This is a genomic window from Bordetella sp. 2513F2 (assembly GCF_054642735.1).
Map to the genome: position 1 here is coordinate 2,114,767 of NZ_CM137755.1, position 55,813 is coordinate 2,170,579.

Sequence of the window (55,813 nt, forward strand, 5' to 3'; positions counted from 1 at the left end):
ATGCTGGGGGAGCTGGACGTGGCCGAGGTGGGGCATGCCATGCTGCGCAGCGTGGCGGGCTACCTGGATGCGCAGGTGGGCGTGCTGTACCTGCTCGAGCGCGGCAAGCTGGCCTACGCGGCCGGCTACGCCTACGAGCCGCCCGCGGCCGACACGGGCCTGGGCCTGGCGCGCGAAGTGGCGCGCGACGGCGTGCCCGTGCTGGTGCGGGACGTTCCTCCCGACCACGTGCGCATCACGACGGGCACCGGCAGCGCGGCGCCGCGCCGGCTGCTGCTCGCGCCCGTGTCCGCCGAAGGACGCACGCTCGGCGTGGTGGAACTGGGGTTCGCCAGCCTGCAGGCCGACCTGGAGCGCGCGGCCGAGCTGATGGCGGCCCTGTCCGAGACGCTGGGCCTGTCGTTGCGCGGCGCGCTGTACCGCCAGCATCTCAAGGAGGCCCTGGAGGAAACGCAGCGCCAGGGCGAGGAGCTGCAGGCGCAGCAGGAAGAACTGAGAGTCTCCAACGAGGAACTGGAAGAGCAGGGCAGGGTGCTGCGCGAATCGCAGGCGCGGCTGGAGCTGCAGCAGGCCGAGCTCGAGCAGAGCAACGTGCGCCTCGAGGAGCAGACGCAGCGGCTCGAACGGCAGAAGCAGGCGCTGCTGCGGGCGCAGCGCACGCTGGAGGCCAATGCTGCCGAACTCGAGCGCGCCAACCGCCACAAGTCGGAGTTCCTGGCGAACATGTCGCACGAACTGCGCACGCCGTTGAACAGCTCGCTGATCCTGGCGCAGATCCTGTCGGACGCCGAACCCGGCAAGCTCGGCCCCGACGAGGTGCGCCGCTATGCCCGCACCATCCACGCATCGAACAGCGACCTGCTGGCGCTGATCAATGACATCCTCGATCTCTCCAAGATCGAGGCGGGGCGGATCGACGTGAGCCCGGAGCTGGTGTCGGTGGCCAGCGTGCTGCGTCCGCTGCGCGCCATGTTCGAGCCGGTGGCAGCCGAACGCGGCCTGGCGCTGGCCTTCGAGGTCGACGAAGAGGCCCCGGCGGCCTTCGTGACCGACGCCAACCGCCTGCAGCAGGTGCTGAAGAACCTCCTGTCCAATGCACTGAAGTTCACCGAGCAGGGCAGCGTCACGCTGGCCGTGCGCGGCGCGGCCGGCGATCGCATCGCCTTCGACGTCCGCGATACCGGCGTGGGCATCCCGCCCGAGCAGCATGAAACGGTGTTCGAGGCCTTCAGGCAGGGCGACGGCTCGACCAGCCGCAAGTACGGCGGCACCGGCCTGGGCCTGTCGATCTCGCGCGAACTGGCGCGCATCCTGGACGGCGAGATCCGCCTGCAGAGCCGGCCCGGCGCGGGCAGCACGTTCACGCTCGAGGTCAGCACCAACCTGCAGGCCGGCACGTACGAGCGCGAGGAAAGCCCGCCGCGGGACGCCGGCGGCGAACCGCCGGCGGTGGCGCCCGTGCCGCAGCCCGCCTTCGCAGCCAGGTCCGGCGGCGCAGCGGAAACGGCCCCGGCCCCGCGCCCGGCGCAGCCGCATATCGACGACGACCGCGACCGTCGTTCGCGTCCGCGCCTGGTCCTCATCGTGGAAGACGATGCGCGCTTCGCGGCGGTGCTCTACGACGTGGCGCACGAGCAGGGCTTCGACTGCCTGCATGCCGCCACCGCCCTGGAGGGGCTGGAACTGGCGCGCGCGCACCGGCCCGACGGCATCCTGCTCGATGTCAGCCTGCCCGACCAGTCGGGCCTGAGCGTGCTGGAGCGCATCAAGCGCGATCCCGCGATCCGCCACATTCCCGTGCACGTGGTGTCGGCCCACGAGCATGTACAGACCGCGCTCGAGCTCGGCGCGGTGGGCTATGCGCTCAAGCCGGTGCGCCGCGACGAACTGGTGCAGGCTTTCCATCGCGTCCAGGAGACGCTGCAGGAGCGGGTGCGCCGCGTCCTGGTGGTGGAAGACGACGCGGCGCTGCGCGAGAACATCGGCCTGCTGCTGAAGGGCGATGACGTGGAGATCGTCGAGGTCGGCACCGTGGCCGAGGCGCTGGAGCACCTGTCCCGGGGCACGTTCGACTGCATGGTCATGGACGTGAGCCTGCCCGACGCCTCCGGCTACGACCTGCTCGAGCAGATGGCGCAGGGCGGCAAGTATGCCTTCCCGCCCGTCATCGTCTACACGGGGCGTGCCCTCACGCGCGACGAGGAACAGCGCCTGCGCCGCTATTCGCACTCCATCATCATCAAGGGCGCGCGGTCTCCGGAACGGCTGCTCGACGAGGTGTCGCTGTTCCTGCACCGCATCGAGGCCCGCCTGCCGGCCGATCAGCAGCTGCTGCTGCGCCAGGCCCGCGCGCGGGACGCCGTGTTCGAGGGCAGGCGCATCCTCCTGGCCGAGGACGACGTGCGCAACGTGTTTGCGCTGTCCAGCGTCTTCGAGCCGCTGGGCGCACGGCTGATCGTCACGCGCAACGGCCGCGAGGCGCTGGACCGGCTGGCCGCCGACCCGGACGTGGACCTGGTGCTGATGGATCTCATGATGCCCGAGATGGACGGCCTGGCTGCCATGCGGGAGATCCGCCGGCAGCCCGGCATGGCGGACCTGCCCATCATCGCCCTGACCGCCAAGGCCATGGCCGACGACCGGCGCAGCTGCCTGGAGGCGGGCGCCAACGACTACATCGCCAAACCCATCGACGTGGACAAGCTGGTGTCGCTGTGCCGCGTCTGGCTGCCCAAGTAAGCCGCCATGGCCCATCCGCCCCTGATCGACATCGAGATCCGGCTGCTGCTGGAAGCGGTGTACCAGCGCTACCAGCACGACTTCCGCGACTATGCGGTGGCGTCGATGCGGCGCCGGGTGCACAGCGCCATGGAGCATTTCGGCTGCAGCACCGTGTCGCAGCTGCAGGAACGCGTGCTGCACCAGCCCGAGACCTTCGCCGGCATGCTGCAGTTCTTCACCGTCCAGGTGAGCGACATGTTCCGCGACCCGGCCTATTTCCTGGCCCTGCGCCGGCACGTCGTGCCGGTGCTGCGCACCTATCCGTCGATCAAGGTGTGGGTGGCCGGCTGCAGCAGCGGCGAGGAAGCGTGGTCGCTGGCCATCCTGCTGCACGAGGAAGGACTGCTCGAGCGCAGCCTGATCTACGCCACCGACATCAACGCGGAGGCCCTCAGGACCGCGCAGGCGGGCATCTATGCCGTGGGCCGGCTGCGCACCTTCCGGCGCAACTACACCCTGGCCGGCGGGGCGGGCGACCTGTCGGACTATTACACGCAGGACGCGGAATACCTGCGGCTGGATCCGGCGCTGGGGCGCCACATGGTGTGCGCCGACCACAGCCTTGCCACCGACAGCGTATTCTCGGAGGTGCACCTGGTGTCGTGCCGCAATGTGCTGATCTACTTCAACCGCGCCCTGCAGGACCGCGCCACCGGCCTGTTCGTCGAGGCGCTGGTGCACCGCGGCTTCCTCGGGCTGGGCAGCCGGGAAAGCCTGCGCTTCACCACGCATGCGGATCGTTTCGAGGAATTCGTGGCCACGGAGAACATCTACCAGCGTGTCTGACTCCCTATCCCTGCTTTCCGACCCGGGCGCGCCGCGGCGCGTGGAACTGGTCGCCATCGGCGCCTCGGCGGGCGGCATCGAGGCGCTGGGCGCGCTGCTGGCCGGCCTGCCGGCCGGGTTCCCGGCAGCCGTCGCCGTGGTGCTGCACCTGCCGCCGGGCCGGCCCAGCCTGCTGGCGAGCCTCTATCAGGAACGCTGCGCCCTGGCCGTGAAGGAGGCCGAGGACAAGGAGCCCATCGCTGCCGGCTGCGTGTATTTCGCGCCGCCCGACTATCACTTGCAGGTGGAGCCCGATCGCACGTTTTCGCTCTCCGCGCAGCCGCCGGTGCATTTCTCGCGTCCCGCCGTCGATCCGCTGTTCGAGTCGGCCGCCTACGCCTACGCCGGGCGCCTGCTGGGGGTGGTGCTCACCGGCAGCAGCGCCGATGGCGCCGAGGGGCTGCTGGCGGTGCGCGGCCAGGGCGGCCTGGCCTGGGTGCAGGACCCCGACGAGGCCAGGGCGCCGTTCATGCCCAGGGAAGCGCTAGCCCGAGCCGGCGCCGACCGCATCTACAGCCTGCGCGACATGGCGCTCGCGCTGGCCAGGCTCGCAACCCCGGGAATGGAGCCCTGACCGTGCCTACCGACATCAACGTACTCGTGGTCGACGACGTGGAACAGAACCTGGTTGCCGTGGAGGCCGTGCTGGCCCGGCCCGGGCTGCGGGTGCTCAAGGCGGCTTCGGGCACGCAGGCGCTGGAGGTGCTGCTGGCCGAGCCCGTGGCGCTGGCGCTGGTCGACGTGCAGATGCCGAACATGGACGGATTCGAACTGGCCGAACTGATCCGCGGCAGCGAGCGTACGCGCGACATCCCCCTGATCTTCCTGACTGCCCATCCGCGCGACCACGACCATGATTTCCGCGGCTACGACGCAGGCGCCGTGGATTTCCTGCACAAGCCCATCGACCCGCGGGTGCTGTGCAGCAAGGTCAACGTCTTCGTGGAGCTCTACACCCAGCGCGCGCGGTTGGCCAGCCAGCTCGACGAATTGCGGCAGGCCCTGTATCTGAACGAGCTGTTCACCGCGGTGCTGGGCCACGACCTGCGCAATCCGCTGTCGGCCGTGGTCACGGGCTCCAAGCTGCTGCAGCGCACTTCCGACGATCCACGGGTGGCCACCACCGCCCAGCGCATCGAGCAGAGCGCGCTGCGCATGAGCAAGATGGTGGAGCAGCTGCTGGACGTGGCGCGCATCCGTTCCAACGGGCTGGCGCTGCGGCTGCAGCCCACGCACTATGCCGACGTCTGCCGCAGCGTTGCGGACGAGCTCGCGGTGAACCGTCCCGGCTGCGTGCAGCTGGAGGTGCAGGGCGATGCGCAGGGCCAGGCCGATCCCGACCGCCTGGCGCAGGTGGTGTCCAACCTGCTGGGCAATGCGCTGCAGCACGGCGACGCCGCGTCGCCGGTGCGCCTGTTGGTCGACGGCAAGCAGGCCGATGCCATCAGCGTCAGCGTGTCCAACCGCGGCACCATTGCGCCGGGCCTGCTGGACAGGCTGTTCGAGCCCTTCAGCTGCGGTCCGCACGAGCGGCCGGGCGGGCAGGGCCAGGGGTTGGGGCTGGGGCTCTACATCGTGAAGAGCTTCGTCGAGGCGCATGGGGGCCGGGTCTGCGCCCGCTCGGATCCCGAACAGGGCACCAAATTCCGCTTCACGATCCCGCGCAGCGGCGTGCCCGCCGCGTAGCCGCCGGCCGGCTCAGGCGTCCGCGGGCGCCACCGGCGCGAGCGGCAGGCCCAGCAGCCGCGCCAGCGTGCGCGCGTCCTCGGGCGCACGCACCTTCACGTCGTTGTCGAAATAGCAATAGATGTCGCGCGGTCCGCGGCGCGGTGCGGCCGGCGCTGCCCGGCGCGCGCCGCGCGGTTCGGCGCCCCGCGCCCAGGCGCGGATGCGGCGGGCCCAGTCGCGCAGCGCCGCCTCCCCGTAGCCGCTGGCATAGAGCTCCTTGTCGCCGTGCAGGCGCAGATAGGCGAAGTCCGCCGTGGCGTCTTCCAGCAGCGGCCATTTCCCGGCCGTATCGGCCGTCACCAGCGCCACCCCATGATGCCGCAGCAGCGCAACGAATCCGGGTGTCGCGAAACTCGGGTGGCGGATCTCCACCGCGTGGCGCAGCCTGGCGGGCGCCGCGGCCTTCACGGCCGCGTCGCCCACGCGCTCGTCATGGCGGCGCGCCAGCCTGCTGGCTGCGTCGGTATCGCGGGGCAGCAGTTCCAGGAAGCGCTCGAAGCGTTCAGGGTCGTAGGCCATGGACGGCGGGAACTGCCACAGGAACGGCCCCAGCTTGTCGCCCAGCTCCAGCACCCCGGAGGCAAGGAAGTTGGCCAGCGGCTGCTCGATGTCGCGCAGCCTGCGCACGTGAGTGATGTAGCGGCTGCCCTTGACGCTGAACACGAAGTTGCGGGGGGTGCTGTCGCGCCATCGCGCAAAGCGTTCGGGCCGCTGCAGGGAATAGAAGGTGCCGTTGATCTCGATGGTGGGCACCTGGTGCGAGGCGTAGGCGAGCTCCTGCGCCTGGGGCAGGTCTTCCGGATAGAACACGCCGCGCCAGGGCGCATAGCGCCAGCCCGAGATGCCGATGCGTATCAGCCCGCCTGCCGTCTTGCCCATGGGGAGGGGCTCCTGGAGTTGCGTCGCCGGCAGTGCAGCAAGCAGCGCGCCCGCGTTGACAGGCCCTAGCCGCGCGCCGCGGCCGGCGCCGTAAAACTGGCGCCGCGCCGCGGCAGGCGCAGCGAAATCGCGGCCGCCGCCAGCAGCAGGGCGCCGCAGGAGCCGAAGGCCACCCAGTGGGTGCCGAAGCGCTCGTAGGCCCAGCCGCCCAGCCACGAACTGAGCATGCCGCCCACCTGGTGCCCCACGTAGGCCAGGCCGTAGAGGATGCCCACCAGCCGCACGCCGTATACGTCGGCGAGGATGGCCGAAGACAATGCGATGCTGCCGGCCCAGGCGATGCCGCCGATGGTGGCCGCCGCATACAGCTCCCAGTGGGCGCCCACCACCACCAGCGCGAAGAAGCCCAGGCCCCGCACCAGATAGATGAGCGCCAGCATGTTGCGGCGCTGCACCGTGTCGGACAGGCGGCCCAGCACCAGGGTGCTGAAGATGGCCACCAGGCCGATGAGACCGATGCCCAGCGAACTGGTCATGGGGTCGAAACCGTGGTCCATGAGCATGGGCACGCCATGGGTGCCCAGCAGGTTCATGCTGTAGCCGCAGGCGAACAGGCCCAGCACGATCTGCCAGAACGGCCGGGAATGCAGGGCGTCGGATACGGTGGGCGGGCGGCGCTCGGGTGCGGGCGCCGCCGCGGCCGCCGGGGCTGCAGGGGAGGACGGCCGGGCGGGTTCGTCCGCCCCGGGCGGCGCCTGTTCGCGGATCACAAGCAAGGCGACCGGCACGGTCAGCAGCACGAAGAGGCCGGCAAAGAGCAGCAGGGTGGCGCGCCAGCCCAGCGATTCGATCGCCAGCGTGGCGGCCGGCGTCATCAGGGCGATGCCGGCCATCGAGCCCGTGGACAGGAAGAACAGCGCCATGCCGCGGCGGCGCACGAACCAGCGGCTGAGGAGCGGCGTGAGCGCCACCGGGCTGGTGAAGCCCAGCCCCACCGAGAACGCCACGCCGAAGGCCAGCAGGAAAGCCACGGGGCCCTGGGCCAGCACCGTCCAGACGGCGGAGCCGGCCACGATGGCCGTGCCCAGCAGCAGCACGAAACGCGTGCCGTGGGTGTTCACCAGGTGCCCGGCCAGCGGCATCGCCAGGCCGTAGCACAGCATGCCGACCGCGATGATGGCCGACAGCGTGCTGCGGCTCAGGCCGGTGTCCTGGGACATGGGCAGGAAGAAAGGCCCGATGCCCAGCCGCATGCCGACCGTCAGCATGGTGAGCAGCGTGGCCGCCGCAACGATGTTCCAGCCGAAGTACCACGACCCCATACGACGTTCAGTCACCACGCCCCTCGCTTTGTTCTTGATTGGCAGATGGCGAATGATGATACGCCTTTGCCCGCCGCGCCGCAGCGCGGTCCGTCGGCGCGGGCCGTGCTCAGCGCTGCTTCAGCACCTCATCGAACGCGGCCCGCACCATGGACTCCACCACCGGAATCACGCCGGCGGCCGTCGCGGGGCGGTACTCGTAGGGGTAGTCCTCGTTCATGTAGGTCGACTGGCACATTTCGAGCTGGATGGCGTGGATGCCCTGCGCGGGCGCGCCGTACTGGCGGGTGATGTAGCCGCCCTTGAAGCGGCCGTTCACCGCCCAGGTGTAGCCGGACTGCGCCTGCAGGCTGGCCTGCACCGCGGCCTGCGCCTCGGCCGCGCAGCTGCTGCCGGCCGAGGTGCCCACGTTCAGGTCGGGCAGCTTGCCGTCGAACAGCCGGGGCAGCACGCTGGCAATGGAATGGGCTTCCCATAGCAGCACGACGCCATGCTCGGCCTTGAGGCGGGCGAGTTCTGCCGCCAGCTGGTCGTGGTAGGGCTGCCAGTAGGTCTGCAGCCGGCGTGCGCGCTCGGCGTCGGTCAGCACCGATTCGTCGTGGTACAGCGGCTCGCCGCGGAAGCTGTGGGTGGGGCACAGCCCGGTCTTGGTCTGGCCGGGATACAGATGCTCGTCGTTGGGCGGACGGTTCAGGTCGACCACGTAGCGCGAATAGCGCGCCTTCAGCACCGATGCGCCCAGCGCGTCGGCAAAGGCATACAGCCTGTCCAGGTGCCAGTCGGCGTCGCCGGAGCGCAGGCCTGTCTGCGTCATCTGGTCGCGCTGTTCGGGCGGGATCTCGGTGCCCAGGTGGGGAATGGAAATGAGCAGCGGCGCCGTGCCGCGGCGGAAATGGAAGATGTCGCTCAAGGGAGTGCTCCGCGTATGGCCGCAATGCGCACCGTGCGCCCGGCGCATCGCCGCCTGGGGACGCTGCCGCGCGGACCGATGCCGGCATCCACGGCCGCCATGAAGGCCGGTCATGAAGGCCGTCATGATAGCTGATGCCGGCCCGTGGTCCGGCGGGATGCCGCGCGGCGGGCCCGATCCCCTGTGATAAGGTTGTGGGCGACTTCTGGAGCCTGCATGGAACTGTCCGTGATCTTCGATGTCGCCGCGCGCCATCCCTGGCTGGGCATGGCCGCGGCCGTGCTGTTTGCGGTGGTGGTGGCGCTGGCCGTGCACCGGGTCGGCGCGATCGTGCTGGGCCGGCTCACGCGGCGCAGCGTGCTGATCGGCACCGTGCTGCGCTACGCCTATGTGCCCAGCCGCTGGGTGCTGCTGGCCATCGGCCTGCACGTCGCCTGGGCCGCGGCCCCGGTGGCGCTGCCCGGTTTTTCCACCATCCAGGCCCTCACGCGCCTGGTGCTGATCGGCGTGGCCACCTGGCTGGTGGCCCGCTGCTGCACGGGGGCGGGCGAGGGCATACTGGCGCTGCATCCGGCCGACCTGGCCGACAACCTCAGCGCGCGGCGGGTGCACACCCAGACGCGCGTGCTGGTGCGGTGCGTGAACCTCATCGTGGTGCTGGTGGGCCTCTCGGCCATGCTCATGACCTTCCCGGCGGTGCGGCAGATCGGCGCGAGCCTCATGGCCTCGGCCGGGCTCATGGGCCTGGTGGCCGGTTTTGCGGCGCGGCCGGTGCTGGGCAATCTCATCGCCGGGCTGCAGATCGCCCTGACCCAGCCCATCCGGCTCGACGACGTGCTCATCGTCCAGGGCGAATGGGGCAGGGTGGAGGAGATCACCGGCTCCTACGTGGTGGTGCGCATCTGGGACGAACGCCGCCTGGTGGTGCCGCTGCAGTGGTTCATCGAGAACCCGTTCCAGAACTGGACCCGGCGTTCCGCGCAGCTGATCGGCTCGGTGTTCCTGTGGGTGGACTACCGCCTGCCGATGGCGCCGCTGCGCGCGGAGCTGGAGCGCCTGTGCCGCGAGGCACCGGAATGGGACGGCCGCGTGTGCGTGCTGCAGGTCACCGATACCAGCGAGCGGGCGATGCAGCTGCGCGCCCTGGTCAGCGCGCGCGATTCCGGCCAGGCCTGGGACCTGCGCTGCAAGGTGCGCGAAGGGCTGGTGGCCTTCGTGCAGCATCATTATCCCGACTGCCTGCCGCGCGTGCGCACCGAGTGGCAGAGCGCGGAGAGCGCGCAGGCGGGCCCGGTGGACGACGCCACCCGGGCGGTGCAAAGCCCGGCGCCGTAGCGCCAGCCCGGGCTCAGCGCCCCTGCGCCCTGAGCCGGGCGTCCAGCCGCGGGTACACGCGCCGGGCATTGCCTTCGAAGATCTTGCGTCGATCCTCTTCCGACAGCGACGCGGCTTCGATGTAGCGCCGCGTGTCGTCGAAGTGGCGGCCCGTTTCGGGGTCGATTCCGCGCACCGCGCCTATCATCTCGCTGGCGAACAGGATGTTGTCCACGGGAATCACCTTGGCCAGCAGGTCGATGCCGGGCTGGTGATACACGCAGGTATCGAAGTAGATGTTGCCCAGCAGGTGCTCCTGCAGCAGCGGCTTCTGCAGGGCCTGCGCCAGTCCGCGGAACCGTCCCCAGTGGTACGGCACGGCGCCGCCGCCATGCGGAATGACGAAGCGCAGGCCCGGGAAGTCGTGGAACAGGTCGGACTCCAGGCACTGCATGAACGCCGTGGTGTCGCCGTTCAGGTAGTGCGCGCCCGTGGTGTGGAAGCAGGCGTTGCAGCTCTGGCTGACGTGGATCATCGCGGGCACGTCGTATTCCACCAGCTTCTCGTACAGCGGATACCAGTAGCGGTCGCTCAGCGGCGGGCTGGTCCAGTGGCCGCCCGACGGATCGGGATTGAGGTTCACGGCCACGCAGCCGTACTCCACCACGCAGCGCTCCAGCTCCGGGATGCAGGTGGCCGTGTCCACGCCCGGGCTCTGCGGCAGCATGGCCACCGGCACGAAATGCTCGGGAAAGAGCAGCGAGACGCGATGGCACATCTCGTTGCAGATGGCGGCCCAGGTCGAGGACACCTGGAAATCGCCGATGTGGTGCGCCATGAAGATCGCGCGCGGGCTGAAGAGCGTGACGTCGTGGCCGCGTTCGCGCATCTGCCGCAGCTGGTTGCCCTCGATGGCCGCGCGCAGCGCGTCGTCGGCGATGCGCAGCTCGGCGGCGCGCGGCAGCGGCGTGCCGTCGGCCACGGCGGCGATCTGGCGCTGCCGCCATTGTTCCAGCGCCGGTGGCGCCGTGGTGAAGTGACCGTGACAATCGATAATCATGCCTTGCGTCCTCGCTATTCGCCCTTGATGCCGGCGCGCTGGATCACGTCTCCCCAGCGCCGGGTCTCGTCTTTCAGGAATGCGCCGAAGGCCGCGGCGGGCTGCGGGTCCACGATGGCGCCCACCTGGGCCAGCCGCTTCTGCACCGCCGGATCGCCCAGCACGGCGATGATGTCGCGCTCCAGCCTCGCCACCACGGGCGCCGGCGTGCGCGCGGGCACCAGGAATCCCCACCATACCGTGGCCTCGAAGTCCGGCAGGCCTGCCTCGGCGAACGTGGGCACCTCGGGCAGGGTATCGATGCGCCGGCCCGTGGCCACCGCCAGGGCGCGCAGGTTGCCGGCCGCCACATGCGGCGCCGCCTCCAGCGGATTGATCATCATGAAATCCAGGCGTCCGCCTATCAGGTCGGTGAGTGCGGGGGCGCCGCCCTTGTAGCCGATGTGCATGGCCTCGATGCCCGCGGCGCGCTTGAACATCTCGGCGGCCAGGTGGCCCGATCCGCCCACGCCCGACGATCCGTAGTTCATCTTGCCGCCCTTGTCGCGGGCGGCCTGCACCAGGTCGGCCAGCGTGCGGTAGGGCGACTGCGCCGCCACCACCAGCACCAGCGGCGCATAGCCCACGCGCGCCACCGGGGCCAGGTCTTCGAGCGGCTTGAACGGGAGGTGCGGATCCAACCAAGGATTGGTGGCCAGGCCGTTGGCGCCCAGCAGCATGGTGTAGCCGTCGGCGGGGGCGCGCACCACGTCGTGCGCGCCGATGTTGGCATGATTGCCGGGCTTGTTCTCCACGATGACGGTCTGGCCCAGCCGCGCCGCCAGCGGATCGCCGACGATGCGCGCCACGCTGTCGACGGCTCCGCCGGCGGCGAACGGCACCACGATGCGGACCGGCTTGGCGGGGAAGGGCTGCGCATGCGCCGCCGAAGCGGCGAACGCCAGGCCGCACAGCAGGATGGCGCCTGCGTGCAGGAAGCGCCTTGCCGGCAGGATAGGGGGGATGCCCATGGTGTCGTCTCCTCATGTCGTTATTTATGGTCTTGCGCGCCCGGCGTGCCGCGCTGGACGCGGGCCGGGACGCGCATCTATGGTGCTAGACTGGGACGACACCGGTCAAATATATATTTCCAGCGGTATTCCATATCGGAAACGAATACATGGACCTGCGCCAACTGCGTTACTTCGTCGCCGTGGCCGAAGCCGGCAGCTTCACCGAGGCCGCGCGCCGGCTCAACATCAGCCAGCCGCCCCTGAGCATGCAGATCCGCGCGCTCGAGGACGCGCTGGGCACGCTGCTGTTCGACCGCAGCCGCCGCAGCATCGTCCTCACCGAGGCCGGTGCGGTATTGCTCGAGCAGGCCCGGCTCACCCTGGCGCAGCTGGCCAGCGCCGTGGCGCTCACCCAGCTTGCGGGCCAGGGCGAGGCAGGCGTGCTGCGCGTGGCCTTCACCGGCTCCGTGCCGCTGGTGCCCGGCTTCGCCCGCCTCATCAAGACCTTCCGGCAGCGCCAGCCCCTGGCCCGCCTGGAGATCGCCCACCTGTCCACCGGGCAACAACTGCAGGCCCTGGACGAGCGCCGCATCGACGTGGGCATGCTGCGCCCGGCGCCGCAATTCCAGCCGCCGGCGCATCTGGGATTCACGCCCTTCTGGAAGGACGTGCTGCGCGTGGTGGTGCCTGCCGACCACCCGCTGGCGCGGCACGGCGGGCCGGTGCCCCTGCGCGCGCTGGCCGGGGAGCGGCTGATACTCTTCCCGCGCGACATCAGCTGCGGGCTGCACGACCAGATCATCCAGCTCTACAACGCCGCGGGCATGGTGCCCCACGTGGCGCAGGAAGCCCGCGAAGGCAGCACCATCGTGGGCTTCGTCGCCGCCGGCGCGGGCATCACCTTGCTGCCTGCCGCCTATGCCAGGCTGCAGACCGACGGCGTGCGCTACCTGCCGCTCGAACCGGGCTGCGCCGACACGCGGTTGTTCCTGGTGCACCGGAACGATCCGGCGTCGGAGCTGGCCCGGCGCTTCGTGGCGCTGGCGCAGTCGGTGGTGGCATGATGGCCGGACGGCAGCTCAGTCGGCCTTCAGGCCCGCCGCGCGGATCAGCGGCCCCCACTTGCTGCGCTCGCTGCGGGCGAATTCGTCCAGCTCCCCGGGAGTGCCGCCGGCCGGTTCGTGGCCCAGCTCCAGCAGGCGGCGGCGCACTTCCGGCTGGCGCAGCACGCCGGCCAGCGCCGCGTTCAGCTTCTGCACGATTTCCGGTGGCGTGCCTCGCGGCACGTACATGCCGTTCCAGGCAATGACCTGGAACTGCGCCAAGCCCTGGCTGGCCACCGTCGGTACGCCAGGCAGCAGCGCCGACGGCTTGATCGACGTGACGCCCAGGGCCTTCAGCTTGCCGCTGTCGATGAAGGCGCGCGATGCGCTGACCGTGTCGATCGCAAGCGCGACCCGCCCGCCGATCAGGTCGGTCATCGACGTGCTGGAGCCTTTGTAGGGGATCCCGGCAATGCGCGTGCCGGTCTGCTGCTGCAAGAGCTCCAGCACCAGCCGGGCCGTGGTGCTGGGCAGCCCGACGTTCACGCTGTCGGGGCGCGCGCGCGACGCTTCCAGCAGGTCCTGGAGGCTCTCGTAGGGCGAGGCGGGCGGAACCAGCAGCACCATGGGGAATGCGCTGACCAGCATTACGGCCTCGAAATCGCGATCGGCATCGAAGGGCAGCGTGCTGTAGAGAAACGGATTCAATACATGCGTGCCGTTGGTGCCCATGAGCAGGGTATAGCCGTCGGGCGCCGCGCGGGCGGCCTCGGAGGCGCCGATGTTCCCGCCGGCCCCTGGCCGGTTCTCCACGATGATGCTCTGGTGCAGTTCCCTGGCCAGGTATTCCGACAGGAACCGGGTGGCCACGTCAGTGCCCTGGCCGGGCTGGTAGGGCACGATGATCCGCAGCGGCCGGGAGGGATAGGCGTCGGCAGCGGTGGCGACGGCATGGCCCAGGCACAGCGTCAGCAGCAGGGCGCAAAGCAGGCGGGCTCGTTTCATGGAAGTCTCCTTTGGTGGTGGCTGTTGTTGTGTCGTTGTCTGATGCCTCGTGGGACGCGATGGCGTGTCACGGGCCTGATTTCTTCGGCAGCACCCCGCGTGCGGCCAGTGCGGCGATCCGTCCGGCATCCAGCCCCGACTCGCCCAGTACCTGCCCGGTATGCTGGGCATAGCGCGGCGGGTTGCCTGCGGGCCCGCCCGGTGTGCGTGACAGCTTCGTGGGCATGCCTATGCCGCGATAGCCCGGGCGCTCGATCTGCATGCCGCGGTGGGCGGCGTGCGGCTGGGCAAAGGCCTCGGGCACGGTATGCACCGGCCCGGCGGGCACGCCGAGCTGCATCAATTCCTGGCACAGTTGCGCACGCGGCCGCAGCGCCAGCGCGCTCTCGATCTCCGTCCGCAGGCTGGCGCGATGCCGCAGGCGCATCGCATTGGTGGCGTAGCGCTCGTCGTCCGGCAGCGTGGCCAGCCCCACGTGCAGGCAGAACTTGCGGAACTGACGGTCGTTGAGGATGCCGAGGAAGATCTGTCCGTCCCGGCAGGCGAACTTGTCGTACGGCGCGATGTTGGGATGGGCGCTGCCCAGCAGCTGCGGAACCTGCCCGGAATGCATCCAGTTGGCCGCGTGGGGCACCAGCAGGCTGAGCGCGGTGTCGAAGAGCGTGGCGTCCACGCGCTGGCCCAGGCCGGTGCGGGCCCGCTCCACGAGGGCCAGCAGGATCCCGGTGAGCGCGGTATAGCCGGTCAGGTGGTCGACGATGGGAATGCCGATGCGCGTCGGTCCGGATCCGGGTTCGCCATTCACGCTCATGAGGCCGCACATCGCCTGCAGGACGGCATCGTAGCCGGGCAGCCCGCCCAGCGGGCCGTCGTCGCCGAAACCGGAAATGGCGCAATACACCAGCCCGGGCAGGCGCGGGCGCAGCACGGACTCGTAATCCAGGCCCCAGCGCGCCATCGTGCCCGGCAGGAAATTCTCCACCAGCACGTCGGCCCCGGACAGCAGCTGCATCAGCGTCTCCTGCCCTTCAGGGCAGGAGAGGTCGAGCGCGATGGCACGCTTGCCCCGGTTGAGGGCAGTGAAGTAGGCCGCGTCGCCCTCATCGGTGAAGGGCGGACCCAGCGAACGGGTCTCGTCGCCGCCCGGCGGTTCCACCTTGATCACGTCGGCGCCGTGATCGGCCAGCATCTGCGTGCACAGCGGCCCGGCCAGCACCCGGGAGAGATCTATCACCCGCACGCCGGCCAGCGCACCTGCGCCCGCCGCGGGCGCGGCGGCGGGAAATGAGGGCTCTCGTGAGTCGGACATCGTGGACCTCGTTGCGGGCCGCTGCGGCTGCCGTCGTGGCTGTCCGGATGCATGGCCCTGGCGCATCCGGTTCCGCGATCGGGGTTCAGCCGCGGCTGGGCAGCTCGACGACGCCCGTGCCCAGCACCGACAGCTCGTCGTCCTGGTTGCGTGCTTCCTGTTCGATCTCGACCAGGTGCCGGCCGTCTTCCACATACTTGCGCCTGACGCGGCCCTTGATGAAGAGCATGTCGCCCTCCGGATTGTGGCGCCGGATCTTGCAGTGGGACTTGCGCAGGAAACCGTCGTCCCCCATCCAGTTGGTGAGATGATGCGTCAGCCAGGAGTTGCGTTCCGGGCCGTAGTCGTAGGCGCCCGGCGCGCCGACTTCCAGTGCGAACTCCTCCTCCCAGTGCACGCGCTCCGGCACGTCCGGGATGCCGAAGCGGTTGGTGATGCCCACGCCGGGGTGGGCGTCGATCAGCTGCCAGGCAAGCTTGTTGGCGCGGATATAGAGGCCGCCCCAGCCCTGCGCGTACGCGATGAAGCCGGTGACCGTCATCGGGCCCTTGAACAGGACGGGCAACGGTTCGCCCTCGGCCACGTCTTCCCAGTAGCGCGGCGTGGCGCCGCGCACTTCCTCCATGGCGTAGAGCTTGTAGGCCTCGCGGAGTTCCTCGGGCGTATAGCGGCGCGGTTCGCGGGCGCGTACCTCCCTGTATTTGCTGCCGTGCTCGCGCGCGTGGTCGCGTTCGGTGCGGAAGCACCAGCTGTCGGCCTCGGCGACCTTGTCTCCCTCCTGGTTGTAGAAGTCGACGTGGTAGATCTGCTGCACGGCGCGGCCGGCGAAGCGGGTCTCGTGCTCCACCAGGTCCTTCAGATAGGCTTCCGTGGAAATGGTGTCGTTGCGGCGGACGGGAAGATGCCAGCTCCAGTCGGCGCCCGACCACATGGCGTGCACGCCCGGCAGGCCGCCCACGTAGCCCGACACGATCCGGCTGGTGGCGAACAGGAAGCTGGGCAGCGCGAGGATGCCGCCATGGCGCGTGCGGGCCGCATATTCGGGATCGCACCACAGCGGATTGTCGTCGCCGATGCCATGGGCATAGTGGCGGATGTTGTCGCGCGTGGCTTCGTAGCACCAGGGTTCGGCGGTGGCGCCGATCTTCACGCCGATGCGTGCGCGCAGCTCGTCCAGCCCCTGCTCGGTGATCTTGGGAAAGCTGCGTTCGGATTTGGCCTGGGTCAGCATGATGTCTCCTGCTCCGGTTGTCAGTAGGCGGCAGGCGCCGCGGCATGGTTGGCAAGCTCCTGCTCGCGCAGTTTCTTGCGGTGGATCTTCCCTGCGGGGGTCTTGGGCAGCTCGGCCACGAAGGCCACCTGCCTGGGGTATTCGTGCTGGCTGAGGCGTGTGCGCACGGCCTCCTGGATTTCGCGCGCGAAGGCCTCGTCGCCCGCGCGGCGCGCCACCACGAAGGCCTTCACGACCTGGCCGCGCAGCGCGTCCGGCACGCCGATGGCGGCCGCCTCGGCCACGTCGGGATGCTTGAGGATGGCGTCTTCGATTTCGACGGCGCTCATGGTCCAGCCCGCAGAGATGATCACGTCGTCGGCGCGGCCGGCATGCCAGAAGTAGCCGTCCTCGTCGACGCGCCCGAGATCCTTGGTGGAGATCCAGGCGCCGCGCCGCCACAGCTTCAGCTCGCCGGTGACGCCGGGCGGGCAGGGCGCGCCCGCGGCATCCTGGACCTCCACGCGCAGGCCGGGCACGGGCTTGCCCAGCGAGCCGCGCTTGACGACGAAGTCCGGCGCGCCCGGATAGTTCACCAGGCACACGCCCACCTCGGTGGTGCCGTACATGCTGCATGCGGGGTGCCCGAAGGTGGACTCCACGAAGGCGGCGGTTTCGCTGTCGATCGGTTCGCCGGTGAAGCTGAGCTTCTCGAGGAAATAGCGGTAGCGCCCCGCCGCGCCCGAATTGCGCATCATCCGGTAGTGCGTGGCGGCAGCGGAAAGATTGGTGAAACGGTGTTCCTGCAGGGCGCGCAACAGGCGCTCGGCATCGAACCTGCCGGCGTAGGCGCCTATGGTCACGCCCAGGGCCAGCGGGGCCAGCGTGCCGTGCCACAGCCCGTGTCCCCAGGCCGGCGAGGAAGGGCACATGAAGCGGTCGGCGGGGCGTATGCCGGTGCCGTACAGGGCGGCCAGCATCAGCGTGACCAGGGCACGGTGCGTGTGCTTCACCGCATCGGGAAGCTCGCGCGTGGTGCCCGAGGTGTACTGGTATATGGCCAGGTCGTCGGCGCGGGTCTGCGGCGCGAACGTGCCGGGGAATGTTTCCAGGCTTTCCAGGAATGCGTCGTCGGCCACCACCGCTTCCAGCCATTCCATGCCGGCTGCCAGCGCGGCCTTTTCGGCCGTGGTGACCAGCATGCGGGGCTTGCAGTCCTGGACCCGCAGGCGCACGCCGTCGGGCCCGAACAGGGTGAAGAGCGGCACGGCGATCGCGCCCAGCTTCATGATGCCGAACATGGCCACGTAGAAAGCGCGCGAAGGCTCGAGCATGATCGCCACGCGGTCGCCGGGCTGGATTCCGCGCGAGGCCAGATAGTGCGCGAACCGGGAGGAGGCCTGCGCGATGTCGCGAAATCCCAGTTCGAGGTCGCTGCCGTCGGCGCGGACCAGGATGACGGCGCTGCGCCCGCCTGCGGCATGACGGTCCATGCATTCATGGGCGATGTTCATGTGCTGCGCATTTCCGTCGAACAGTTCCCAGAGCTTTTCGGGTGCGCAGTGCGCCTGGGCGTCGGCGTAGGAAAGGTATTCGGTCAGCTTCGTCATGGCCCGCCTTTGTCGTCTTGTCCGGTTGCGGTCACTTTGCGCGCGTCGTCGAAAATTGTCAATATGCTCTATTAATTGTATATATACAACTATCTAAAGAGAGCTACGCAGCCGACGCCGTCGAGCGGTCCATCGTCGTATGCTTGCCGCTGCACCGAAGGAGAATCGCCATGTCAGTACCGGATCCCCGCGAACCCGCCGCAGCAGGCCCCCGGCTGCGGGCGGTGCCCGCCGTAACGCGGGCCATCGCCATCCTGCGCCTGCTGGGCCGCAGCACCACGCCCTTGACCCTCAAGGCGGTGGCCGACGAACTGGGCCTGGTCACCAGCACCTGCCTGCACATCCTGCGGGTACTGGCAGACGAGGGGCTGGTGCGCGTGGATCCGGTCAACAAGCGCTACAGCCTGGGCGTGGGCATGCTGGCGCTGGCCCGCAGCGTCATCGAGAGCAGCCCGTTTCCCACCCTGGTCCAGCCCGTGCTGGATCGCCTGTCGGGCAGCTGGAACGTGACCGCAATCGGCGTCGAGGTCACCGGCATGGACCACATGGTGGTGCTGGCGCTGTCGCGCTCCAGCGCGCCGTTTCGCCTGCATGTCGACGTGGGCAGCCGCTTCCCGGCCCTGATCAGCGCCACCGGCCGGCTGGTGGCGGCTTTCGGCGTGCTGCCCGACAGCGAGATAGAGCGCCGTTTCAAGGCCCTGCGCTGGGACCAGCCGCCGGACCTGGATGCGTGGCGCAAGGAGGTCGAGAACGTGCGCCGCAAGGGCTACAGCATCGACCGCGGCAACTACATCGACGGCGTGGCGCTCATCGCCGTGCCCGTGTTCGACCGGCATGGCAGGCTCACGCATTCGCTCGTGGCCGCAGCGCTGTCGAACCAGTTGAACGGGGCGCGCGGGCAGGCGCTGGCGAAGGAGATGCAGGCCGAGGCGGGCGAGCTTTCGCAATTGCTGGCGGCAAGGAGCTGAGCGCCATGGACGCACGACCCACGATGGAAACGCTGCAGGCCGCCGGCTGGCGCGCCCGCACGCTACCGGGGTTCGCCGGCCTGGTCGGCCCTCTCTGGACGCGCAAGGAGGCGGATGCATGGGCCTATGGCCTGCTGGCGACGCCGGCCCATGCCAATCCGGCCGGCATGGTGCACGGCGGCCTGCTCGCCACCCTGATCGACCACGCCCTGAGCGCCATCGCATGGGAAGCGCAGGGCCGCCTGCCGTGCGTCACGGTGCAGCTGGATACGCATTTCCTGGCCGGGGCGCAGGTCGGCCAGTTCCTCGAGGCCCGCGGCACGATACTGCGCGCGACGTCCGGCCTGGTGTTCATGCGCGGCGAGATCCGCGCCGGCGACACCGACATCCTGAGCGCGGCGGCGGTGCTGAAGATCCTGCGCCGCGAGCCTGCCGCCGGCCTGCAGCCCTAGCCTTGCCCGCGCCGGTGCTGCAGCAGGCCTTCCAGGAAATCGCCCAGGGCATCCGCTGGGTCGTCGCGCTCCAGCGTGATCATGCGGATTCCCCATTGATCGAGGATGGCCTCCTGCACCGGATTGCGCCATGGGGAGAAGATGTACGACTGCGGCCTGCGCGCCTCGTGGCCGCTGTGGCGCCAGATGCGGGCCAGCTTGTGGAAGAGGAACCGCAGGTTGACGTCGGACAGGGCATAGCCGATGAACAGCACGCCGCGGCCCAGCACGTCGGCGCGGAACTTGATGTCCAGCGGCGTCTCGAATTCGAGGCGTTCGAAGTAGGTGCTTTCGTCCAGGATGATGGAGCCCGCATCGGCGAGATCGCCGTGGAACTTCACGATCTGGCACAGGCCGGCGTCGACGCCGGGCAGGTCGGACACGGAGCCTATCCGCACATAGGGCCGGCCATGGTGCTCGTAGGCGCGCTCGATCCAGCGATCGTAGTTGGTGGTGTAGACCAGCGGGAAATCCAGCTCGCAGATCAGCCTGTGTACGCGCGAGCGGCCGATGTCCACGTCGCCGGGATGCCAGTGGGTCTCCATCCAGTCGCGCAGGCCGTCCAGGCCTCCTTTCCGGATGCGGTAGTACTCCGCCAGCGCATGGAAGTCGCCCAGCTGCCGGAGGTCGTCCGGCTCGTACCCCAGGTCGGCGGCGAATTTCTCGACCAGCGCGTCGCGGGAAGACGGCAGGCCCAGTTGCATCGAGGCGCCGGCGCCCACGAACAGCATGACCTGGCCGCGCGCCACCTGATCCGCCAGTTCGGCCAGCACGGGGGATAGGCCATTATCGGGTGCCTGCTTCATCGGGCTTGCCTCCTTTTCCTGCCGGCACGGCGCCGCAAACGGCATGCCCGGCAGGAAAGAGACGCCGTGACCGCCCCGGCGCTACTGCACCTGGATGCCGGCCGCCTGGATCAGCTTGCGCCACTTCTCCACTTCGGCCTTCTGGAAGGCGGCCAGCTGCTGCGCGTCCATGCCACTGGAGTCGATGGCCATCTCGTCGAATTTCTTCTTCACGTCAGGCTCCTTCAGGATCTTGAGGATCTCGGCGCTCAGGCGGTCCACGATGGGCTGCGGCGTGCCGGCCGGCGCGAACACCGCCTGCCACGAGACGACCTCGTAGTCCTTGAGGCCGAGCTCCTGCAGGGTGGGCACGTCCGGCAGGTTCGGGTCGCGCCTGGCCGAGGTGACGGCCAGCGCGCGCAGCTTGCCGGACTGGATCAGCGGCAGGGCGGGGGGGATGTTGTCGAAGGCCATGGACAGCTGGTTGCCGAGCAGGGCCTGCAGCACGGGCGCGCTGCCCTTGAAGGGCACGTGCATGATGTCCACGCCTGCCGTCACCTTGAACAGCTCGCCCGACAGGTTCTGGGAAGTGCCGTTGCCCGAGGAGCCGTAGCTGAGCTCGCCCGGCTTGGCCTTGGCCGCGGCCAGCACGTCCTCGACGCTGCGCAGCGGACTGCTCTCGTTCACCAGCAGCACGTTGCCCAGCTTGCCGGTGAGCGCGACCGGCTTGAAGTCCTTGACCATGTCGTACGGCATGTCCTTGTAGAGGCTGCCGTTGATGGAATGCGAACTGATGGTCCCGCCCACCAGGGTGTAGCCGTCGGGCCTGGCCTTGGCCACGTAGTCCGAGCCGATGTTGCCGCCGGCGCCCGGCCGGTTCTCCACCACCACCGTGGTGCCCAGCGCAGGCCCCAGCTTGCTGGCGACCAGCCGGCCGATGATGTCGGTGGCGCCGCCGGGGGCAAACGGTACGACGTAGGTGATGGGCTTGCCCGCGGGCCAGGCCTCGGCGGCATGGGCCCCGGCGACGGCGCCCAGGGCGCAGGCGGCGGAAAGGACGAAACGGGTTACGGCGTGCATGGAGTCTCCTTGGTCGTTATGTCGTGGACGGCGCGTCCGTCGGGCGGCCGCCGCCTTCAGCCCGCCTTGGGAAGAGGCTGCGGCCGGTCCTAGCATAAACATAAACGACATGGAGGCGCCGGCAAACAGCGGATTGTCGGGCGCGGGAAGGAGATCTGCCCGGCGAGCCTACCGCGGCGCGGAATCCGCTACGCAGCCTGGCGCAGCAGGGTGAGCACGAGTTCGGGGGTGGTGTTGGCCTGGGCCAGCAGGGCCTGGCCGGCCTGCTGCAGGATCCGTGCGCGGCTCAGGCTGGAGATTTCCACCGCATAGTCGGCATCGCGGATGCGCGAGCGCGCGGCCTCCAGGTCCACCCGGTTGTCGGCGAGCCCGTTCACCACGGACTCGAACCGGTTCATCATCGCGCCCACGTAGGCCCGGTAGCTGTCCAGGTCTATCATGGCCCCGTCGGAGGCCTCGAGATAGTTGGGCTCCATGAGCTCGATGTTGTTCGCACCCGGGCCGTTCACGACCAGCGGCCTGCCCTGGCTCACCAGCGAGCGCGGGAAGTAATAGCCGTTCCATTCCACGTAGGGCGTGTACACCCCTTCCTTGGTCCAGCCCACCTTGGGCTGGTTGAGGGTCACGGCGGTGCTGGTGCCCGTGGCCTGGTCGACGACGGTGGCGCTGAAGCTGCCGCTCAGGCTGATCTGGTAATCGGCGGTGCCGTCGGCGCGGGGCTGGAAGGCATTGGCGGACTTGTGATACCAGTCGTCGCCGATACGGATGGCGATGCTGTCGCCCAGCGGCTGGCCCTGGGCGGTGTAGACCTGGCGGACCTCGATCTCGCTGGTCGAGATGCCGAAGTACGCCGCCACTTCCTCCTTGCCGTACAGCCGCCCGCCGTCCGGAAGGGTGACGATGGGGTTGCCGATGTCGTAGGTGCCCGGGGGAAAGCCGCCCACCGACGTATTGACCCTGATCTCTTGCAGCGCCGGCCCCAGCGGCGGCGGCGTCTCGCGCAAGCCCAGCGACTTGGAATCCAGCTCGCGCAGCATGATCGCCACCGTATCGCCGTCGGACTCTCCCGTCTGGATGGACAGCGTGGAGGACGTGCTCATCAGCGGAACGCCGTTGAAGCTCAGGCTGGCCGCCAGCCGGTCGATCTCGTCCAGGCGCTGGGCGATCTCCGTGTCGATGGCTTCCAGGTCGGTCTGGGAATACGTGCCGTTGCCGCGCTGCACGGCCAGTTCCCGCACCCGCTGCACGTGCTCGTTGACGGCTTCCAGGCCGGTGTCCAGCGTCTCGAGCAGGCTGAGCGCGTCCTGCGCGTTGCGCTCGGCCACGCTCTTGCCCCGGATCTGCGACTCCATGCGGTTGGCAACGGCCGACCCCGCCGCATCATCGGCGGCATGGTTGATACGCAGGCCCGAGCCCAGCCGCTCGATGGCGGCCGTGAGCCGCCCCTGGCTTGCGGCCAGGTGGCGCTGCGTGGTCAGTGCCGAGACGTTGGTGTGGATCTGCATGTGCCGAAACAGGATTCGAGCCGATAGGTCGCGCTTCTAGGACTGGTCTTATGAGATTGGTCTGAGATTCAGGGATTTAACCGTTTTCCGGCGGCGTCCATTTGCCCGAGTAAGCCCCGATTGCCCCGCTTTTGCGCGAGTTTGGACGGCACGGGCACACCGTGCGGCAAATGCTGGACTTCCACCCGGAGAAAATTCTGATCTAGCGCAGGCGAGACGGCATAGGCGGGATATCATATTATGATACATTCAGAAAAATAATGTGGTATTCGTCATGTCCTGCAATCCCCTGGCCCAGCCCAGCGCCCGCGAGCGCTTCGTCTTCATGGAGGGGCTGCGCGGGCTTGCTGCCGTGCAGGTCGTCCTGCTGCATTATTTCGCCTTCTTCTTCCCGGCTTTTGCGCGCGTGGCGGGCCATGGCGGGCAGCCATGGGAAGCCGCGCTGGCCCATACGCCGCTGTTCTTCCTGATCGACGGCTACACCGCGGTGTACCTGTTCTTCCTCATGAGCGGCTTCGTGCTGGCCTCCGGCTTCCTGCACGCTGCGCCGGCATACGGCAGGCAGGCGCTCAAGCGCTTCGTCCGGCTGTATCTGCCGGTTGCCGCCGCCGTGCTGCTGGCGCTGGCGTGGCTGGGCCTGCTGCCCGAAGCCAGGACGGCCGCGGCGGCGCTGGCGGGGTCGGGATGGGCTGCGGGCCTCTACCAGAATCCCCTGGCTGCCGCCGACATCGCCCGCGAGCTGCTCCTGAGCTCCATGCTGCTGGGATACCAGGGCACGTCGCTCTTCGGCAGTCTGCCGTTCGTCTCGTCGAAGCTGGCCCCGGTGCCGCACTCGACCATACCGGCGCTGTGGACGCTGCACATCGAATTCTGGGGATCCCTGCTTACCCTCATGCTGGTGGCGGGCTACCGCGTCATGCCCCGGGCGGCCTTCTGGTCCGCCTACGCGTGCCTGCTGGTCATCACGGGCACCAGCGCCTATACGCTGTTCTGCCTGGGGTTCGCACTCTACCTGCACCGGCGGCGCTTGCTGGAGAGCAAGGGATGGTTGCCGGCGGGCATCGGATATGCGTGCCTGGCTGGCGCGGTCGCCGTATCGGCGGGCGGCGAGACGGGCCCGGTCCGCCACCTCGTGGCGGCCGTGGGCTGGGCCCTGCCGGGACACGTCCCCTCGGGCGCCGTGCTCGGCGCACAAGTCGCCGCCATCCTTGTTTTCTTGGGGGTATTGCTGGTGCCCGCGGTCCGGCGCATGCTGGCGCAGCCCGTGCCGGCATGGCTGGGCGGCATTTCGTTCAGCCTGTACCTGGTCCACTTTCCCATTCTTTTCACCCTGGGCGCAGCGACGTTCGTCATGCTGCAGCCCCAGGCGGGGTACCTGCCCGCCGCCGCGCTGACCGCGCTGGTCTATGGTTTTGCAACCACCGTGGTGGCCATCGTTTTTGCGCGGACCGTGGACCGGCCGGCGATCCTGCTGGCGCGCCGGTGGGTCGCGCGGCGCCGCACCGCAAATGCGCCGGCCATGGAAGCCGGAGAGGCGCCGTCCACGCCTTGACGATCCCGGCGGCCCGTGCAGGCACAGGCCGCCGGTCGGAGGCGGAGCGGGGCTGGCCGCGCCGGCCGCCCCGCCGCGGCATCACGCCGCTTCGTCGAGCCGTACCTGCACGGTATCCGCGCCATACAGCACGGTGGCCTTGAAGCCCGCGACGGTCACGCCGTCGAACCGGCCGTGCACGGCGCTGGCGTTCAGCACCGTCAGGGTCTCGCCTGCACGGGGCGCGTAGCCTTCCTGGAACGCCACCACCAGCTGGCCGGCCAGCGCGGCGGGGCCGTCGACGGCGACCCGGCCCGCCGAGCCCGTGCCCAGGCGTGCCTGCAGCGTGCCGGAGGCGGTCTGCGTATAGGTGGAATGCACCTGCACAGCCTCGGCTGCCTGCACGGACAGCGTGCCGCCGCCCACGTAGACCGCCCCGGCGCCCAGCGCCGACGCCGCGTCGGCGCGCAGCGTGCCGGCCACGATCTCGGTGCCGCCGCTGTACTGGTTGGCCCCGGCCAAGGCCAGCGTGCCCGTGCCATCCTTGGTCAGCTTGCCGGCGCCGGTGATGTCGTTGCGCCACACGTCCAGGGCGTTGAAGCCGCCCTTGCTGGCATCCATGCTGACCACCACGTCGCCGTCGAAGGCGCCGTAGCCGTCGGCCGCGGCGAAGAGGTTCAGGCGGCCGTAGCCTTCCGCGTCATCCAGCGCCGGATAGCCCGAAGGCAGGGCCGTGGTCTTGAGCACCACGCGGCGCTGCTCCGCGGTGAGGTAGGGCAGCCGGGTCTCCAGCACCACTTCGGCGCCCTTGGGCACCACGGCGGGCCGGCCCGTGTCGCCAATCGGCGTGAAGTCGAAGGTCAGCCGGCGGCGATATTCGGACTTGTTGGTGTCGTGATCGGCCAGGCGGTCCTGCGAGACATCCTGCGAATGCGCATAGGCGTAGAACGCTTCGGGCGTGCTGGTGCCGACGGCGGCCATCAGCGTCTGGTGCGCCTGGGCGTAGGCGGTGGCGCGTTCGCCTTCAGATGCCGCATAGATGTTGCCCACGGCCGAAGCCTGCCCGAGGATGCGGCCGCCGATCACGTCCAGCGGCGAATGCATGCCGGCGAGGATGCGGTTCTCGCCGAGCTCCAGGCCGCGCGCCAGCATCTCCTGGTAGCGCTCGGGCACCAGGTAGGCCATGGCGATGGCGTTGCGCACCGCCTCGGCGGTGTGGCCGCTGGGGTAGCCGCCATCGGTTGCGGGCGTGGTGCTCTTGGCCGGCTCCAGCGCCGGAACCACGATCACGCTGCTGCTCCAGCGCCACGGGCGCGCGTATTTGTAGAAGCGTTTGCCCGGCTCGGTGGAGGCATTCTCGCCCATGCGCTGCACGAACGCGATCACGTCGCCGAACTCGGGATTGGCCGACCCGGCCACGCCGGTATTGTTGCCGGCGTCGTCATACTTGACGGTCGTGGCGTCGGGCGCGATGTCGGTGATGGTGGTGAACTGCTGCGCGGCGGCACGCCAGGCCTCGGTGAGCGGGCCCATGCCGTCGGTCACGCTGTAGTTCTTGCCGCGGCGGTCGTCCAGGTAGGCAGCCAGCTCCTGCTCGGGCGTGCGGGCCGTCGTCACGCGCACGGCGTAGTCGATGTTCTCCTGGTGCACGGCCAGGTTCTTCACGGTGCCGTCGGTGGCATCGCCCGGGATGCCGGTCCAGTCGGAGGCTTCGACGGCAGGGTAGCCGTCCACGGCGTCTGCAGTGACGCCGGCATCGACCAGCAGGGTGCTGGGTTCCCAGACGTCGAGAAAGCCCGACAACACGCGCACGCCTGCATTGGTGTCTACCGTCGCGTAGCGGGCGTCGCCGCGCTGGTTGGTGTAGGCGAAGTCGACGAAGGCGGGCGCGTCCGGAACCGGTGCGCTGTCGGCGTAGCCCAGTCCGGCCGGCGCAGCCGGGACGACGTAGGCGGCGTCGTCGGCGGGCGGCTGCTGTGCGTCGTCGTCACCGTCGTCGCCGCCGCAGGCGCTCAGGGCCAGCAGGACGGCAAGCGTGGTGGCGCGCAGGGCGTGCGCGGGGATGGCCTTGTGGAAGGCGCGAGCGTAGTGCATCGTGGGGAGTCCGTGGTGGAGGAGCGCGCATGGTAGATACAAATTATTTATGCGGCATGACACGGAGGCGCCCCGGCATGCCGCAACGAGGTGGCGGCCGGCGGAACACAGTAATGGCAGTAATGGAGGCTACGTATTTCTTTTTATCGGAAATATCGTCAATATTTTCATCCTATAGAAAAATTTGTATAGTCCCCCAACCCCACTTCCGTAGCGATACCCGATGGCACACGATCCCGGCATACAGGCTTACGTAGAACACGCGCGGCGCAGCATGGGAGACGCCGCCGGGCTGAAGGCGCTGACGGTGGGGCAGCGGCGCCTGCGCGCCGACCGGTATGCAGCCCTGGTGCGGGAAGCCTATCCCCCGACGCTGTCGGCAAGCGACACCTACATCGTGCTGCCGGGCCGGGAAATTCCCGTGCGGGTCTACCGGCCCGCGGCCGACGGGCCGCTCCCCACCATCGTGTACCTGCACGGCGGCAGCTTCGTCGCGGGCAGTCCGCAAGGGCATGACTTCATCACGGCAAGCCTGGCCTGCAACACGGGTGCGCAGGTGTTCAGCGTGCACTACCGGCGCGCGCCGGAAAATCCCTATCCCGCCGCCACCGATGATGCCTACGAGGCACTGTGCTGGGCCGTGCGCGAGGCGGAGGTGCTCGAGGTGGATCCCGCCCGCATCGCCGTCGCGGGCGACAGCGCGGGCGGCAACTTGGCCGCGGCCTGCGCGCTCCTGGCGCGAGATAGGGGCGGGCCGCGGCTTCGCATGCAGGCGCTCATCTATCCCACCCTGGACGCAGACCTCGACACGCCCAGCTATCTGCACAACACCGAAGACGCCTTCCTCACGCGGGACGCCATGGCCTTCGCCCTGGATGCTTTCCTTTCGGGGCAGCTGGACACGCAGGACGGCTATGCGTTGCCCATGCGCGCCGCCAGCCACCGGGGCCTGCCGCCCGCCTACCTGCTGCTGGCCGATCATGATCCGCTATTGGACGACGGCACGCGCTATGCCGAGAAACTGCGGCAGGCAGGCGGCGAAGCCCAGGTGCGCATCGGCAAGGGCATGATCCACGGCTTCCTGCGGGCGCGGCGCTACAGCGCCGTGGCCGAACAGGAGTTCCAGATGATGTGCGCGGCGCTGCGGCATGCGCTCGACCTGCCGGCGCCGGCCTCGCACTGGTAGCGCGAGCGGCGCGGTTGCGCGGCCAGAACTCCCTAGAAGTGCAGATGTGCCGAGGGCTCGTGGGCGATGATCCACAGCACGCTGACCGGCTCGTCGAACGGGTTGCGGAATATGTGGGGGGTGGCGCCATTGAACTGGAAGCTGTCGCCCTGGCGCAGCACCAGGGTGCGGCCGTCCAGCTCGAGCTCGAAGGCGCCCCGCAGCACCGTCCCGCCCTTTTCGGCCGGGTAGCTCAGCGCCGGTTCGCCGGACGTGCCGCCCGGCTGGATGTCCAGCACCATGAACTGCAGCCGCTGCCCGGCGGCAGGCGAGAGCATTTCCTTGGTCATGAGCGGCGTGCCGAACGGCATGGCCTTGCGCTGGCCTGCACGCCGCACATGGATGGCGAGCGGGTCGTCAGCCGTGCCGGAGGCCCGGACCTCATCCACGGATTCGAACAGGGCGCTGAGCGGAACGTCCAGCGCCTGGCGTATCCGCGCCAGCGTGCGCAGCGACGGATTGCCCAGGTCGCGCTCGATCTGGCTGAGCATGCCCGTGGCCACGCCGGACTGCGCCGCCAGCGTCTGCAGCGATATCTTCTTCTGCTTTCGTATGCGCCGGATGGCCCGGCCCACGAATCGGGTGTCGTCTGGTTCCACTTGGGCTAAAGCACCGGGGCCATGGAGCCGGCGTGGCAATGGGAGGCCCGGGCCGTCATTGCGCCGTCTTGAGACCCATGTCGTTCAGGATGGGCATCCACTGTGCGTAGTCTACCTTGAACAATTGCTTGGCATCGGCCAGCGAGCCCGGCATGGGGATCAGGCCGAGCTGTGCCAGGCGCTCCTGCAGCGCCGGCTTGGCCAGCGCCTGGCCGATCGCGGCATGGATGGCGGCTTCGACGTCGGGCGGCGTGCCCGCGGGCGCGAAGATGGCCTGCCACGGCTGCATGCGTTGCTGCACCACATCGCCCAGCCCGGCCTCGGCGATCGTGGGCACATCGGGCAGTTCCGCGAGGCGCGTTTCCGTGAAAGAGGCCAGCGCGCGGATCTTGCCGCTCTTGATGAGTTCCTTCACCACGGGCGGCGTGTCGACCAGGTAGGCATTGCGGCCTTCCACCAGGTCCACCAGGGCCGGAGCACTGCCCCGGTAGGGCACGTGCACGACCTTCGCGCCCACCGCGTCGGCGAAGTACTGCGCCGTGACGTGCCCCGAGGTGCCGGCGCCGGCCGAACTGAAGTTGTAGGCGCCGGGACTGGCCTTGAGCTGGGCGACGAAGGATTTCAGGTCCTGGGCCGGGGAGCTGGCAGGCACCACCAGCACCAGCGGAACCTTGGAGATCAGCGCCACGGCGGAGAACGCCCCGACCGGGTCGTATGGCAGCTGCGGCGCGGTGCCGGCCAGCAGGATCTGCGTGGACATGCCGCCGAGCAGCAACGTGTGGCCGTCGGGGCGGGCGCGCGCCACGGCCTGGTTGCCGATCAGGCCGCCGGCTCCCGGCCGGTTTTCCACGATCACGGACTGGCCCAGCGCCTGGCCCATGTGTTCGGCGATGAGCCGCGCCACGATATCGGAGTTGCCGCCTGCGGGGAAGGGCACGACCAGCGTTACGGGGCGTTCGGGATAGGCGGCGTGGGCTGCAGCGCCCAGGCTCAGCATGGCGCTGGCAGCCACGGCAGCCGCACGGCGCGCCATGTGGGCAAGGAATCGGGAGGGCGAGAAGGGCATGCGTATCTCCGGGCGGCATGAATGAGCGTGTTCGGGCTTGATGATATTTTTTCTATATATAGAAAAAAATAAGAGAAATCCCTCGGGCCACACACCAGAGTGTTGGGGGTGCCAAGCCAGCTAGGGGTAAGCCCATATTGGTATTTCGCTGATAAAACGCTAGCGTTTTATCTTTGTCCGGGGGCGCCGTATGCCGTGGCTGCACCCCTACCGCTGGAGCATCATGGACGAGCTTGATATCGATACCGACGTGCTGGTCGTGGGAGCCGGCGCGGCCGGCATGAGCGCGGCCGTTGCCGCGGCCCAGGCGGGGCGGCGGGTGCTGCTGGCCGACCGCAGCCTGATCAGCCGCGGCGGAGCCACCGTCATGGCGCAGATGACGGTGGCGGCGGCCCTGGGCGAACAGACCGACGACCACTGGCGCCACCACTACGAAGACACGCTGCGCGCCGGCCGGGGGCTGTGCAGCGAACCGCTGGCCCGGCTGCTGTGCGAGGAGGGCGTGGACGCGATCCGCCTGCTGCAGCGCTGGAAGGTCGGCTGGGCGGCCGATGCCGGCCGGCTGCGCCAGGTGCATGCGCCCGGGCACGACCGCCCGCGCTGCGTGTACGTGGATTACCTGAACACGGGCCCGGCGGTGGCCAAGACGCTGCGCACGCAAGTGGCGCGGCACGACGCGATCCGGCGCGCCGGCGATCTCTATGTGGTCGACATCCTGCTGCACGAGGGCCGGGCCGCGGGCGCGCTGGCCTTGCACCTGGACACCGGCAGGCCCGTGGTGATACGCGCCGGCGCGGTGATCATCGCCACCGGCGGCCTCACGCGGCTGTATCGGCGCAGCAGCGCCTCGCTGAACATGGGAGGCGACGGCTACGCGCTGGCCGCGCGGGCGGGCGCGCGCCTGGTCGACATGGAATTCGTGCAGTTCTTTCCCATCGGCCACCTGGCCCCGCGCCTGGTCGGGCTGGATCCCATCATGTGGGATCCCTTCCGCTACAAGCTGGGCGGAGAACTGCTCAACGGCCTGGGCGAGCCGTTCATGGGCAACTACGACCACGCCTCGCAGGACACCGGCCGCTACGTGGTCACGCGCGACGCCGCCACGTACGCGATCACCAAGGAGGTGGCGGCGGGCAGGGGCAGCCCGGCAGGCGGCGCCTACCTGAGCTTCCGCCACGTTCCCGCCGCCACGCTGCGCGAGGCGTTCGGCCCCATCATCGACACGCTGGCCGCCAACGGCATCGATCTCGCGCGCGACATGGTGGAGGTGGCGCCGATCGCGCATTACCACATGGGAGGCGTGCGCGTGGGCACGGACATGCAGTCCGATGTGCCGCGGCTCTATGCCGCCGGCGAAGCGGTGGGCGGCGCCAACGGCGCCAACCGCCTGTCGGGCAACGCCATCACCGAGGCCGTGGCCTTCGGCCTGCGCGCCGGCCGGGAGGCGGCGCGGGCCCTGGCGTCGGACGGCGACGCGGGCCGGCCCGGCAGCGCGGCGCTGCGGCAATCGGCCGGCTCGCGCATCGCCGAACTGCAGGCAGACGACACGCGGGCCTCCCCGCCGAATACCGCGTCCCTGCTGCGCCGGCTGCAGGAAACCATGCAGGCCGATGCGGGGCCGTTCCGCACCCGCGCGGGCCTGCTGCATGCGCGCGCCGAGCTCGCCTGCCTGCAGCAGGAGCTGGGCACGGTGCTGCCCGGCACGGCAGCCGCGCACGACACCCGGCGCATCGACGGACTGGACCTGCGCAACATGCTGCTGGTGGCGCAGGCCGTGGTGGCCTGCGCGCTGGCGCGCGAAGAGAGTCGGGGAGCGCACCAGCGCGAGGACTTCCCCGGCATGGATCCGGCATGGCGCCTGAACCAGACGGCCCGATGGACCGCGGGCGGCTGGCAGCTGGAGCAACAGGCGGTCCAGACTGCGGACGCGGAACAGGAAATGGCAGGAGCCCGGGCATGAACCAAGTAACCACGGCAGGCGATGCAGCCACGGTGACGCTCTCGGTGCAGCGGGGCGTCGGAGCAGGGCCCGTCCACCATACCGAGCACGAAGTTCCGGCGGACCAGGCAGTTTCGCTGCTGGACGCGCTGCGCTGGATACGCGAGCATCAGGACGACAGCCTGGCGTTCCGGTATTCCTGCATCAACGCCAATGCCTGCAAGGAATGCATGATGGAGCTCGACGGCAAGGTGGTCTATGCCTGTGTGGCGCGCCCGCAGCCCGGCTGCCGTCATGTGGTGCAGCCCCTGGGCAACAAGCCCCGGCTGCGCGACCTGATCACGGCCATCGCCCCGGCCAAGGAACGCCTGCACCAGGACACCGAAGATGGCCAAAACTAGCAGCACGGCGCGGCCCCGTCCGGCGGGGGGCGGCAAACCGGCCAAGACGGCATTGCGCATCATGTCGGCGGCGCACCTGGCCGAAGGCGCGCATCCCGGATTGTCGGAGCTGGAGTTCGGGGTGATCGTGGCCAACAATGCGTTCCAGCGCTGGGTCACGCGCTGCATGGCGGCGGCCGGGGCGCCGGATCTGGGGCCCACCGACGTCCTGGTGCTGCATCACGTGCATCACCGTTCGCGCGGCAAGCGCCTGGTCGACATCTGCTTCACGCTGAACTACGAAGACACGCACGTGGTGAACTACGCGCTGAAGAAACTCGCGGCGCAGGGCCTGGTCCAGGGCAGCCGCAGCGGCAAGGAGGTGTTCTACACCGTGTCGGAAGAGGGCGCGGCGCTGCTGGGCCGTTTCCGCGACATACGGCAGGAGTGCCTGCTGCACAGCGTAGACCGCGAACTGGACGATGCCGAGGAGCTGTCGCGCATTGCCAGCCGGCTGCGCTTCCTGTCGGGCATCTACGACCAGGCCGCCAGGGCGGCCTCATCGCTCTGAGTTCAGCGGGGGCGCCACGGCTTCCAGCGGCTTGCGTTCGGCATCCACCGCCAGCCGCCATGCCAGCAGGCCTGCCGCCGCCATCAGCACCGCGGCCAGCGCGTAGCCCAGGGTCAGCGCGCCGCGCTGTCCGCTGCCGACCAGCCAGCCGAACAGGGCCGGGCCCGCGAAGCCGCCCACGCCGGTGCCGGCCGCATAGAACAGGGAGATCGCCAGGCCGCGCATTTCCAGCGGGAACACCTCGCTCGCGGTGAGGTAGGCGGAACTGGCGGCGGCCGAGGCCACGAAGAATACGGCCGTCCAGCACCATGCCTGCGTGCGGGCATCCAGCCAGCCTGCCTGGAAAGCCCAGGCGGTAAGCCCGAGCCCGAGGCCCGACAGCAGGTAGGTGAGCCCTATCATCCGGCGCCGTCCCACCCGGTCGAACAAGGGACCCAGCACCAGCGGCCCCAGCACATTGCCCAGCGCGAACGGCAGCACGTACCAGCCCACGCTGCCGGCAGGCACATCGTAGAAGCGCGTGAGCACCAGGGCGTAGGTGAAGAAGATCGCGTTGTAGAAGAAGGCCTGGGCGAGCATCAGGGCCAGGCAGACCCCCGAGCGCGACGGGTAGCGTCGCAGCAGCACACGCGCCGCCTCGCGCAGCGTGGGCGTGCGCGCCGCGCGATAGGCGGGCGTGGCGCCCGCCACTGCCGGGAGGGCGCCGTGGCGGGCCTGCACCTGCGCCTCGATGGCCTGCACGATGGCCATCGCCTCGGCTGCGCGGCCATGGGAGAGCAGCCAGCGCGGGCTTTCCGGCACGTCGCGGCGCACCAGCAGGATGGCCACCGCCAGCAGGGCGCCCAGCCCGAAGGCCAGCCGCCAGCCCAGGTCCGGATCGATCAGGCGCGCATCCAGCAGCGGCAGGCTCAGCCCCGCGCCCAGCGCGGCGCCGATCCAGAAGCAGCCGTTGATGGCGAGGTTCACGCGGCCGCGCACCCGCGCCGGAATCAGCTCGTCGATGGCGGAGTTGATGGCGGCGTATTCCCCGCCGATGCCTACGCCCGTGAGGCAGCGGCAGACGGCGTAGAAGGTGTAGCCGGGCGCGAAGGCCGTCGCCAGCGTGGCCGCCATGTACAGGCCCAGCGTGGCCAGGAACAGGCGCTTGCGGCCCAGCCGGTCGGCCAGCCGGCCGAACACCAGGGCCCCGGCGACGGCGCCCGCCACATACAGCGAACCGGCAGCGCCCACTTCGGCGGGGCTGAGGGCCAGGGTGTCGGCGTGGGTGAGGATGGCGCCCAGCGAGCCGGCCAGCGTCACCTCCAGCCCGTCCAGCACCCAGGCCACGCCCAGCGCAATCACCACGCGCCAGTGCCAGGCCGACCAGGGCAGCCGGTCCAGGCGGGCGGGGATGTCGCTGGGGGAGGGCGATGCGCTCATGGACACACGATATGCCACAACCGCGCTCCTGCGGTAATATTCAGCTTTCCGTAAGCTTTGGGTGCGCCCCGGGTGCCGGCGTCATCGTCCACCGCGGGTTCATCCTCTTCCATGACCAGCGAGCCTCCCAGTACCACCGCGCCACGCGTTCCAGACCCGTGGCGCTCCCTCTCCGGAATCACGTCTCCCAGGCGGTTTCTCCAGCCTGCCCGGGCGCCTTGCCACCCGCGCCTGCCGGTTCGTCCCCCTCATGCCTTGCTGCCACGGCCCCGCTGCGTCGTGGCGCGCTCCATTGCTTTCTTCCGGATTCCCTCATGATTTTTGACTGGATGGCCGACCCCACCGCCTGGCTGGGTCTGGCGACGCTGATCGTTCTTGAAATTGTCCTGGGCATCGACAACCTGGTGTTCATCGCCATCCTGGCCGACAAGCTGCCGCCGGCCCAGCGCAACCGGGCGCGGGTCATCGGCCTGACCCTGGCGATGCTGATGCGCCTGGGCCTGCTGGCCAGCATTGCCTGGGTGGTCACGCTGACTGCGCCGCTCTTCACGGTGTTCGGCGCCGAGATATCCGGGCGCGACCTGATCCTGATCTTCGGCGGGGTGTTCCTGCTGTTCAAGGGCACGATGGAACTGCACGAGCGCGTCGAGGGCAGGGCCCATGGCGGATCGCAGAAAGTCCAGCACGCCGTGTTCTGGCAGGTCATCCTGCAGATCGTGGTGCTGGACGCGGTGTTTTCCCTCGATTCCGTCATCACGGCGGTAGGCATGGTGCAGGAGCTCAGCATCATGATGATCGCCGTGGTGGTTGCCATGGCCGTGATGATGCTGGCCAGCCGGCCGCTGATGGCCTTCGTCAACCGCCATCCGACCGTCGTCATCCTGTGCCTGGGGCTGTTGCTGATGATCGGCTTCAGCCTGGTGGCGGAAGGCCTGGGTTTCCACGTGCCCAAGGGCTATCTGTATGCCGCCATCGGCTTCTCCATCCTGGTCGAGGCATGCAACCAGCTGGCCCGGCGCAACCGCAGCCGCCGCAGCCATGGCCTGACGGGACGCCAGCGCACCGCGCAGGCGGTGCTGCGGCTGCTGCGCGGCAGCAGGGCGGACGGCGACCGGAACACGATGGACGACGTCACCGCCCTGGTCGACGGCGTCGGCGAGGAGCCGGCCGTCACTCCCGAAGAAAGCAGCCTGATCGAGCGGGTCCTGGCCATCGGCGCGCGCGACGTGCGCTCGATCATGGTGCCGAGGGGCGAGATGGTATGGCTGGACCTCAGGGACACGCCCGATGCCGTGGTGGAGAAATTCTCGTCCGGCCATGCACGGCTGCCGCTGTGCCAGGGCGATCCGGCCAATGTCATCGGCGTGCTGCATTTCAAGGACGTGCTGGGAAGGCTGCAGGTGCCGGGCCCCCTGGACCTGGTGGAGCTGGCGCGCAAGCCCCACTACATCATCGAGACCACGCCGGTGTTCAAGGTGCTGGACGTGTTGCGGCAGTCGCGCGAGCACATGCTCATCGTGGTGGATGAACATGGCAGCTGCGAAGGCCTGGTCACGCCGCTGGACGTGCTGACGGCCGTGGGCGGAGACCTGCCCGAACACGCCGAAGCGCCGCCGGCGACCCGCCTCGACGACGGGACCTGGCTGCTGGACGCCGGCATGCCGATCGAGGAAGCGCGGCTGTTCCTGCCCGATGCCGGGCTGGCCCAGCCGCTGCCCGATGCCACGCTGGCCGGCGCATTGCTGCGGGCTTGCGGCCGCCTGCCCGAAGTCGGGGAAACGATCCATTGGGGCGACTGGATGTTCGAGGTCGTGCAGCGCGACGGCCTGCGCATCGGCCAGGTGCGGGCGCAACCGCGCCCCGGCGCCGATGCCCGCGAGGCCGCGGGCGGCCACTGAGGCCCCCGGCCTCCACCGAAATCCGGCGAGCCCTCGTCCGGCGCACGCCGCAAGGACATTGCGGCGTGCCCGCTTGCATCGGGGCAGGTCGGGCGCTATAGTTCAATAAACGTTGAATTATTGAATCATTAGCCCCATGGCCATGACCGAAGACCGCGCCGTCGCCTCCCTTGCCGCCCTGGGGCATGCCCAGCGCCTGCGCGCCTTCCGCGCCCTGGTGGTGGCCGGCCCGCAGGGGCTCACGCCCAGCGCCCTGGCCGAACACCTGGGCATGGCGCGCAACGCCTTGTCCTTCCACCTGAAGGAACTGGCCCATGCCGGCCTGGTCACGGTCGAGCAGCAGGGCCGCAACCTGATCTATCGCGCCGATTTCCCCGCCATGAGCGGCCTCCTGGCCTATCTCACCGAGAACTGCTGCGAAGGCGGCGCCTGCGAAATCAACTTGTCCATCGAGGCCGCCCGGTGTGCGCCGGCGGCCGGGTCGTCCCATTGATCCCGTTGCGGAGGTTGTCCATGTCGGAGAAGGTCTACGAAGTGCTGTTCATCTGCACGGGCAATTCCGCCCGGTCCATCCTGGCCGAAGGGCTGCTCAACGGCCTGGGGCAGGGGCGCTTCCGCGCCCATTCCGCTGGCAGCCAGCCCAAGGGCGAGGTGCACCCGCTGGCGCTGGCCACCCTGGAGCGGCTCAAGCTGCCCACCGAGGGCTTCCGCAGCAAGAGCTGGGACGAGTTCGTGCGGCCCGACGCGCCGCAGTTCGACTTCATCTTCACGGTCTGCGACAACGCCGCCGGCGAAGTCTGCCCGGTATGGCCGGGCAAGCCCATGTCGGCGCATTGGGGCGTGCCGGACCCGGCCGCCGTCGAAGGCAGCGACGAGGCAAAGGCCAAGGCGTTCCAGGACGCGGCCGTGGTGCTCAAGCGCCGCATCGAGCTTTTCCTGTCCCTGCCGATGGCGCGGCTGGACGCCATGTGCCTGCAGCACGAACTGCACGGCATCGGCAAGGCGTAGGAGGCGAAGACCATGCAAGCCGCCATGACCGGGACGCCGCCCGCGCCCATGAACGTGTTCGAGCGCTACCTGACGCTCTGGGTCTTCCTGTGCATCGTCGTCGGCGTGCTGCTGGGCCAGGCGGCGCCCGCGGCCTTCGAGATCGTGGGGCGCCTGGAGATCGCCCGGGTGAACCTGCCGGTGGGGCTGCTCATCTGGCTCATGATCATCCCCATGCTCATGAAGGTGGACTTCGCGGCAATGGGACAGGTGCGCAGGCACTGGCGCGGCATCGGCGTCACGCTTTTCGTGAACTGGGCGGTGAAGCCATTCTCGATGGCCTTCCTGGGCTGGCTGTTCATCCGGCAGGTGTTCGCGCCCTGGCTGCCGGCCGAGCAGCTCGACAGCTACGTCGCCGGCCTCATCCTGCTGGCCGCCGCGCCGTGCACGGCCATGGTGTTCGTATGGAGCCGGCTCACCGGCGGCGATCCGCTGTTCACGCTGTCGCAGGTGGCGCTGAACGACACCATCATGGTGTTTGCGTTTGCGCCCATCGTCGGGCTGCTGCTGGGCCTGTCGTCCATCACCGTGCCCTGGGATACGCTGCTCACTTCGGTGGTGCTGTACATCGTCATCCCCGTGATCCTGGCGCAGGCCTGGCGCCGGGCGCTGCTGCGCCGCGGCCAGGCCGCGTTCGACACCGCGCTGGCGCGGCTCGGGCCGCTGTCGATCGTGGCGCTGCTGCTGACGCTGGTGCTGCTCTTCGCCTTCCAGGGGCAGGCCATCCTGCAGCAGCCGCTGGTGATCGCCATGCTGGCGGTGCCCATCCTGATCCAGGTCTTCTTCAATTCCGCGCTGGCCTACTGGCTCAACCGCAGGGCAGGGGAGCAGCACAGCGTGGCCTGCCCCTCGGCGCTGATCGGGGCGAGCAACTTCTTCGAGCTGGCCGTGGCGGCCGCCATCAGCCTGTTCGGTTTCCAGTCCGGGGCGGCGCTGGCCACGGTGGTGGGCGTGCTGATCGAAGTGCCCGTCATGCTGCTCGTGGTGCACATCGTCAATCGCACGCGCGGCTGGTACCAGCGCGCCTGATCCTTCCTGAAGCAGGGCATTGCCATGAGCGACATCACCATCTATCACAACCCCGCGTGCGGCACCTCCCGCAACACGCTGGCCATGATCCGCAACAGCGGGGAAGAGCCGGCCGTCATCGAATACCTCAAGACGCCGCCCTCGCGCGAAACGCTGGTCAGGCTGCTTGCCGACGCCGGCCTGACCGTGCGCGAGGTGTTGCGCGTCAAGGGCACGCCCTACGAAGAACTGGGCCTGGCCGACCCGAAATGGACCGACGCGCAGCTGCTGGATTTCATCGCGCAGCACCCCATCCTCATGAACCGGCCCATCGTGGTCACCCCGCTGGGCACGCGCCTGTGCCGGCCCTCGGAAGTCGTGCTCGACATCCTGCCCAACCCGCAGCAGGGCCCCTTCATCAAGGAAGACGGGCAGGTCGTGGCAACGGAGGGCGGGCGCCGTGCCTGACGCGATCCAGTTGCCCAACCTCGAACCGGCATGCTTTGCGCCGATCGCGCCGCAACGGCTCTGGCCCGGGCGGCGGGCCACGCACGCCCCGCGGTTCCTGCTGCTCTACGGCTCGGTGCGCGAGCGCTCCTACAGCCGGCTGCTCACGCTGGAAGCCGCACGCCTGCTCGAGGCGTTGGGGGGCGAGGCGCGCATCTTCGATCCCTCCGGCCTGCCGCTGCCCGACGACGCGCCGGACAGCCATCCCAAAGTGCAGGAACTGCGGGAACTGGTGCAGTGGTCCGAAGGCATGGTCTGGACCTCGCCCGAGCGCCATGGCGCCATGACCGGCATCATGAAGGCGCAGATCGACTGGATACCCCTGTCGATGGGCGCCATCCGGCCCACCCAGGGCAAGACGCTCGCGGTCATGGAGGTCTCGGGCGGCTCGCAGTCGTTCAATGCGGTCAACCAGATGCGCGTGCTGGGCAGGTGGATGCGCATGCTGACGATACCCAACCAGTCGTCGGTGCCCAAGGCCTACCTGGAATTCGACGAGGCGGGGCGCATGAAGCCGTCCAGCTACTACGACCGGGTGGTCGATGTGATGGAAGAGCTGGTGAAATTCACGCTGCTCACGCGCGACATCGGCGACTACCTGGTCGATCGCTACAGCGAACGCAAGGAAGACGCCGCGCAGCTGGCCCGGCGCGTGAACCAGCGCGCCATGTGAGCCCGGGCGCTACTGGCGGGCCCGCCGCCCGGTGCGCACCACGATGACCACGCCCACGATCACCATCGCCGCCATCGCGAACCAGGTGATGGCGTAGGACAGATGGTTGTTGTGGAAGTCCAGCACCGTCAGGCCGGGCACCGGCGCGACGGCCGGGTCCGGCGCCGGTCCTGCCGTCTTCCCGGCGTCGATGAAATACGGCGCCACCGTATCCAGCCCGCGCGCGGCGGCGATGGCCTGCGTGTCGCGCGAATACCAGAGATCCTGGCTGGGCTGGTTGTGCCGCAGGATGGGGAGGTCGGGCTCGGACATGCGCAGCAGGCCGGCCACTTCGGTTTCGCCCGCCGGGCCGCCCTGGTCCTGCTGCTTGCGCCAGGCCGGCAGCACGAACCCGCGATTGACCAGCACGATGCCGCCGTCGCGCAGCTGCAGCGGGGTCATGACCCAGTAGCCGCTGCCATAGTCGGTGCTGGCCTGCACCAGGGTCTGCCGGTCGTAGCGGTACGTGCCCGTGGCGCGCACGTGGCGGTATTCGTCTGCGGTCCGGCTGAGCGCCGGCCATTGGGCCACCCCGGGAGCGGGCGCGGGCGGCAGGTGCACGCGCTCCTGGACCTGCGAGATCAGTTCCAGCTTCCACGCGCGGCGCTCCATCTGCCACATGCCCAGCGCGCAGAAGCCGGCGAACAGGACGATGGCCACCAGGGCCAGGAAGACGAGCTTGGCCGTGCTGCGCGGCCGGGATGCGGTAGTTTGCGTAGGGGTTGAAGCGTTCAAGGCCTGTTTCGCATGTCGTTCGGCAACATGGGCATCATGTTGTGGTCGAGATGGTACATGATCCAGATCGAGCCGCTCAGGGTGATGATCACCAGCACCAGCGTGAACAGGATGGACAGCATGTTCCACCCGCCTTCCGAGCGGAAATCCATGTGCAGGAAGTACACCACGTGTACCACCATCTGCATCGCGGCCAGCGCCAGCAGCACCAGACTGGCCACGCGCGAGCTGGAGAACACCCCGCCCATCACGATGAAGAACGGAATGGCGGTGAGGATGGCGGCCAGCACGAAGCCCAGCAGGTAGCCGTGCAGCGAGGCATGGGCAAGCGGATCTTCTTCGTCGTGATGGGGGGCGTGATGGGGGTCGCGATGTGGGTCGCGGTGTAGGTCGCTATGGTGGCCGTGGTCCCGGCCGTTGAGCGGCGGCGTATGCGTCACGTTCATGGCAGCACTCCCATCAGGTAGACCACGGTGAACACGCCGATCCAGATCACGTCGAGGAAGTGCCAGAACATGGAGAGGCACATCAGGCGGCGCTTGTTGGGGATGGTCAGGCCGTGCCTGCCGATCTGCACCATCAGCACCACCAGCCAGACGATGCCGAAGGCCACGTGCAACCCGTGCGTGCCGACCAGCGTGAAGAACGACGACAGGAACGCGCTGCGCTGCGGCCCCGCGCCCTGGTGGATCAGGTGCGCGAACTCGTACAGTTCCAGGCCCAGGAAGCCCGCGCCCAGCAGCCCGGTGACGGCCAGCCAGCCCAGCAGCGATCCGACCCGGCCCTTGCGGCCCTGCAGCAGCGCGAAGCCGTAGGTGATGGAGGAGAACAGCAGCAGCGAGGTGTTGATCGCCACCAGCGGGAGGTCGAACAGGTCGGCGCCGGTAGGGCCGCCGGCGTAGTTGCGCCCCAGCACGCCGTAGGCGGCGAACAGGCAGGCGAAGATGAGGCAGTCGCTCATCAGGTACACCCAGAAGCCCAGCAGGGTGCCGTTCTTCACATGGTGCTCGGTGGTCAGGTAGAACTGGCGACCCGCGTCGCCGTTCGGGGCGGATGCAGTGAGTTCAGACATGGCTGGCCAGCAGTTGGGTACGATCGGCTTCGCAACGGGCGACCTCTTCGGCCGGCACGTAGTAGTCGCGGTCGTAGTTGAAGGTGTGGGCGATGGCGACGCCCACCAGCGCCACGAAGGAGAGGATGGCGAGCGGCCACATGTGCCAGATCAGCGCGAAGCCCAGCACCAGCGAGATGCCTGCCAGCACGATCCCGGCCCAGGTGTTGGCCGGCATGTGGATGGGAATGAAGCCCTCGAGCGGACGCGTGTAGCCCTGGCGCTTCATCTGCCACCAGGCGTCGCGGTCGTGGATCACGGGCGTGAATGCGAAGTTGTAGGCCGGCGGCGGCGAGGACGTGGACCATTCCAGCGTGCGGCCGTCCCAGGGGTCGCCGGTGAGGTCGCGCAGGGACTCCCGCTTGCGGAAGCTCACCACCAGCTGGATCAGGAAGCAGGCAATGCCGCCGGCGATCAGCAGGGCGCCCGCGGCCGCCAGCTGGAACCAGATCTGGAGCGACGGATCGTCGAAATGGTTCATGCGGCGCGTCACGCCCAATAGCCCCAGTACGTAGAGCGGCATGAAGGCCACGTAGAAGCCCACCAGCCACAGCCAGAACGACCACTTGCCCCAGTAGGGATCGAGGCGATAGCCGAACGCCTTGGGGAACCAGTAGGTGATGCCGGCCATCAGGCCGAACAGCACCCCGCCGATGATCACGTTGTGGAAGTGCGCGATCAGGAACAGGCTGTTGTGCAGGGCGAAGTCGGCCGGCGGCACGGCCAGCAGCACCCCGGTCATGCCGCCGATCACGAAGGTCACCATGAAGCCGACCGTCCAGAGCATGGGCACGTCGAAGCGGATCCGGCCGCGGTACATCGTGAACAGCCAGTTGAACACCTTGGCGCCGGTCGGGATGGAGATGATCATCGTGGTGATGCCGAAGAACGAATTGACGCTGGCACCCGAGCCCATGGTGAAGAAGTGGTGCAGCCACACCAGGTACGACAGCACCGTGATGACCACCGTGGCGTACACCATCGAGGCATAGCCGAACAGGCGCTTGCGGCAGTAGGTGGCCACCACCTCCGAGAAGATGCCGAAGGCCGGCAGGATCAGGATGTAGACCTCGGGATGGCCCCATATCCATATCAGGTTCACGTACATCATGGCGTTGCCGCCGCCGTCGGCCGTGAAGAAATTCGTGCCGACGTAGCGGTCCATCGCCAGCAGCGCCAGCACGGCGGTGAGCACCGGAAAGGCCGCGACGATCAGCACATTGGTGCACAGCGAGGTCCAGGTGAAGATCGGCATGCGCATCATCTGCATGCCCGGGGCGCGCATCTTCACGATCGTGACCAGCAGGTTGACGCCCGACAGCAGGGTGCCCACGCCCGCTATCTGCAGCGCCCAGATGTAGTAGTCCACCCCCACGTCGGGACTGTGCAGGATGCCGGACAGCGGCGGGTAGGCCAGCCAGCCGGTGCGGGCGAACTCGCCCACGAACAGCGACATCATCACCAGCACCGCGCCGGCCGTGGTCATCCAGAAGCTGAAGTTGTTGAGGAACGGGAACGCCACGTCGCGTGCGCCGATCTGCAGCGGCACCACGTAGTTCATCAGGCCCGTGACCAGCGGCATGGCCACGAAGAAGATCATGATCACGCCGTGCGCGGTGAAGATCTGGTCGTAGTGGTGCGGCGGCAGGTAGCCGAGGTTGTCGCCGAAGGCGATGGCCTGCTGCGCCCGCATCATGAGCGCGTCGGCGAAGCCGCGCAGCAGCATCACCAGGCCCAGCACCACGTACATGATGCCTATCTTCTTGTGGTCGATGCTGGTGAACCACTCGCGCCACAGATAGCCCCACAGCCGGTAGTAGGTGATGGCGCCCAGCAGGGCGGCGGCGCCCAGGGCCACCACGGCGAAGGTGACCAGCAGGATGGGCTCGTGGAAGGGGATGGCGTCCCAGGTCAGGCGTCCGAACAAGAGGCTTTCAGCGGCTGGATGGTCGGGCATTTGGCGTTCCTGCGAGGGGCTTTCGTCGAACGTGGAATCAGGGCGGGCGCGGCCTACATGGCGGCGGGTGTGGTCGGGGCATCTGGCGGCGCCTCCAGCGCGGCCTGCCGCGGCGCCCGGCAGATGGCGTCGGCGAGGGCCGGCGCGCAAGCGCCGCCGGGCTCCACGCAGCGGTCGAGGATGGCCTGGAACAGCTCCGGATCCACCGTGCCGTAGCGCTGCACCGGCGCGGCCACGCTGGGTTGCGCCAGCTGCTGGTAGGCTGCGCGGTCCAGCGCCTTGCCCTCGGTCTTGCCCGCCTGCACCCACTGTTCGAACTCGGCCTGCGCCAGCCCGTGGAACTTGAATCGCATCTGCGAGAAGCCCTCGCCGCTGTAGTTGGCGGAGAAGCCGTCGTAGACGCCCGGCTGGTTGATGACCGCATGCAGGCGCGTCTGCATGCCGGGCATGGCGTAGATCTGCCCGGCCAGCGCAGGGATGAAGAAGGAGTTCATCACCGCCGCCGACGTGATCTTGAACTCGATGGGGCGGTCGACCGGGGCGGCGAGTTCGTTCACCGCGGCGATGCCCTGCTCGGGATACAGGAACAGCCATTTCCAGTCCAGCGCCACCACCTGCACCTCGAGCGGCCGGGTGTCGGGCGGTATGGGGCGCTGTGCGTCCAGGCGCTCGAGCGGGCGGTAGGGATCGAGCTTGTGGGTGCTGACCCAGGTGAGGGCGCTGAGCGCGATGATGATCAGCAGCGGCGCCGCCCAGATGACCAGCTCCAGGATGGTGGAGTGGTCCCAGTCGGGAGAGTAGGGGGCGTCGGCATTGCTTTCGCGATAGCGCCACGCGAACCACAGCGTGGCGGCGATCACCGGCACGATGATCAGCAGCATCAGGGCAGTGGATATCAGGATGATGTCCCGCAGCTGCCATGCCACGTCGCCCGACGGGGAGAGCAGTACCGCCTTGCTGCAGCCCCCCAGCGCGGCCAGGGCGGGAAACAGCAGCATACATCTCAACTTTCTGAAGAACGGCATCGCCATGCAGCCCCTCCGCGGTTGGTGTCCCGATCCAGGATAGTTGCAACCCTACTCTGGAGGATGTGAAAAATCTAGAGCAAAATACGCGGGAGTTCGGTAGCAGGGCGCACAGAGTTCGTGTGGGCGCTCATCGGGGCAGGCTGTTTTCCACGTCAAACGGAGCGCGCCAACGTATGTCCACCACCGCTACGCAGTATCCGGGAACCCCACAGGCGTCCGGCCATTCCAACGTCGCCCCCGGCGAGATCGCGGTGGGCGTGGTCATCGGGCGCACGTCCGAATACTTCGATTTCTTCGTCTTCGGCATCGCCTGTGTTGCCGTTTTCCCACAGGTCTTCTTCCCGTTCGAATCGCCGCTGCACGGCACGCTGTGGTCTTTCGTGATCTTCTCGTTCGCGTTCGTCTGCAGGCCGTTCGGCACCGCCATCTTCATGGCCGTGCAGCACCGGTGGGGCAGGAGCATCAAGCTCACCCTGGCGCTCTTCATGCTGGGCACCGCCACGGCCGGCATGGCCTTCCTGCCCAGCTACGACACGCTGGGCGCCACGGCCATCGTGCTGCTGGCCGTGTTCCGCTGCCTGCAGGGCATCGCACTGGGCGGTTCCTGGGACGGATTGCCCTCGCTGCTGGCGCTGAACGCGCCGGCCGACCGGCGCGGCTGGTACGCCATGCTCGGGCAGCTGGGCGCGCCCACCGGGTTCATGCTGGCCGGCGCGATCTTCCTGTACCTGCTCAGCAATCTCAGCCATTCCGACCTGGTCGAGTGGGGCTGGCGCTATCCGTTCTTCGTGGCCTTCGCCATCAACGTGGTGGCCCTGTTCGCGCGGCTGCGCCTGGTCGTCACCGAGGAATACACGCGGCTGCTCGAAGAGCGCGAGCTCGCGCCCATCCCCGTCTCGGAAGTGATAGACAAGCAGGCCTACAACGTCTTCATCGGCGCATTCGCCGCACTGGCCAGCTATGCCCTGTTCCACCTCGTCACCGTCTTCCCGCTTTCCTGGATAGGCCTGAACGGCGAACGGCCGCTGGCCAGCGTGCTCGCGGTGCAGATACTCGGCGCGGCCCTCAGCATGGTGGGCAACATCGCATCGGGCTGGCTGGCCGACCGCTTCGGCCGGCGCAACACGCTGGGCGCGCTGGCGCTGCTGATCGGCCTGTTCGCGCTCACCGTGCCCTGGCTGCTCGAAGGCGGTGCCACCGGCGAGAATCTCTTCATCCTGTGCGGATTCGTGCTGCTGGGCCTGTCCTATGGGCAGGCATCCGGCACGGTCACGTCCAACTTCTCGATGTATTTCCGCTACACCGGCGCGGCGCTCACCGCCGACATGGCCTGGCTGTTCGGCGCGGCCTTCGCACCCCTGGTGGCGCTGGGCCTGTCGGTGAAGTTCGGGCTGGTGGCCACCAGCCTCTACCTGATATCGGGTGCCGTGTGCACCCTGGTGGCGCTGAAGATCAACCGGCTGCTGGAGACGAATTGAGCCTTCCCGCCCGCATGGCGTGAAGCGCCTGCGGGCAGGGAAGGTCAGGCGCTCGCCTGCGCCAGCGCCTGCTGCACTGCCGGGCGGGCCGCCACCCGTTCCAGGTAGGCCGCGAGCCTGGGAAACCGCGCCATGTCCACTTCGTCGCCTTCCAGCCAGCTGCCCACGGTGTACAGATAGCCGTCGACCACGCTGTAGCGTTCGCCCGCCACCCAGGGTCCGGCGATCTGCGATTCCACACCGTGGAGGCCAGGTAGCTGGCCAGTTCCTGCATACGGGCGAAAGCGTAAGGATCGTCCAATGGCGCAAGCCGCGCGGCCGGAAAGGCCTGGGCCACGAAGGCGAGCAGGGCAGGTGTTTCGGTGAGCACGCCGCGCTCGGTCTTCAGCGCCGGCACGCGACCCTTGGGATTGATGGCCAGGTACTCCGGGCTCTGCTGCTGGCCGATGCTGAAATCCAGCTTCACCAGATCGAAATCGGCGTCGGCTTCGCACAGCGCGATGTGCGTCGCCAGCGCGCACGTGCCAGGGGCGGTGTAATAGGTCCAGCGGGGCATCGGCTTCCTCCTTCGAGTGATCTTTGGCGTTTGCGGGCCTGTCCAGCGAGGATAGCCGGTGGCCTGCATGTAGTAAAAGGTAAAAGCAGGCTGGATCACGGACACGGAAGGAATCCGCTCATGCTGCGCATCGAGAACCTGGGCAAGCGCTACGGCAACCATATCGTCTTCGAAGGGCTGGACCATGCCTTCGAACCCGGATGCGTGGCGCTGTGTGAAGAACACAGCAGCGGCAAGTCCACCTTGCTGGACATCATTGCCGGCATCGTCGCCCCGGATGAGGGAGACGTGTGGATAGCCGGCCATTCGCTGCGCAACGCGCCCGGGCAGGCCAGAGCCCGGCTGGCCCATGTGCCCGCCGATTGCATGGCGCAGCCCGCGCAGACCGGCCGCGGATGGCTCGAGCAGGCGGCAGCGGCCCGGAAGGCTGCAGTCGACGACACGGTGCTGGACCTGGCGCACCGGCTGGGGCTGGCGCCTCATCTGGACAAGCGCTTCGAACAGATGTCGACCGGCACGCGCAGGAAGGTGTTCGTGGCGGCAGCGGCCTTGGGCGCGCCCGCCGTCGTCGTCGCCGACGGGCCCGGCGATGGCCTCGACGCCCAGGCCCGCAGCGTACTGGCGGAGCTGTTCCGGACCTGGTCCAGGGATCGTGTGGTGCTGTTCGCCAGCCATGATCCGGAGCTCGTGCGGGCATGCGGGGCGAGGATGATCGCGGTGGACGAGTTGCGGCAGGCATGAAGAGCACGAGCCGACGTAGAGCCGCATGGACTTTGCTGCCGGCCGACTAGGGCGGCTGTGCCGTCCCGGCCCATTTGATACTTTACATAATATACATTATGCGTATTTAGGACGCCGGCACGCAAGAGACCTGGCCGGGTATTCCCCAGCTACTTTCGTCCAGTGCTATGTACCAAAATCGGTACTGGTATCTATTTAAATACCGCCCTTCAAGACGGCAAGGATTTCATGGCCTCAATCAGCAACGCAGAACGTCATGCGCGGATCGAACTCGCGGCGTGCTACCGCGTCCTGGCCCACCTGGGCGTGAGCGATCTCACCTACAACCACTTGTCGGTGCGGGTGCCAGACGAGCCGGATGCGCTGCTGGTGAAGCAGTCCACCGAGATGTTCGAGGAAGTGACGGCCTCGTCGCTGCGCAAGTACGGGCTGGACGGCACGCCGCGCCACGACGGCCCGCCGCTCAAGGGCGGCAGCCTGGTGATACACGCAGGCATCCTGCAGGCGCGGCCGGACATCAACGCGGTGTTCCATACCCATACCACCGCCAACATGGGGGTGTCGGCGCAGAAGCATGGCTTGCTGATGGTCAACCAGCATGCGGTCAAGTTCTACAAGCGCCTGGCCTATCACACGTTCGGCGGCTTCGAATTCAACATGTCGCAGCGCGCCCCGCTGATCGAGAGCCTGGGCGGGCACCGCGTCGCCCTGCTCCGCAACCACGGCGCGCTGGTGTGCGGCCGCACGCTGGCTGAGGCCATGGTGGAGCACCAGTACCTGGAGATGGCCTGCCGCGGGCAGATCGCCGCGCTGGCGGGCGGGGCCGAGGTCACGCTCATTCCGGACGAGATCGCGGCCTACGGCGTCACGCAGGTCACCTTCGACGATCCCGAGCAGGCAGGCGCGAAGGACTGGGCCGCGTGCCTGCGGCTGGCCTACAAGCTCGATCCGGCATTCGCCGAATAGCACCCGCACGACGGGCGCCGCGGCGCCGTCGCGCGCACCGATTCAAACCAGAGAAAACCAAGGGGAATCATGACTCGCTTCATCAAGAATGCCGCGCTCGCCCTGCTGGCGACGACCATGCTGGGGCTGTGCCGGCCCATGCCGCGGATGCGGGCTCCTACCCTGCCCGGCAGGTCCGTATCGTCGTGCCCTTTCTTCCCGGCGGCGGCAACGACTTCCTGGCCCGCGACATGGGGCGCGTGTTGCAGGAGAGCCTGGGCCAGAGCTTCGTGGTGGAGAACAAGGCCGGCGCAGGCGGCCTGATCGGCTCCGACGTGGTGGCGAAGGCCGACGCCGACGGCTACACGCTGCTCATGGCTGCCAACACGGCCACCATCGTCGACGCCACCACGGCCAAGCCGCCGTTCAGCCTGGCCCGCGACCTGGCCGGCGTGGCCATGGTGGCCAGCATGCCCATGCTGCTGGTGGTGAACCCGCAGCTCGAGGTCGAAACCACGGCCGAGCTCATCAAGCTGGCCAAGGCCCAGCCCGGCACGCTCAATTTCGCGAGTTCCGGGCCGAGCACGGTGCAGCACATGGCGGGCGAGCTGTTCAATGCCACGGCGGGCGTGGAGATGGTGCACGTGCCCTTCAAGGGCGCCAGCCAGATGATGCCCGAGCTGCTGGCCAACCGGGTGCAGGTGCTGATCGGGCCGGCGAACTCGGTGCTGCCCTATATCAGGTCGGGCCAGCTGAAGGCGTTCGGCGTCGCCGGCACGCAGCGCTGGAGCGCCATGCCGGACCTGCCCACCGTGGCGGAATCGGGCCTCCCGGGATACCAGATCGACCTCTGGTATGCGGTGCTGGCGCCGAAGAACACGCCGCGCGCGACGGTGGAAAAACTGAATGGCGCGATCAATGCCTACCTGCGTGCGCCGGCCACGCTCACGGCCTTCGAGGCGCAGGCGCTCACGCCCTGGCCGTCGACGCCGGACGAGGTGGACGCGCTGATCGAGCGCGATGTCGCGCGCTGGAAAGGCATCGCCAAGCAGATCGGCCTGGGATCGGACTGACAGGCCCGATCATGAAAGTATGCATCTATGGCGCGGGGGCAGTCGGCGGCCACCTGGCCGCCAAGCTGGCGCGCGGCGGGCTCGACGTATCGGTGGTCGCGCGCGGCGCGCACCTCGAGGCGATGCGGCGCGATGGCCTGACACTGCGCTTGCCGGACGAGACCTACACCGTGGCGGTGCGGGCCTCCGACGATCCCGCCGACCTGGGGCCGCAGGACGTGGTGATCACGGCCATGAAGGCGCATTCGCTGCCTGCGGCCGCGCCGGGCCTGGCGCGGCTGCTGGGCCCCGATACGCCTGTGGTCTACGTGGTCAATGGCGTGCCCTGGTGGTATTTCCACCAGGCCGGCGGCCCTTTCGAGGGGCGCCGCATCGACCGGCTGGATCCGGGCGGCCTGCTGGCCGACGGCGTCGGCCTGCAGCGCGCCATGGGCGCGGTGGTGCGTTCGCCGAACGAGGTGGTCGCGCCCGGCGTCGTCCAGGCGCGCAGCCTGCGCAACAGCCTGGTGCTGGGAGAGCTCTCGGGCCGGATCACGCCCAGGCTGACGGCGCTGTGCGAGGCCCTGGGCCCGCCCTATGGCGAGGTCACGCCCACGCCGGACATCCGCGCCGCGGTGTGGGACAAGCTGCTGCTCAATGTCGTGACGTCTCCCATGGCCTGCCTGGCGCTGGCCACGTCCCGGGACATTGCCGAAGACCCGGACCTGGTGCAGCTCTACCGGCAGCTCGCCGGGGAATGCGTGGCCGTCGCCGCGCGGCTGGGCGTGGTGCTGCAGCCGGATATCGAGGCCCTGCTGGCCCAGGGCAAGGCCTATGCGCACAAGCCGTCGATGCTGCAGGATCTGCTGGCCGGCCGCCCCATGGAGATGGATGCGCAACTGCTTGCCGTGCAGGACATCGCCCGTCTCGTGGACGTGCGTACGCCCATGATGGATGCGCTGTTCGCCCTGCTCAAGGTGCGGGCCAGGTGGCCCGGCGGCCTGGCGCTGCCGAGGTCGTAGCGGCCCGCAGCGAACGGAGCCCGGGGCGGCAGCCCCGGCTTCCGTCCGGCGCAGTACGGTGCGGCAGCGCTGCCTGAACGAGAAGCGCCAGCTCACTAGAAGCGCCAGTTCACTTTCAGCGACCCGGCATGGCTGCGCGTGTCCGACGAGAACTCGCCGTCGTATTGCAGGCGGAAGTCCACCCCTTCAGCCGTGGTCACCTGTATGCCGCCGCCCAGGTGGCCCACCACGCGGGCGGATGTGCCGCAAGGCCCTTGTTATCATCAGCCCTTTTCTTCACGGAAAGGACCCATCGATCGATGACCCATTGCATGCGCTTGAACCGAATCCTCGCCGCCGCCAGCCTGATCCTGGGCACCGCCTCGGGCGTCAATGCCCACGCGCAATCCCCTGCCTGCGAGCTGGACCGGCCCATGAAATTCGGTGGCATGAACTGGGAGTCGAACCTCATGCTCGTGGAGGTGCAGCGCTACATCGTGGAGCACGGCTACGGCTGCAAGACCTCCGTCGAACAGGGCGACACGCTGCCGATGTTCGCCGCGCTGCAGCGCGGCGACGTCGATGTGAACACCGAGGTCTGGATCTCCCAGATGCAGCAGGCCTGGGACGAAGCGCTGGCGGCCGGCAAGGTGCAGGCACTGGGCACGGTGTTCACCGGCACCGACGGCTGGTACGTGCCGCGCTACACCGCCGACAGGTTCCCGCAGCTGCGCCGCGTGGCGGACCTGAAGGGCCTGCATGACGCGTTCGTCGACGACGAGGATCCGCAGAAAGGCCGCATCTATGGCTGCGCGGTAGGCTGGACGTGCGGCACCATCAACGCCAACCTGCTGAAGGCCTTCGGCCTGCAGGACGAATACCTGGTGTACTCGCCGGGCAACGCCGCCGCGCAGCGCGCTGCCATCGTCTCGGCGTACAAGCGCAAGAAAGACATTGTCTTCTATTACTGGACGCCCACCTCGCTGATCGGGTCGCTGGACCTCGTGAAGCTGGAACTGCCGCCGGTGAACCAGCGGGCGCTGGCCTGCATCACCGATCCGAAGTGCCAGGATCCGCAGCCCACGGGGCTGGCTGCGTACCCGGTGGTCACCGCGGTCAACACCGCGTTCGTGGCGCGCGCGCCCCGGCTTGCCGAATTCCTTTCGAAAGTGAATGTGCCCGAAGCGGCCGTCACCGAAGCACTGGGCCAGATGGAACGCGAGCGCCTCGAAATCGATGAGGCGGCCATGTACTTCCTGAAGAAGTATCCCGAGGTCTGGAACAAATGGGTTCCGGCCGACGTGGCGCTGCGCGTGCGCAACGAACTGGCGGGTTGACGCGGCATGCCGATGGGCCGCGCATGCCCCGGCATGCGCGGCCCATCGGCGCCATGGCAGGCTGCCATTCGGCCGGCCGGCCCACTTGGTATTACGATCGGGGCAAATCAACCCGCGATGAGGTCTCCGGATGGACGCCACCCCGTTTCGTTCCCATGCGCCGCTGCGCGGCTTCGTCACGGCGTTTGCCGGACTGCTGGACCGGCGTCCCGACGAGGCGGGAATCCTGCGGCACGGCGGGGAATTGCTGCGCGACCTGGTCTCGCGCGACGACTGGCTGCCCGACGAATACGCCCTCCCCGACCCGCGGCACTACCGCCAGTACCTGCTGCATGCCGACTCCGCGCAGCGGTTCTGCGTGGTCAGCTTCGTCTGGGGGCCGGGCCAGAGCACGCCCGTGCATGACCATACTGTCTGGGGTTTGATCGGCATGCTGCGCGGCGCCGAGTATTCGCAGCCCTACCGCTGGCGCGAGGGCCAGGCTCCCGAGGAGGCCGGTGCGGCGTTGCGGCTGGAGCCCGGGCAGGTGGAAGCCGTGTCGCCCGGCGTGGGCGACATCCATCGCGTGCGCAATGCCCATGACGACCGCGTGTCCATCAGCATCCATGTCTACGGCGCCAACATCGGCGCGGTGCGGCGGTGGATCTACGAGGCCGGCGGCACGCGCAAGCCCTTTGTTTCCGGTTACGCCAACACCACGCTTCCCAATATCTGGGATCTCTCCAGAGAGCAGAACTGACCATGCCATCACCCCGAGCCGAAACCGTTTCCACCTGCCGCGACGTACGCGCCGCATTGCTGGCGGGCGAGGAAATCGCCCTGATCGACGTGCGCGAGGAGGATCCCTATGCCCAGGAGCATCCGCTCTGGGCCGCCAATTTCCCGCTGTCTCGGCTGGAGCTGGACGCCTGGGAACGCATCCCCCGGCGCGACACCCGCATCGTGGTCTATGGCCATGACGACCGCGGCGACCTCGCGCCCCGGGCCATCCGGGTGCTGCAGGCGCTGGGCTATACCGACGTGCGCGCCCTGGAGCACGGCCTGGCAGGCTGGCGCGAGGCGGGCGGCGAACTGTTCCGCGACGTCAACGTGCCCAGCAAGGCCTTCGGCGAATGGGTGGAGGCGCAGCGCCACACGCCATCCCTCAGCGCGCAGGAAGTCAGGCAGCTCCTCGATGCCGGCGACGACGTGGTCGTGCTGGACGTGCGGCGCTACGACGAATACCACACCATGAGCATTCCCACGGCCACCAGCGTGCCCGGCGCGGAGCTGGTGCTGCGCGTGCGCGAGCTGGCGCCGGACCCGTCCACGCGGGTGATCGTGAACTGCGCGGGCCGCACCCGCAGCATCATCGGCACGCAGTCGCTGGTGAACGCCGGCATTCCCAATCCGGTGGCGGCGCTGCGCAACGGCACCATAGGCTGGGTGCTGGCGGGCCAGGCGCTGGACCACGCCGCCACGCGCCGCCACCCGCCGGTGAGCCCGGGCGTGCTCGAGGCGGCCCGCGCCGACGCGCAGCGGGTGGCCGATCTGGCGGGCGTCAGGCGCGTCCGCCTCGAAGACGTGCCCGGGCTGCAGCAGCCGGGGCGCACGCTGTACCGCTTCGACGTCCGCACGCCCGACGAGTACGCCGCCGGGCACCTGCCGGATTTCGCGCCTGCGCAGGGCGGGCAGCTGGTGCAGGAAACCGACCACCATGCGCCGGTGCGCGGAGCCCGGCTGGTCCTGGCCGACGACGACGGCGTGCGCGCCGCCATGACGGGTTCCTGGCTGGCGCAGATGGGGTGGGACGTCTACATGGTGAGCCCGCCTCCCGCGCCGGCCCATTACACGTCCGCCCCCTGGCAGCGCGCGATGCCCGCGCCGCCCGATGCGGCCACCGTGGATCCGGCCACCCTGGCGCACTGGCTGGAATCGCGCGAGACGCCCACGCTGGTGCTGGACGTCACCGCCAGCGCCAACTACGTGAAGGCGCACGTCCCCGGCGCCTGGTTCGCCGTGCGGGCGCAGCTGCCCACGCTGCTCGGGCGCCTGCCCCGGCCGGCCCGCTACGTGTTCACCTGCGGATCGTCGCTGCTGGCCCGTTTTGCCGCGCAGGATGCCGCCGCCCTCACCGACGTGCCCGTGTACGTGCTCGAAGGCGGCACGGCCGCGTGGCTTGCGGCGGGCCTGCCCGTCGAGCAGGGCGAAACGCATCTGGCGTCGCCGCGCATCGACCGCTACCGCCGGCCCTACGAGGGCACCGACGCCCCGCGCGAGGCCATGCAGGCCTACCTGGACTGGGAGTTCGGCCTGGTCGAGCAGCTCCGGCGCGACGGCACGCACGGCTTTCGCGTGATCTAGGGCCGGGCATGGAACTGCGCCAGCTCCGTTATTTCGTGCGCGTCGCCGAACTCGGCAGCATCGGCCGCGCGGCGCGCGACCTGGGCGTGGTGGCCTCCGCGCTCAGCCAGCAGATCAGCCGGCTCGAGGGCGAGCTGGCCACGCGGCTGCTGACGCGCACGGCCACGGGCGTGGTGCCCACGGCAGCCGGCACGGCCTTCCTGCGGCAGGCCCGGCTCACGCTGCGCCACGCCGAGCACGCCGTGGCCGCGGCGCGCGAGACCCGCCTGTCCGGCATGGCGAGCGTGGGCTTTGCCCCCACCACCGCTTCGCTGCTGGCCCGGCCCTTCCATGCCGCCATGGCCGAGCGTCATCCCAACGTGCGGCTGCACCTGGTCGAGGGGCTGTCGGGCAACCTGGGCGACCTGCTCAACGGCAGGCGCCTGGACCTGGCCGTGCTGTTCCAGAACGACGGCACGGCCCAGGGCGGCCGCAGCGCCCTGCCCGTGCTGGACGAGAAGCTCTTCCTGCTGGCGCGCCGCGGCCTGCTGCCGCTGCGCGACGGCGAACCCGTCGAGCTCTCCGGGCTGGCCGGCGTGCCGCTGGCCGTGACCAGCAAGGCGCACGGCCTGCGCGCCTGGGTCGAGGCCGCATTCGACCGCGCGGGCCTGGAGCCATGGGTGGCGATCGAAGTCGACGGCCTGACCACGCTGATGGACATCGTGCAGGCCAACGCCATGGCGACGATACAGCCGGGGGCGGCCGTGGTGCGCGTCGAGGCGGGCCTGCTCAACATGCATCCGATCAACGACCCATTCCTGTTCCGGCGCAACCTCGTCACCTGCCTGAGCGACGAAGAGCTGTCGCCGGCCGCGCTGGCGGCGCGCTCGGTGCTCACGGACGTCATGCGCAGCCTGGTGCGCCACGGCGGCTGGCCCGGGGCGACCCTGGTTTCCTGATTGCCGGCCGAAGGGGCCGGTGCGTCGTCCGAAACCCTTCTGGATTCGTGATGCCCCCATGCCATCCAGGCGTCTAGCCACGGGCCGTACCCGGGAATAGAGTGCGTCCGGATGATGCCTGTGCATGGTGCCCAGGCAACCCACATCTCGGATCGTGATGACGACGGACTCTTCCCGCCCTGGCGTGCTCGCCATTCCCTCCATGCGGCCGCATTGCTCCGAAGCGGAGTGGACGGCGCGCGTGAACCTCGCCGCCTGTTATCGGCTGGTGGCCCTCTACGGCATGTCCGACATGATGGCCAACCACATCTCGGCCCGCGTGCCGGACGAGGACAACGCCTTCCTGATCAACCCGTACGGCATGATGTACGAGGAGATCACCGCCTCCAGCCTGATCAAGGTCGACATCGACGGCACCGTCCTGGCCAAGCCCGATTTCGGCGACCTGAACTACGGCATCAACAAGGCCGGCTACGTGATCCACAGCGCCGTGCATGCGGCGCGCCACGACGTGGACTGCGTGATCCACACCCACAGCTGGGCCTCGATGGCGGTGTCCTCGCTGGAGTGCGGGCTGCTGCCGCTCACGCAGACCGCCATGCGCTTTCTCAAGATCGGCTACCACGACTACCAGGGCGTGGTGCTCGACACCGCGGAACAGGAATCGCTGGTGCAGGACCTGGGCCAGGGCGAGGCGCTGATCCTGCGCAACCATGGCGTCCTCACCGTGGGTCGCACGGTGGGCGAGGCCTTCAACTGGATGCACAGGCTGGAACTGGCGTGCCGCGCCCAGCTCGCCGCCATGGCCACCGGCGCGAGGCTGCAGGCCGTGCCGCCCGAAGTGCTGGAAGAGACCTGGAACAACTACCAACCCGGCACCCGGCGGCCCTATGGCGTCATGGAATGGCCGGCGCTGCTGCGCAAGCTCGACCGCATGGACCCGGGCTACCGCGACTAGCGTTGCACCCGGCCCGTGGCTGGCGCGGCTGCGGGCCTGCCGCGCCGGCCGCGGGCCTGCCACACACCAGAAATACCCAATACCCATAAAGGAGACATCATGCATACCGTCCGAGCCCTGCTCGCCGGCGTGGCCCTGGCCAGCGCCTGTATCCTTCCCGCCGCGCACGCGGCCGATTATCCCGAACGCGCCGTCAAGGTGGTGGTGGCCTTTTCGCCCGGCGGCACCACCGATTCGCTCACGCGCAGCATGACCAACATCATGGCCCAGAAGCTGGGCCAGCCTTTCGTGGTGGAGAACCGGCCCGGCGCCGGCGGCAACATCGGCACCGAATACGTGGTGCGCGCCGCGCCCGACGGGTACACGCTGATCGTGAACTCGGTGGGCCCCATCGCGGTCAACCCCTCGCTCAACAAGCTGTCGTACAACCCGCTCACCGACCTGGTGCCCATGGTGCAGATCGCCACGGTGCCCAACGTGCTGGTGGTGCCGCCCTCCTCGCCGGCCCAAGACATCAAGAGCTTCCTCGAGCATGTCAAGCGCGGCAAGATGCTCAACTACGCCTCCACCGGCGTCGGCACCTCCTCGCACCTGTCGAGCTACATGCTGATGGACCAGCTGGGCGTGGAGGCCACGCACATTCCGTACAAGGGGGCTGACGCCGTCAACGACCTGCTGGCCGGCCGCGTGGACTTCATGTTCGCCACCATCCCCTCGGTGATCGGCCACATCCGCGCCGGCAAGCTGCGCGCGCTGGCGGTCAGCACGCAGCAGCGCTCGGCCGGGCTGCCCGAGCTGCCCACCATCGCCGAATCCGGCT

The 55,813-nt window shown here is 68.9% G+C and carries 51 protein-coding genes and 1 pseudogene (2 of these 52 running past the window's edge); 30 read left to right on the plus strand and 22 right to left on the minus strand.

Annotated features, from left to right (window positions below; genetic code table 11):
• The 4 genes in view from ACYBYQ_RS09960 to ACYBYQ_RS09975 are tightly spaced (at most 6 nt apart) and all read left to right on the plus strand, a layout consistent with a single transcriptional unit that may run on beyond the window.
• Positions 1-2,739, plus strand: partial view of a hybrid sensor histidine kinase/response regulator gene (locus ACYBYQ_RS09960; protein WP_459618584.1) — the 3' portion only. Its footprint begins 372 nt before the window's first position; 2,739 of the gene's 3,111 nt are visible here — the last part of the coding sequence; its start codon lies beyond the left edge, outside the window; it ends in the stop codon at positions 2,737-2,739.
• 6 nt (positions 2,740-2,745) lie between these two features.
• Positions 2,746-3,567: a CheR family methyltransferase gene (locus ACYBYQ_RS09965; protein WP_459618585.1), complete on the plus strand. Its 822-nt coding sequence runs from the start codon at positions 2,746-2,748 to the stop codon at positions 3,565-3,567.
• Positions 3,560-4,180: a chemotaxis protein CheB gene (locus tag ACYBYQ_RS09970; RefSeq protein WP_459618586.1), complete on the plus strand. Its 621-nt coding sequence runs from the start codon at positions 3,560-3,562 to the stop codon at positions 4,178-4,180. Before ACYBYQ_RS09965 ends, ACYBYQ_RS09970 begins: the two co-directional genes overlap by 8 nt.
• 2 nt (positions 4,181-4,182) lie before the next feature.
• Positions 4,183-5,292, plus strand: coding sequence for a hybrid sensor histidine kinase/response regulator (locus tag ACYBYQ_RS09975; protein WP_459618587.1), 1,110 nt, complete (start codon positions 4,183-4,185; stop codon positions 5,290-5,292).
• A 12-nt stretch (positions 5,293-5,304) separates the two neighbouring features.
• Here ACYBYQ_RS09975 and ACYBYQ_RS09980 read toward each other — a convergent pair whose 3' ends face one another.
• From ACYBYQ_RS09980 to hutG, 3 genes are all read right to left on the minus strand, one after another.
• Complete coding sequence (locus ACYBYQ_RS09980) at positions 5,305-6,213, minus strand: DUF72 domain-containing protein (RefSeq protein ID WP_459618588.1); 909 nt, start codon at positions 6,211-6,213, stop codon at positions 5,305-5,307.
• A gap of 65 nt (positions 6,214-6,278) precedes the next feature.
• Complete coding sequence (locus ACYBYQ_RS09985; protein ID WP_459618589.1) at positions 6,279-7,550, minus strand: MFS transporter; 1,272 nt, start codon at positions 7,548-7,550, stop codon at positions 6,279-6,281.
• A gap of 94 nt (positions 7,551-7,644) precedes the next feature.
• Positions 7,645-8,445, minus strand: coding sequence for an N-formylglutamate deformylase (gene hutG, locus ACYBYQ_RS09990; RefSeq protein ID WP_459618590.1), 801 nt, complete (start codon positions 8,443-8,445; stop codon positions 7,645-7,647).
• 216 nt (positions 8,446-8,661) lie between these two features.
• On the opposite strand from hutG, the gene ACYBYQ_RS09995 reads away from it, so the two are divergent.
• A complete protein-coding gene (locus ACYBYQ_RS09995) occupies positions 8,662-9,780 on the plus strand; it encodes a mechanosensitive ion channel family protein (RefSeq protein WP_459618591.1) in 1,119 nt (372 codons plus the stop codon).
• Between the two features lie 13 nt (positions 9,781-9,793).
• On the opposite strand, the gene ACYBYQ_RS10000 is transcribed toward ACYBYQ_RS09995, so the two are convergent.
• A complete protein-coding gene (locus tag ACYBYQ_RS10000) occupies positions 9,794-10,819 on the minus strand; it encodes an amidohydrolase family protein (RefSeq protein WP_459618592.1) in 1,026 nt (341 codons plus the stop codon).
• 14 nt (positions 10,820-10,833) lie between these two features.
• Entirely contained in the window at positions 10,834-11,829 is a 996-nt protein-coding gene (locus ACYBYQ_RS10005) for a Bug family tripartite tricarboxylate transporter substrate binding protein (RefSeq protein ID WP_459618593.1), read from the minus strand.
• 149 nt (positions 11,830-11,978) lie between these two features.
• Between ACYBYQ_RS10005 and ACYBYQ_RS10010 the strand changes: the two genes are divergently transcribed.
• On the plus strand, positions 11,979-12,875 hold the full coding sequence (locus ACYBYQ_RS10010) for a LysR substrate-binding domain-containing protein (protein ID WP_459618594.1): 897 nt from the start codon (positions 11,979-11,981) through the stop codon (positions 12,873-12,875).
• Positions 12,876-12,890: 15 nt separating this feature from the next.
• Here the strand turns inward: ACYBYQ_RS10010 and ACYBYQ_RS10015 are convergent, their stop codons facing one another.
• From ACYBYQ_RS10015 to ACYBYQ_RS10030, 4 genes are all read right to left on the minus strand, one after another.
• Entirely contained in the window at positions 12,891-13,859 is a 969-nt protein-coding gene (locus ACYBYQ_RS10015) for a Bug family tripartite tricarboxylate transporter substrate binding protein (protein WP_459618595.1), read from the minus strand.
• 67 nt (positions 13,860-13,926) lie between these two features.
• Positions 13,927-15,168: a CaiB/BaiF CoA transferase family protein gene (locus tag ACYBYQ_RS10020; protein WP_459618596.1), complete on the minus strand. Its 1,242-nt coding sequence runs from the start codon at positions 15,166-15,168 to the stop codon at positions 13,927-13,929.
• Between the two features lie 85 nt (positions 15,169-15,253).
• On the minus strand, positions 15,254-16,399 hold the full coding sequence (locus ACYBYQ_RS10025; RefSeq protein WP_459618597.1) for an FAS1-like dehydratase domain-containing protein: 1,146 nt from the start codon (positions 16,397-16,399) through the stop codon (positions 15,254-15,256).
• 20 nt (positions 16,400-16,419) lie between these two features.
• Positions 16,420-17,988: an acetate--CoA ligase gene (locus tag ACYBYQ_RS10030; RefSeq protein ID WP_459618598.1), complete on the minus strand. Its 1,569-nt coding sequence runs from the start codon at positions 17,986-17,988 to the stop codon at positions 16,420-16,422.
• A gap of 170 nt (positions 17,989-18,158) precedes the next feature.
• Between ACYBYQ_RS10030 and ACYBYQ_RS10035 the strand changes: the two genes are divergently transcribed.
• The gene (locus ACYBYQ_RS10035; protein ID WP_459618599.1) at positions 18,159-18,956 is read left to right on the plus strand and encodes an IclR family transcriptional regulator; all 798 of its coding nucleotides are present in this window, start codon (positions 18,159-18,161) and stop codon (positions 18,954-18,956) included.
• Positions 18,957-18,961: 5 nt separating this feature from the next.
• The gene (locus tag ACYBYQ_RS10040) at positions 18,962-19,408 is read left to right on the plus strand and encodes a PaaI family thioesterase (protein WP_459618600.1); all 447 of its coding nucleotides are present in this window, start codon (positions 18,962-18,964) and stop codon (positions 19,406-19,408) included.
• On the opposite strand, the gene ACYBYQ_RS10045 is transcribed toward ACYBYQ_RS10040, so the two are convergent.
• The 3 genes from ACYBYQ_RS10045 to ACYBYQ_RS10055 form a co-directional block, all read right to left on the minus strand.
• The gene (locus ACYBYQ_RS10045; RefSeq protein ID WP_459618601.1) at positions 19,405-20,253 is read right to left on the minus strand and encodes an SIR2 family protein; all 849 of its coding nucleotides are present in this window, start codon (positions 20,251-20,253) and stop codon (positions 19,405-19,407) included. The genes ACYBYQ_RS10040 and ACYBYQ_RS10045 overlap by 4 nt on opposite strands.
• 81 nt (positions 20,254-20,334) lie before the next feature.
• A complete protein-coding gene (locus ACYBYQ_RS10050) occupies positions 20,335-21,312 on the minus strand; it encodes a Bug family tripartite tricarboxylate transporter substrate binding protein (protein WP_459618602.1) in 978 nt (325 codons plus the stop codon).
• A gap of 188 nt (positions 21,313-21,500) precedes the next feature.
• Positions 21,501-22,817 carry a flagellin N-terminal helical domain-containing protein gene (locus ACYBYQ_RS10055; RefSeq protein ID WP_459618603.1) on the minus strand — a complete coding sequence of 439 codons (1,317 nt, stop codon included), beginning with the start codon at positions 22,815-22,817 and terminating at the stop codon, positions 21,501-21,503.
• A 274-nt stretch (positions 22,818-23,091) separates the two neighbouring features.
• Here ACYBYQ_RS10055 and ACYBYQ_RS10060 point away from each other — a divergent pair, with 274 nt between their 5' ends.
• Entirely contained in the window at positions 23,092-24,369 is a 1,278-nt protein-coding gene (locus ACYBYQ_RS10060) for an acyltransferase family protein (RefSeq protein WP_459618604.1), read from the plus strand.
• An 81-nt stretch (positions 24,370-24,450) separates the two neighbouring features.
• Here the strand turns inward: ACYBYQ_RS10060 and ACYBYQ_RS10065 are convergent, their stop codons facing one another.
• Positions 24,451-26,442 (minus strand): phosphatase PAP2 family protein, encoded by a 1,992-nt coding sequence (locus ACYBYQ_RS10065; protein ID WP_459618605.1) that lies wholly within the window; start codon positions 26,440-26,442, stop codon positions 24,451-24,453.
• 223 nt (positions 26,443-26,665) lie between these two features.
• Between ACYBYQ_RS10065 and ACYBYQ_RS10070 the strand changes: the two genes are divergently transcribed.
• Positions 26,666-27,628, plus strand: a complete 963-nt coding sequence (locus tag ACYBYQ_RS10070; RefSeq protein WP_459618606.1) for an alpha/beta hydrolase — start codon at positions 26,666-26,668, stop codon at positions 27,626-27,628.
• Positions 27,629-27,660: 32 nt separating this feature from the next.
• On the opposite strand, the gene ACYBYQ_RS10075 is transcribed toward ACYBYQ_RS10070, so the two are convergent.
• Both ACYBYQ_RS10075 and ACYBYQ_RS10080 read right to left on the minus strand, forming a co-directional pair.
• Positions 27,661-28,266: a cupin domain-containing protein gene (locus ACYBYQ_RS10075; protein ID WP_459618607.1), complete on the minus strand. Its 606-nt coding sequence runs from the start codon at positions 28,264-28,266 to the stop codon at positions 27,661-27,663.
• A 55-nt stretch (positions 28,267-28,321) separates the two neighbouring features.
• The gene (locus ACYBYQ_RS10080) at positions 28,322-29,332 is read right to left on the minus strand and encodes a tripartite tricarboxylate transporter substrate binding protein BugE (RefSeq protein ID WP_459618608.1); all 1,011 of its coding nucleotides are present in this window, start codon (positions 29,330-29,332) and stop codon (positions 28,322-28,324) included.
• A gap of 223 nt (positions 29,333-29,555) precedes the next feature.
• On the opposite strand from ACYBYQ_RS10080, the gene ACYBYQ_RS10085 reads away from it, so the two are divergent.
• The 3 genes from ACYBYQ_RS10085 (at position 29,556) to ACYBYQ_RS10095 (ending at position 32,222) form a co-directional block, all read left to right on the plus strand.
• Positions 29,556-31,292: an FAD-binding protein gene (locus ACYBYQ_RS10085; RefSeq protein ID WP_459618609.1), complete on the plus strand. Its 1,737-nt coding sequence runs from the start codon at positions 29,556-29,558 to the stop codon at positions 31,290-31,292.
• The gene (locus tag ACYBYQ_RS10090; RefSeq protein WP_459618610.1) at positions 31,289-31,672 is read left to right on the plus strand and encodes a 2Fe-2S iron-sulfur cluster-binding protein; all 384 of its coding nucleotides are present in this window, start codon (positions 31,289-31,291) and stop codon (positions 31,670-31,672) included. Before ACYBYQ_RS10085 ends, ACYBYQ_RS10090 begins: the two co-directional genes overlap by 4 nt.
• A gap of 61 nt (positions 31,673-31,733) precedes the next feature.
• The gene (locus ACYBYQ_RS10095; RefSeq protein ID WP_459618747.1) at positions 31,734-32,222 is read left to right on the plus strand and encodes a winged helix DNA-binding protein; all 489 of its coding nucleotides are present in this window, start codon (positions 31,734-31,736) and stop codon (positions 32,220-32,222) included.
• Here ACYBYQ_RS10095 and ACYBYQ_RS10100 read toward each other — a convergent pair.
• Positions 32,211-33,641 carry an MFS transporter gene (locus tag ACYBYQ_RS10100; RefSeq protein ID WP_459618611.1) on the minus strand — a complete coding sequence of 477 codons (1,431 nt, stop codon included), beginning with the start codon at positions 33,639-33,641 and terminating at the stop codon, positions 32,211-32,213. The two genes, ACYBYQ_RS10095 and ACYBYQ_RS10100, sit on opposite strands and share 12 nt — an antisense overlap.
• Before the next feature lie 314 nt (positions 33,642-33,955).
• Between ACYBYQ_RS10100 and ACYBYQ_RS10105 the strand changes: the two genes are divergently transcribed.
• From ACYBYQ_RS10105 to arsH, 6 genes are all read left to right on the plus strand, one after another.
• Positions 33,956-35,539: a TerC family protein gene (locus tag ACYBYQ_RS10105; RefSeq protein WP_459618612.1), complete on the plus strand. Its 1,584-nt coding sequence runs from the start codon at positions 33,956-33,958 to the stop codon at positions 35,537-35,539.
• Between the two features lie 142 nt (positions 35,540-35,681).
• Positions 35,682-36,032 carry an ArsR/SmtB family transcription factor gene (locus tag ACYBYQ_RS10110; protein WP_459618748.1) on the plus strand — a complete coding sequence of 117 codons (351 nt, stop codon included), beginning with the start codon at positions 35,682-35,684 and terminating at the stop codon, positions 36,030-36,032.
• Positions 36,033-36,052: 20 nt separating this feature from the next.
• Complete coding sequence (locus tag ACYBYQ_RS10115; protein WP_459618613.1) at positions 36,053-36,547, plus strand: arsenate reductase ArsC; 495 nt, start codon at positions 36,053-36,055, stop codon at positions 36,545-36,547.
• 12 nt (positions 36,548-36,559) lie between these two features.
• Positions 36,560-37,615 carry an ACR3 family arsenite efflux transporter gene (gene arsB, locus ACYBYQ_RS10120; RefSeq protein ID WP_459618614.1) on the plus strand — a complete coding sequence of 352 codons (1,056 nt, stop codon included), beginning with the start codon at positions 36,560-36,562 and terminating at the stop codon, positions 37,613-37,615.
• 24 nt (positions 37,616-37,639) lie between these two features.
• On the plus strand, positions 37,640-38,062 hold the full coding sequence (gene arsC / locus ACYBYQ_RS10125; RefSeq protein WP_459618615.1) for an arsenate reductase (glutaredoxin): 423 nt from the start codon (positions 37,640-37,642) through the stop codon (positions 38,060-38,062).
• Between the two features lie 43 nt (positions 38,063-38,105).
• Complete coding sequence (gene arsH / locus ACYBYQ_RS10130) at positions 38,106-38,774, plus strand: arsenical resistance protein ArsH (RefSeq protein WP_459618749.1); 669 nt, start codon at positions 38,106-38,108, stop codon at positions 38,772-38,774.
• 9 nt (positions 38,775-38,783) lie between these two features.
• On the opposite strand, the gene ACYBYQ_RS10135 is transcribed toward arsH, so the two are convergent.
• From ACYBYQ_RS10135 to cyoA, 5 genes are read right to left on the minus strand one after another with little or no spacing between them, the layout of a single operon-like run.
• Entirely contained in the window at positions 38,784-39,548 is a 765-nt protein-coding gene (locus ACYBYQ_RS10135; protein WP_459618616.1) for an SURF1 family protein, read from the minus strand.
• A complete protein-coding gene (gene cyoD / locus ACYBYQ_RS10140; protein ID WP_459618617.1) occupies positions 39,545-39,994 on the minus strand; it encodes a cytochrome o ubiquinol oxidase subunit IV in 450 nt (149 codons plus the stop codon). Before cyoD ends, ACYBYQ_RS10135 begins: the two co-directional genes overlap by 4 nt.
• The gene (cyoC, locus tag ACYBYQ_RS10145; RefSeq protein WP_459618618.1) at positions 39,991-40,620 is read right to left on the minus strand and encodes a cytochrome o ubiquinol oxidase subunit III; all 630 of its coding nucleotides are present in this window, start codon (positions 40,618-40,620) and stop codon (positions 39,991-39,993) included. The genes cyoD and cyoC overlap by 4 nt, the downstream gene beginning before the upstream one ends.
• The gene (gene cyoB / locus ACYBYQ_RS10150; protein ID WP_459618619.1) at positions 40,613-42,616 is read right to left on the minus strand and encodes a cytochrome o ubiquinol oxidase subunit I; all 2,004 of its coding nucleotides are present in this window, start codon (positions 42,614-42,616) and stop codon (positions 40,613-40,615) included. Before cyoB ends, cyoC begins: the two co-directional genes overlap by 8 nt.
• Positions 42,617-42,669: 53 nt before the next feature.
• Positions 42,670-43,641: a ubiquinol oxidase subunit II gene (cyoA, locus tag ACYBYQ_RS10155; protein ID WP_459618750.1), complete on the minus strand. Its 972-nt coding sequence runs from the start codon at positions 43,639-43,641 to the stop codon at positions 42,670-42,672.
• 176 nt (positions 43,642-43,817) lie between these two features.
• Here cyoA and ACYBYQ_RS10160 point away from each other — a divergent pair, with 176 nt between their 5' ends.
• Positions 43,818-45,122: an MFS transporter gene (locus tag ACYBYQ_RS10160; RefSeq protein WP_459618620.1), complete on the plus strand. Its 1,305-nt coding sequence runs from the start codon at positions 43,818-43,820 to the stop codon at positions 45,120-45,122.
• A gap of 44 nt (positions 45,123-45,166) precedes the next feature.
• Here the strand turns inward: ACYBYQ_RS10160 and ACYBYQ_RS10165 are convergent.
• Positions 45,167-45,678: pseudogene (locus ACYBYQ_RS10165) on the minus strand (glutathione S-transferase family protein).
• Positions 45,679-45,798: 120 nt separating this feature from the next.
• Here ACYBYQ_RS10165 and ACYBYQ_RS10170 point away from each other — a divergent pair.
• The 10 genes from ACYBYQ_RS10170 to ACYBYQ_RS10215 form a co-directional block, all read left to right on the plus strand.
• The gene (locus ACYBYQ_RS10170) at positions 45,799-46,419 is read left to right on the plus strand and encodes an ABC transporter ATP-binding protein (protein WP_459618621.1); all 621 of its coding nucleotides are present in this window, start codon (positions 45,799-45,801) and stop codon (positions 46,417-46,419) included.
• Between the two features lie 228 nt (positions 46,420-46,647).
• Positions 46,648-47,385 carry a class II aldolase/adducin family protein gene (locus tag ACYBYQ_RS10175; protein WP_459618622.1) on the plus strand — a complete coding sequence of 246 codons (738 nt, stop codon included), beginning with the start codon at positions 46,648-46,650 and terminating at the stop codon, positions 47,383-47,385.
• Positions 47,386-47,570: 185 nt separating this feature from the next.
• Entirely contained in the window at positions 47,571-48,437 is an 867-nt protein-coding gene (locus ACYBYQ_RS10180) for a tripartite tricarboxylate transporter substrate binding protein (RefSeq protein ID WP_459618623.1), read from the plus strand.
• Positions 48,438-48,448: 11 nt separating this feature from the next.
• A complete protein-coding gene (locus ACYBYQ_RS10185; protein WP_459618624.1) occupies positions 48,449-49,438 on the plus strand; it encodes a ketopantoate reductase family protein in 990 nt (329 codons plus the stop codon).
• 311 nt (positions 49,439-49,749) lie between these two features.
• On the plus strand, positions 49,750-50,754 hold the full coding sequence (locus ACYBYQ_RS10190; protein WP_459618625.1) for an ABC transporter substrate-binding protein: 1,005 nt from the start codon (positions 49,750-49,752) through the stop codon (positions 50,752-50,754).
• A gap of 130 nt (positions 50,755-50,884) precedes the next feature.
• Positions 50,885-51,493 (plus strand): cysteine dioxygenase family protein, encoded by a 609-nt coding sequence (locus ACYBYQ_RS10195; RefSeq protein ID WP_459618626.1) that lies wholly within the window; start codon positions 50,885-50,887, stop codon positions 51,491-51,493.
• A gap of 2 nt (positions 51,494-51,495) precedes the next feature.
• Positions 51,496-53,097 (plus strand): rhodanese-related sulfurtransferase, encoded by a 1,602-nt coding sequence (locus ACYBYQ_RS10200; RefSeq protein WP_459618627.1) that lies wholly within the window; start codon positions 51,496-51,498, stop codon positions 53,095-53,097.
• 8 nt (positions 53,098-53,105) lie between these two features.
• The gene (locus tag ACYBYQ_RS10205; RefSeq protein ID WP_459618628.1) at positions 53,106-54,035 is read left to right on the plus strand and encodes a LysR family transcriptional regulator; all 930 of its coding nucleotides are present in this window, start codon (positions 53,106-53,108) and stop codon (positions 54,033-54,035) included.
• Positions 54,036-54,192: 157 nt separating this feature from the next.
• Complete coding sequence (locus ACYBYQ_RS10210; protein WP_459618629.1) at positions 54,193-54,993, plus strand: class II aldolase/adducin family protein; 801 nt, start codon at positions 54,193-54,195, stop codon at positions 54,991-54,993.
• Positions 54,994-55,092: 99 nt separating this feature from the next.
• Positions 55,093-55,813, plus strand: partial view of a Bug family tripartite tricarboxylate transporter substrate binding protein gene (locus ACYBYQ_RS10215; RefSeq protein WP_459618630.1) — the 5' portion only. It continues 239 nt past the right edge of the window; 721 of the gene's 960 nt are visible here — the first part of the coding sequence; its start codon is at positions 55,093-55,095; the stop codon falls past the right edge of the window.

Bases quoted from the DNA above. Each gene is read 5' to 3' on its own strand.
- ACYBYQ_RS09965 (WP_459618585.1), top strand. From the start codon at position 2,746: ATGGCCCATCCGCCCCTGATCGACATCGAGATCCGGCTGCTGCTGGAA.
- ACYBYQ_RS09980 (WP_459618588.1), bottom strand. From the start codon at position 6,213: ATGGGCAAGACGGCAGGCGGGCTGATACGCATCGGCATCTCGGGCTGG.
- ACYBYQ_RS09995 (WP_459618591.1), top strand. From the start codon at position 8,662: ATGGAACTGTCCGTGATCTTCGATGTCGCCGCGCGCCATCCCTGGCTG.
- ACYBYQ_RS10000 (WP_459618592.1), bottom strand. From the start codon at position 10,819: ATGATTATCGATTGTCACGGTCACTTCACCACGGCGCCACCGGCGCTG.
- ACYBYQ_RS10005 (WP_459618593.1), bottom strand. From the start codon at position 11,829: ATGGGCATCCCCCCTATCCTGCCGGCAAGGCGCTTCCTGCACGCAGGC.
- ACYBYQ_RS10010 (WP_459618594.1), top strand. From the start codon at position 11,979: ATGGACCTGCGCCAACTGCGTTACTTCGTCGCCGTGGCCGAAGCCGGC.
- ACYBYQ_RS10015 (WP_459618595.1), bottom strand. From the start codon at position 13,859: ATGAAACGAGCCCGCCTGCTTTGCGCCCTGCTGCTGACGCTGTGCCTG.
- ACYBYQ_RS10020 (WP_459618596.1), bottom strand. From the start codon at position 15,168: ATGTCCGACTCACGAGAGCCCTCATTTCCCGCCGCCGCGCCCGCGGCG.
- ACYBYQ_RS10025 (WP_459618597.1), bottom strand. From the start codon at position 16,399: ATGCTGACCCAGGCCAAATCCGAACGCAGCTTTCCCAAGATCACCGAG.
- ACYBYQ_RS10030 (WP_459618598.1), bottom strand. From the start codon at position 17,988: ATGACGAAGCTGACCGAATACCTTTCCTACGCCGACGCCCAGGCGCAC.
- ACYBYQ_RS10035 (WP_459618599.1), top strand. From the start codon at position 18,159: ATGTCAGTACCGGATCCCCGCGAACCCGCCGCAGCAGGCCCCCGGCTG.
- ACYBYQ_RS10040 (WP_459618600.1), top strand. From the start codon at position 18,962: ATGGACGCACGACCCACGATGGAAACGCTGCAGGCCGCCGGCTGGCGC.
- ACYBYQ_RS10045 (WP_459618601.1), bottom strand. From the start codon at position 20,253: ATGAAGCAGGCACCCGATAATGGCCTATCCCCCGTGCTGGCCGAACTG.
- ACYBYQ_RS10050 (WP_459618602.1), bottom strand. From the start codon at position 21,312: ATGCACGCCGTAACCCGTTTCGTCCTTTCCGCCGCCTGCGCCCTGGGC.
- ACYBYQ_RS10055 (WP_459618603.1), bottom strand. From the start codon at position 22,817: ATGCAGATCCACACCAACGTCTCGGCACTGACCACGCAGCGCCACCTG.
- ACYBYQ_RS10060 (WP_459618604.1), top strand. From the start codon at position 23,092: ATGTCCTGCAATCCCCTGGCCCAGCCCAGCGCCCGCGAGCGCTTCGTC.
- ACYBYQ_RS10065 (WP_459618605.1), bottom strand. From the start codon at position 26,442: ATGCACTACGCTCGCGCCTTCCACAAGGCCATCCCCGCGCACGCCCTG.
- ACYBYQ_RS10070 (WP_459618606.1), top strand. From the start codon at position 26,666: ATGGCACACGATCCCGGCATACAGGCTTACGTAGAACACGCGCGGCGC.
- ACYBYQ_RS10080 (WP_459618608.1), bottom strand. From the start codon at position 29,332: ATGCCCTTCTCGCCCTCCCGATTCCTTGCCCACATGGCGCGCCGTGCG.
- ACYBYQ_RS10085 (WP_459618609.1), top strand. From the start codon at position 29,556: ATGGACGAGCTTGATATCGATACCGACGTGCTGGTCGTGGGAGCCGGC.
- ACYBYQ_RS10090 (WP_459618610.1), top strand. From the start codon at position 31,289: ATGAACCAAGTAACCACGGCAGGCGATGCAGCCACGGTGACGCTCTCG.
- ACYBYQ_RS10095 (WP_459618747.1), top strand. From the start codon at position 31,734: ATGTCGGCGGCGCACCTGGCCGAAGGCGCGCATCCCGGATTGTCGGAG.
- ACYBYQ_RS10100 (WP_459618611.1), bottom strand. From the start codon at position 33,641: ATGAGCGCATCGCCCTCCCCCAGCGACATCCCCGCCCGCCTGGACCGG.
- ACYBYQ_RS10105 (WP_459618612.1), top strand. From the start codon at position 33,956: ATGATTTTTGACTGGATGGCCGACCCCACCGCCTGGCTGGGTCTGGCG.
- ACYBYQ_RS10110 (WP_459618748.1), top strand. From the start codon at position 35,682: ATGACCGAAGACCGCGCCGTCGCCTCCCTTGCCGCCCTGGGGCATGCC.
- ACYBYQ_RS10115 (WP_459618613.1), top strand. From the start codon at position 36,053: ATGTCGGAGAAGGTCTACGAAGTGCTGTTCATCTGCACGGGCAATTCC.
- arsB (WP_459618614.1), top strand. From the start codon at position 36,560: ATGCAAGCCGCCATGACCGGGACGCCGCCCGCGCCCATGAACGTGTTC.
- arsC (WP_459618615.1), top strand. From the start codon at position 37,640: ATGAGCGACATCACCATCTATCACAACCCCGCGTGCGGCACCTCCCGC.
- cyoD (WP_459618617.1), bottom strand. From the start codon at position 39,994: ATGAACGTGACGCATACGCCGCCGCTCAACGGCCGGGACCACGGCCAC.
- cyoC (WP_459618618.1), bottom strand. From the start codon at position 40,620: ATGTCTGAACTCACTGCATCCGCCCCGAACGGCGACGCGGGTCGCCAG.
- cyoB (WP_459618619.1), bottom strand. From the start codon at position 42,616: ATGCCCGACCATCCAGCCGCTGAAAGCCTCTTGTTCGGACGCCTGACC.
- cyoA (WP_459618750.1), bottom strand. From the start codon at position 43,641: ATGCCGTTCTTCAGAAAGTTGAGATGTATGCTGCTGTTTCCCGCCCTG.
- ACYBYQ_RS10160 (WP_459618620.1), top strand. From the start codon at position 43,818: ATGTCCACCACCGCTACGCAGTATCCGGGAACCCCACAGGCGTCCGGC.
- ACYBYQ_RS10170 (WP_459618621.1), top strand. From the start codon at position 45,799: ATGCTGCGCATCGAGAACCTGGGCAAGCGCTACGGCAACCATATCGTC.
- ACYBYQ_RS10175 (WP_459618622.1), top strand. From the start codon at position 46,648: ATGGCCTCAATCAGCAACGCAGAACGTCATGCGCGGATCGAACTCGCG.
- ACYBYQ_RS10185 (WP_459618624.1), top strand. From the start codon at position 48,449: ATGAAAGTATGCATCTATGGCGCGGGGGCAGTCGGCGGCCACCTGGCC.
- ACYBYQ_RS10190 (WP_459618625.1), top strand. From the start codon at position 49,750: ATGCGCTTGAACCGAATCCTCGCCGCCGCCAGCCTGATCCTGGGCACC.
- ACYBYQ_RS10195 (WP_459618626.1), top strand. From the start codon at position 50,885: ATGGACGCCACCCCGTTTCGTTCCCATGCGCCGCTGCGCGGCTTCGTC.
- ACYBYQ_RS10200 (WP_459618627.1), top strand. From the start codon at position 51,496: ATGCCATCACCCCGAGCCGAAACCGTTTCCACCTGCCGCGACGTACGC.
- ACYBYQ_RS10205 (WP_459618628.1), top strand. From the start codon at position 53,106: ATGGAACTGCGCCAGCTCCGTTATTTCGTGCGCGTCGCCGAACTCGGC.
- ACYBYQ_RS10210 (WP_459618629.1), top strand. From the start codon at position 54,193: ATGACGACGGACTCTTCCCGCCCTGGCGTGCTCGCCATTCCCTCCATG.